Origin of the sequence: Alteromonas profundi (genome assembly GCF_010500865.1) — a bacterium.
GTDB lineage: Bacteria > Pseudomonadota > Gammaproteobacteria > Enterobacterales > Alteromonadaceae > Alteromonas > Alteromonas profundi.
Window position 1 is genome coordinate 57,672 of the sequence record NZ_JAAAWN010000014.1, and the last position, 57,671, is coordinate 115,342.

Below are 57,671 nucleotides of genomic sequence, written 5' to 3' on the forward strand. Positions count from 1 at the left end.
CGTTTTATACTCGCGATGTTATCCGCCAGCCCTAAGCTTTCAAAATAAGGGTAACGTCCTCCCGACACAAAGTGAAAATCATGGCTAGCTAACCGCCATCTATTTAGACTAAAAATCACATCGTCGGCATTAAAATTGCGTGAAGGGCTAAAATAGTCTGTGGTATGAAATTTAACATCGCGTCGCAGTTGAAACGCATAGGTTAACCCGTTATCTGATACCAGCCAGCTACTCGCTAAGCTTGGTACAATACGCCCAGTGTCAGGGTCGAAGTCGAGTAATCTATCATACAGTTGGTGTGACGTTGCATCAGAGGTGGTACTTGAGGTATCCAGCTGGGGGTTAAACGTGACAGGATTGCTTTCAGAGCAGTACACAAGACCACTATTATAAAAGGCGTGTTCATCACGCTTTGAGCAAGCTGAAACCCCCACTACTAGCAGCAGTAACAAGCTTAACCATGCCAATGGGGTATACCGCATTTATTAACTCTCCGCAGTTTCTGCTGATGAGTCTAACAAATTGTATTTTTTTAGATAGCCCCTTAACTGATGATACGTTAGGCAAAGTTTCTCGGCCGTTTTCTTTTGATTATACTGACAATCAGCAAGCGCTCGCTTAATCATGTCTATTTCATATTGTTGAGATAAGGCTTTTAGATCGAGTGGATAGGCATAAGAAGTATCTATAGCAACCTCGGTCGCTATAGGCGCAGCTTCAATGGTTGCCTCAGTGAGTTCAGGGGCGTCGGTGGCCGGCTTAGGTGCGGGGCGAATTCTATCTTGGGTTTTTATCCGGGAAGTAGGCCTAAACGCAGATTCGAAGGGGTCGAGCACAATTTCGTGTACCGGTAGATGGGGGTTATTCGTACGATACACAGCCCTCTCTACCACATTTTTAAGTTCGCGAATATTGCCCGGCCAGTCGTAGTCTAATAGCGTACGTTTGGCTTTTTCAGTAAAGCCGCTGAATAACTCCATTTCCATTTCCCGCGCCATGTTAATCGCGAAGGTTTCAGCAAGCATCATAATGTCTTCTCGACGCTCGCGCAGGGGCGGTATAGTGATTACGTCAAACGCTAATCTATCGAGCAAGTCAGCTCTAAACTCGCCCGCTTCGGCGAGGGCCGGTAAGTCTTCGTTGGTTGCTGCTATAAGCCGAACGTCGGTTTTAACCGTTTTGCTGCCGCCTACTCGCTCAAATTCACCGTATTCCACTACGCGAAGCAGCTTTTCTTGAACAAGACCCGACGTATTGGCGAGTTCATCGAGAAACAATGTGCCGCTATGTGCAATTTCAAAACGGCCTTCTCGTCGCTTAGCTGCGCCGGTAAACGCGCCCGCTTCATACCCAAACAGTTCACTTTCTAGCAGACTTTCATTTAGCGCGGCACAATTAAGCTTTACATAATTCTGATCCCAGCGCTTTGATAAAAAGTGTAAACGGGCTGCAATGAGTTCTTTACCCGTACCGCGTTCGCCGATAACAAGCACAGGCTTGTCGAGAGGGGCTATTTGTGAAATTTGTTCAAGCACTTCTAAAAAGCTATTTGCTTGACCAAGCAAATTATCTTGTTGGCGATACCGGCTCATTAATTTCCTCAATAATTAGTCATTTCGACCAATTAATAGTGTAGTTTAAAATATTCTTTTGTTCGAGAACTATTTAGCAATAACGAAAAACGTTTCAAATTAGCTAGTTATGGTAATCTATCACCTTGGCAAGCTATTTGAATAGTCTTCTACCACGAATTGTCGTAGTACAACCTGTTTTCGAGTAAGAGGTAATTATTATGGGTATCTTCTCGCGTTTCACCGATATTGTGAATTCAAATATTAATGCGCTATTAGACAAGGCCGAAGATCCAGAAAAAATGGTTCGGTTAATTATTCAAGAAATGGAAGACACGTTAGTAGAAGTGCGTTCCGTTTCGGCTAAAACATTGGCCAATAAAAAAGAGATTGTTGGCCAAATTAACAAATACGAGGCTGATTCAGAAGATTGGCAGGCAAAAGCTGAGCTTGCGCTGAGTAAAGACAGGGATGATTTAGCCCGAGCAGCCCTGCAAGAAAAGAAAAAATGCGCAGAAGCCGCAGAGAGCTTGAGTAAAGAATTAGCCATCGTTGATGAGCAAATTAGTAAGCTGCAAGACGAAATTGGCCAGTTACAAGATAAGTTGGCCGATGCTAAAAGCCGCCAAAAAACGATTATTATGCGTCAAAAAACCGCGAGCTCTCGCCTTGAAGTAAAACGCAGCTTAGATAGCAGTAAAGTAGACAATGCCATGGGGCGTTTTGAGCAATATGAGCGTAAGATTGACGATTTAGAGTCTCAGGTTGATGCTTACGATCTCGGTAAGCAAACCCTTAGCGATCAGTTTGCGGAACTAGAATCAGGGGATAAGGTTGATGAAGAGTTAGCAGCCTTAAAAGCCAAGCTAAAAAGTGAAAAAACATCGTCTAGCAACTAATGTTGGACTATAAAATAACAAGAAATAAAATTATGTTTGCCCCAGAAGGGGCAAATACTACAAGGGTTTGTTGGAGGTTTTAAAATGGATGAAGGTATCATTGCAATGTTGGTAATGCCCCTGGTCATCTTTATGATTTTTGTGGCACCGATTTGGCTTATTTTGCATTACCGCAGCAAAAAGCAAGTTAACCAAGGTTTAACTGTCGAAGAGCGCGCCTCCCTAGAAGCGCTTGCGGGGCAAGCGGAGAAAATGACGGAACGTATCCAGACACTTGAAGCGATCTTAGACAGTGAAGCACCGCAGTGGAGGAATCGCGCATGAGGGAATCGAAAACCTTATACCGAGATACTGAAAATGCACGTATCGCCGGCGTTTGTTCCGGTATAGCTGAGTACTTCGGATTAGAAACCTGGCTGGTGAGAATTCTTGTTGTTACGGGCTTCTTTCTACTCGCTGGCCCCTTTATGCTCGTCGCGTACATTGCAGGTTGGTTTATTTTAGATAAAAAGCCGCTTGGCGGTGAGCCTTCGCTAGATATCCCACCAGTACAAGGCAGGGGAAAAGGATGGCGTAATGCAGGCTCATCTACCTCTTCAAGTCATAAAGTAGAAGTTAAAACTAAAGTTTGGCAAGCAGGTGAGCCGCCTAAACAAGCATTTCATGATATTCGCACCCGTTATGAAAAGGCAGAGCAGCGACTACGTAAAATGGAAACCTATGTGACGTCAAAAGAGTTTCAGTTAAACCGAGAAATTAGCCGGTTGTAACTAACCCTTACGCGATAAGGCGTGACGAAAGCCCCAAGAACCGCACTATGTATGTGCGGTTTTTTGTTTGTATCTTTTTATTCTTATCATAGAGTTAGCGGCTAAGTGTAAATGCAATGTTACAGCGTTAGCCAGAGCGCAGTTGAGCTGAATACTTCACGAACCGCGCAATATCCTTAGACTACAGATATCTTTTAGGCACGCATGAGTTTGTAATTTTTATGGCGAAGTCAACGCAGTATCAGTCTAAAACCTCAAATGAAAATGGGGTGATTGAATGGTCGACAGAAGAAAACGAGATTTGGTCTGAGCTTTACGCAAGGCAGATACCTTTAGTAAGAGAACGCGCCTGTAAGCAGTATTTAGAGGGGATAGAATTACTCGGGTTAGCTGAAGATCGTATCCCTCAATTGCCTGACATAGACAAAGTGTTATTAGAACAAACCGGTTGGCAAACCGCAGAAGTACCTGCGCTAATAAACTTCGGGGAATTCTTTCGCCTACTTGCTAATAAGCAGTTCCCTGTGGCGACGTTTATCCGTAGTCGTGAAGAATTTGACTACTTACAAGAGCCCGATATCTTTCATGAAGTATTCGGCCATTGTCCTTTGTTAACTAACCCCGCATTCGCTCATTTTACCCATACTTATGGCAAGCTTGGGTTAGCGGCAAGTAAGGAAGATAGGGTGTATCTAGCTCGGCTTTATTGGTTTACCGTGGAGTTTGGTTTAGTCAATGCCAACGATGAGCTTAAAATTTATGGCGGCGGTATTTTGTCTTCCCCAGGTGAAACTGTATATGCCTTAGACAGTGATAAACCGCAGCGTCACCTGCTTACCCCTGTAGACGCCCTGCGTACGCCTTACCGCATCGATATAATGCAGCCGCTTTATTATATTTTACCTAATTTCGATCATTTATTTGAGCTCGCGGAAATGGATATCATGGCAATGGTACGAGAGGCCAAACAACTTGGTCTTTATACGCCCTTGTTCCCACCTAAAGATAAAAAAGTAAGCTAAAGCAGAAGGGGCAAGAGGATTGGGGGAAATTCTCTTGCCTCAACGTTTTGCCGTTACTTATCCCGTATTTAGTTTTTCATTTTTCCGTCTCAATATTTTTTGTACAAGGCTACCTTTTTTGTGGGCAGGTAATGTAGAAGTGCGTGCAAAAGAGTGGCGCACGTTGTATTTACTTGTTATCTTTTTGTAAAAGTGTGATATTGTGTACATATATGTTTACAATAACGATATGAAGTCACAGATGCGCTTAGAAATTACATGCCAAGACCGTCTTGGTATCACCCAAGATGTTCTTGATATCCTTGTTGCCCATGAGATCGATTTGCGCGGTATTGAAATCGATCCTACGGGCAAAATATTTTTAAATTTTCCCAATATTGAATTTGCAGACTTTCAACATTTAATGCCTAAGATCCGTCATATCGATGGTATTGATGATGTAAAAACAACGCCTTTTATGCCCGGTGAGCGTGAAAAAAACCAGTTATCTGCCATATTACGCACCTTGCCCGACCCGGTTTTTTCCGTGGATGCAAAGGGGCGAATTCTGCTGTGCAATGAAGCGGTGACTTCAGGGTTAGAGTTAGGGTTTAACGAGGTCGCAGGTAGTGATATTGGGGAAATCGTTAAGGGATTTAACTTTCAGCGATGGATGGATGGGGATAAGCCCCGTCCCCAATCTACAAAAGTGAAATTCATCCAACAAGATTACCTTGCGGATATGCTGCCTATTACGGTGGCCGACGGCGAAAGTAATCGAATTATGGCGGGCGCGGTGGTTATCTTAAAATCAGAAATGCGTTTAGGGCAGCAATTTACTGCGTTTCATCAATCTCCTACTGATAGTTTCGACCGATTTGCCACTGAGTCTACTTGCATGAAACGGGTGGTACATGAAGCAAAACGTATCGCCGATTTAGATGCGCCTATACTTATTTTTGGTGAGACGGGCACAGGGAAAGAGATGATAGCTCGTGCGTGTCATCAATCGAGTCGGCGAAGCGAAGGGGCGTTTTTAGCGCTTAACTGCGCATCGTTGCCGGACAGCGTGGCCGAAACCGAGTTATTTGGCTATGCTGAAGGCGCCTTTAATCAACCTACCGCTAAAGTCGGTTTGTTAGAGCAGGCACGAGGTGGCACCTTACTTTTAGATGAAATTGCCGATATGTCCTCGCAGCTTCAAGCCAAGCTATTGCGGGTACTTGAAGATGGTGAGTTTAGACGAGTAGGCGATGCGACTGTGGTATCTGTCGACGTCCGTTTTATCTGTACAACCTGCCGAGATTTAGGTCAACTTGTGGAAGAAGGGCGTTTTCGCAAAGAACTATACTATCGATTGAACGTACTTAGCTTAGTGATGCCCTCGCTGAAAGATCGGCGTCAGGATATTGTGCCGCTAGCAGAAGCGTTTATCGCTCAACATAGCACTAAGCTCGGCAGACGACCGGCAAAACTGAGCAAGTCGTGTGTAGAGTTTTTACAGCAATACCCGTGGCCGGGAAACGTTCGTCAGCTTCAAAACGCGTTGTATCGAGCGCTGTCTCTTTTAGATGGTAAAGAAATTACGAAAGAAGATATTCAACTGCCCAATTGCGCCCCTAGCGTTACCTACATAGATGAAAATTTTGAAGGTACCTTAGATGAAGAGGTGAAGAAGTTTGAAAAAGACTTGCTAAAACGTCTTTACCCTTTTTATCCAAGCACCCGGCAGCTAGCTAAGAAACTAGGGCTTAGCCATACTGCTATAGCCAATAAGTTGCGCGAATACGGTATTAACAAGGCCACGGTAAAGCTATAGACCTATCTGTTCACTATTATTTACGCTTGGCGCGTGCCCACTGCCAATCTCATTTTCGTGGCGGTGGGCACCAATAGTGTGTACATGCATGCTTACACCGGGTTTACTTTTCGTTAACGCCTCCCTTCTCAAACCCACCTTAGTAATGGCATAAAGTGCATCATAGATAGTCCGCGAACTCTTTAATTTGCGCGGTATTAATTTCCTACCGGAGAGCATGATGAAGCTTGCAACTTATAATAACGATACTCGCGACGGTGAACTAATGATTGTGTCTAAGGACTTGTCCTGTGCATGTTCAGCGCAAAGGATTGCCGCTACGCTGCAACAGGCATTAGACAATTGGCAAGACTTGGCTCCTCAATTACAAAGAAAATATGAGCAGCTTAACAAAGGGGAAGTTGACAGTGTTGCCTTTGACCAAGCTCGTTGTGCTTCACCCTTGCCAAGGGCCTACCAATGGGCAGATGGCAGTGCCTATGTAAATCATGTGGAGCTTGTGAGAAAAGCTCGGGGCGCAGAAATGCCTGAAAGTTTTTGGAGCAACCCGCTTATGTATCAAGGCGGTTCAGATGATTTTATTGGACCACGAGAAGATATTATATTGCCAAGCGATGAATGGGGCATCGACTTTGAAGGAGAGGTGGCGGTAGTGACAGATGATGTGCCGATGAATTGTAATGAGCAACAGGCTTCAGAGCGCATTCGACTAGTTATGTTGGTAAACGATGTATCGCTTCGAGGGTTAATTCCTGAAGAATTAGGTAAAGGTTTTGGTTTTTTTCAATCCAAACCAGCCTCAAGTTTTTCACCGGTGGCCGTAACGCCTGATGAATTAGGGGAGGCGTGGAAAGACAATAAGGTGCACCTACCGTTACGCTCTACCTACAATGGCGCCCTGTTTGGCAAGCCTAATGCTGGCGTAGATATGACGTTTAATTTTGCTGAATTGATTGCCCATGCGGCGAAAAGCAGAAACCTTGGGGCCGGAGCGATTATTGGTTCAGGTACGGTATCAAATAAACAAGGTACCGACCACGGTTCCGCCATTGTTGAAGGTGGGGTAGGTTATTCGTGTATTGCCGAGGTTCGCATGATTGAAACGATTAGAGATGGCAAACCTGCCACCCCGTTTATGCAGTTTGGTGACATGATCCGTATAGAAATGTTGGATGCGCAGGGCAACAATATATTCGGGGCCATCGAGCAGCGTGTGAAGCCGTTAAACTAAGTACGCTAACAAACTATTGGTCTATGCTTACATTAGCGCCTGCGTTTGTGACACCAGGGGCTTTCTTACTCTGTTTACTGAATATGGCGTTTGCTTATGAGTATTAAATTATACGGCTATTGGCGTTCTACGGCTTCTTATCGGGTGAGAATTGCGCTCAATTTGAAGCAAATTGACTATCAGTATATACCGGTGCATTTGGTTAAAAATGGGGGGGAACAACATAGCGATAGCTATGCCTCATTAAACCCAGCTGAATTAGTGCCCACCTTTGTTGATGATGACGAAGACATTATTTTAAACCAGTCACTGGCGATTATCGAATACCTAGACGAAAGGTTTACTGGTACAGCCCCACTGATCCCTGCTCATGCTACTGAGCGTGCTCGGGTACGAGCACTGGCGCAGGATATCGCGTGTGACATTCAACCGGTGGGAAATTTGCGGGTGCTAAACGCGTTAAAAACACAGTATAACGCGGACCAAAAACATGTGGCTAAATGGGCTGCACATTGGATTGTTCAAGGTTTTAACGGGATCGAAAAACGGCTTCAAACCCAAGCTGGAAAGTACTGTTTTGACTTCGATGTAACGATAGCCGATGTTTGCTTAGTGCCGCAAGCGTATAACGCAAAACGATTTGGTGTAGATATGAGTGCCTTCCCATTAATCAGTAAAATCGTCGATAACTGCAATAAATTAGATGCATTTAAACGGGCGCTACCGGAAAATCAGATTGATTGCGAAAGTGAACTGTGTGTCTAGGTGTAAGCAACCATGAATGTTGGTTAAAAGCGCACAATAGGTGCGCTTTTAAATAACAAAATTACTGCCGCTTAATGGGGAGTTCGGTGGTGTTTTTCACCTGCTTGAGCGCAAAGGTGGAGCTTACATGGTCGACCAAAGGTAAGTGTGTGAGTTTCGTTTTAAGAAGAAATTCGTATTCTTCAATACTCTCCACTATCACTTTCAATAAGTAGTCTTTTTCGCCACTGGTGGTATGACACTCTACAATTTCATCTATTTCCTGTACTGCACTTTCAAAATCTGTCAGCGAGTCGCCATCATGATTTTTTAACGTAACATAGATAAAAACCGACACCCCTAAGTTTAGTTTCTTACTGTTTAATAGTGTGACCTTCCCTAATATAATACCTTCAGCTTCCATGCGTTTTACACGGCGCCAGCAAGGGGTGTGCGATAAACCAACACGCTGACTAAGGTCGGCCATAGAGACAGTGGCATCCTGTTGCAGAACCCGTAATATTTCTCGATCAAATTTATCTAATTTCATTCACGTGGTGTCCATCGTTTTTATGATGTTCATTATATAGAAAAATAAATCCTAGGATAGTTGTCCTAGTAAAATAGTCAGTTAAGTTTATGCTTTGCGGTTTGAAAAACTCTATTTACAACAATGCAAGACTTATCCTCAAACGCATCGGCTACACTTGTGAAAATTAACTCACCCACCAGAAAAAGGAACCTTATGTCAGTTTTCGATCATGCCGAATTTGATAATCATGAGCACGTTGCATTTTATCACGATGAAGAATCAGGGCTTAGTGCAATTATCGCTGTACATAATACCAATTTAGGGCCAGCTCTCGGTGGGTGTCGCATGTGGCCTTATATTAACAGTACAGAAGCACTGACAGATGTATTGCGTTTATCCAAAGGAATGACATATAAAGCTGCAATGGCAAATATTGCCTTAGGTGGCGGCAAGTCAGTGATTATCGGCGATCCTCGTAAACAAAAGACGCCTGCAATGATGGAGTCTATGGGTAAATTTGTTGACTCTTTAGGCGGTAAATACTTCACTGCCGAGGATTCAGGCATTGCAGTAAGCGATCTTGCTGCAATGGCCAAACAATCTGACTATATCGCTGGCGTTAGTGCGAAGTACCACTACGCGGGAGAAACGCCAGATGGAAACCCCGCGCCATCTACTGCGTACGGTGTATTTGTAGGCTTGAAGGCCTCCGTAGAATATAAGCTTAATCGTAGCTTAGAAGGCGTGTCAGTGGCTATTCAAGGGATGGGACATGTGGGTTATCGCTTAGCCAAACATCTTCGCGATGCAGGCGCCACTTTATATGTTGCCGATATCTTTCCTGAAGGGGTAGATAAAGCGGTAACGGAGCTTGGTGCTACAGCGGTGCCCCCTGAAGATATTTTAGGTTTAGATGTAGATGTACTTGCTCCTTGTGCGCTAGGTGCAGCAATTAATGATCAAACCCTACCTACTATTAAGGCAAAAGTTATTGCTGGCGCGGCGAACAATCAGTTAGCCCGTGAAGAAATTGGCGATTTGCTGGTTACCCGAGACATCTTGTATGCGCCTGATTACGTACTTAACGCAGGCGGTATCATCGATATTTTTCATCAGCGAATGGAATCGAGCAGCAACCACGCACTGCGCGAGCATATTGAAGGGATTGGGGATACGCTAAATGAGATTTATCAACGCGCTGATGCCGAGGGCAGGGCTACGAGTCGGGTGGCGAATTCGATTGCCGAAGAACGATTTTCGAATAAGGGTTGAAAGTTAGCATTCAAATAGTCATAATGCGCCCCGCGCTTAAGGCAATGAAGATTTTACTGCCTTAAATAACTACGCGCTTCTATGGTGGGCTTTTGGTCCTCCCGCAATGATACTCTGTGAACTCGGTCAGGCCTGGAAGGGAGCAGCCGCAGCAGACGACTCATGTGCCGGGATGTGGCTGGGAGCCTGCCACCCAAATCTGCTTATATTTGTACCTCTTTTTCATTCTCTAGCGATACATTGTCTACTTAGCAACCTTTTGCTATTACTCGCTTGCGCTGCGTTCTTCAAAAGGCTTCGCCTTGGTGTCTTTTAGAAATTTTATGGCCTTGTCCACGGCGTGCGCAACATTCATTTCCATTTGGTTGCGCTCACTTTGCGGTAAATAGAAAGCCATATCCACCTCATAGCGAATGTAGCGTGGAGGAACTTGATTGAGAGCAAGACAACATATATCAGCGAGATAATCGGGGCTATTTTCTTTATCTAATTGCAGCTCGGCTATCCGCTCGAGTACAAGGTGTTCGTAATAGTTGTGAATATCGCTATCTAACTTCATGGTAATACCTTACTAAATTGTAGATTCGCCGTTAGTGTTCAACAATTTAAACACTTAGCTACCTCTAAATTTATAGCTGGTATTTTGTCGATGTCGAGTTTGCAATGATAGTATTTGCGTTACGTTTGTCGAACTAAGCCTTACATCCATGAAAAAGAATGTTGAACCCTGCTACTACGGCGACTATTTACAGCTTGATAAAGTACTAGGCGCACAATCGCTGCAAAGCGAAAAATATGGTGACGCCGCCCATGAAGAAATGTTGTTTATTATCGTTCACCAGGTATACGAATTGTGGTTTAAACAAGTATTGCATGAACTTAATGCCGTCATTGATACCTTCAATCAATCTAGCGTAAAGGATCAACAATTAACGTCAGTCGTACATAGGCTACACCGTGTTATTCAAATTCAGAAACTAATGAATGACCAAATTGCTATTATGGAAACTATGACGCCGCAACAGTTTCTATCGTTTAGAGACTATTTGGTGCCTGCTTCCGGCTTCCAAAGTATACAGTTCAAGCGCTTAGAGATATCCCTAGGATTAAAGCGTGACTACCGCATTGATTTTGATAAACAGAGTTTTTACAACCGTTTGTCTGATAAAGATCGTGAATTGCTGGAGGCGTTGGAAAGCAAGCCAAGCCTATTTGAATTAGTAGACAAATGGCTAGCGCGCATGCCACTACTAAAAATGGATGATTTTGATTTTTGGGAATACTACAACGCAGCGGCCACCACAATGCTAGCCGAAGACAAAAACACCATCGAATCTAACCCACAGCTTAGTGAAGAAGAACGCAGGCAAGAATTAAAAGACTGGCAATCTACGCGGGAAAACTTTGACGCACTTTTTGATGACAGTCACTACACACAATTACGCGAGAAGGGGAAGTTTCGGTTAACACACGATGCTATGTTGTCGGCACTATTTATTAAGCAATATTCAGAAGAGCCGATTTTTAACTTACCGTTTCAGCTTATTACCGCGTTAACAGACATCGATGAGCAGCTTACTATTTGGCGTTACCGACATGCCATGATGGTACAGCGGATGTTAGGTACCAAAATTGGTACAGGAGGCTCATCAGGGCATCAATACTTAAAGCGCACCACAGAGTCAAACCGTATATTTCTAGACTTTTTTAATATGGCTACCTTCCTCTTGCCTAAAAGTGCACTGCCAGAGCTACCTGAAAAAGTGCGAAAGCAGCTTGGTTTTCATTTGAAGTAGCTTAAAAATTAGTCGTAAATATGTAACCTACATTAAGCGCAATAGAAGGAGAATATACGTCAATACGAAAACAGCGAGAATATGAAAAATAAAACGTTGGTAATTTACCAGGTAAACAAATTACTTTTTACCTTTCTCGGATTACTTGTTCGAACGACAAGCAAGAAGCTCTTTATTAAGATTAAAGACAATAATATAGGCCAATGCGCGTTTTAGGCCTTCTTCGTTCTGCTTCATTACTGCCCGCTTCTATGGGTACATTCTCAAATAAGTGGGCTTTCTCGAGCGTGTAAAAAAATAGTGCATTTATCTTTGTTGGGGACGTAGATAACCCCGGTGGGTTTTACTTACAAATGGCTGCTGTAAAAGAATAAATATGCTTAACCATCTACCTCTGGCGTGAGAACCGAGTTAAAATCAGAGTTTGGCTTAATTGTAAATATATTTTTATTCCTCTCATCTCCATATAATGCAGTTTATCGCATGGCCAGAAAAATCGGTGTGTAAAATACACTCTTTATAAATTTTAATTAAATAGTTTTTTTAAAAAAAATTTATAATTTCGCGGTTTTTTAAGATCCATATTATCAATTAGTATGACTTTCCCTCTGTCGCGTTGACCACTTTCTATCCTTGTGACTATTATCCGGTCAAGGCTTAAGCCTTGCTAATAAGATTTTACAAAAAATCGAAAGTATAAAAACACACTAAATTATATTAGTGGTCCAGGGAGACAACACATGTTTACAAACACAAAACTGGCTGCTTCAGTTAAGCTAGCCTGTGCGCTCAGTGCTGCGCTAGCGGTATCAGCGGGCAATCATGCATTTGCACAAGAGGCGGCGTCCGACGTAACTGACGAAGCCACAGTTGAAAAAATCCAAGTAACAGGTTCTCGTATATCGCGGGTAGATCTGGAGGCAACTCAGCCAATCAGCTACATAGATGATAGTTATATTCGAGATCGCGGTATGACTAACGCGATTACCGCGGTACTTGATTTACCTGGCGTTATAGCGGGGGTAAGCCCGCAGATCGGTGGCAATACCGCCGCTAATGGTCAAGCGCTTGGTCAAAACACCATAAACTTATTCGGCTTAGGTTCACAACGAACCCTTACCCTTATTAATGGTAGTCGTTTTATATCAAGTAACTCACCCGTGGGTGGAGGCGGTGCGCCGGGCGGACAAGTTGATGTGAATAATATCCCCGTTGCACTTATCGATCGCGTTGAAGTTATGAAAGTAGGTGGTGCGCCTGTATACGGGGCAGACGCAGTGGCAGGTGTAGTTAACTACATACTTAAAAAGGACTATGAAGGGGCGGAATTCTCTTACGATTATACTTCGCTAAATGGTATCGCCAGCGACAACTCGTTCCGTGCACTTATTGGTGGTAACTTTGACCAAGACAAAGGCAACATTGTGGTTGCCCTTGAATACAACGAAACTGAAAATATCGCCGCTCGCGATGTCCCAGGCTTGGCAAACGATTGGGGAAGCTTTACCCCAGCCGAAGGCGATGGTGTACCCAACGCCGATGGTGTAGTACCAAATAACCAAGTGTTGTTGGTCCCAGACCCCCGTGCAGGTATTCTTTCGTTTAGTGGCCTTGTAACTCCAGGCCCCACCGCTGTAACTAACTTTGGATTAGGTCAGTGGAGTGATGGAAATTTTTATCAATTCGATCCCGCGGGTTCGGGCAGTTTAGTGAATTACGACCGCGGAGTTCCTACGGGGAACTCGGTTTGGGCCTCTGGTGGAGATGGCTTAAACCTTCTTGAAACTAATACCGCACGAGAAGGTTACGAACGTTATAATCTCTCTGTTATAGCCAACTACGAGCTAGCAGAAGATCTTAACTTGGAAGTTACCGTTTTCTCAAACCGCTCTGATGCAGGTAATCAGGGTTACCAGGCGTTACAATATAACTCAGGGGTGTTTAGTGGCGCGAGCGACGCGCTTAGCTTTAGTACCAGTAATCCATTTTTAACATCTGCATCCCGCAGCCAATTAGAAGGGTTGTTAGGCGGCGAAGGCGATTTCTACTACCATCGTGGTTGGACTAACTTGGGCCAACGGGAGATTATCAACGAATCTTCAGTAAACAGTTATCGCGCTGAATTAACGAGTTTCTTTGATATTGCCGATAGAACCTTTGATTGGGCACTGTCTTACCAAAAAGGTATTAGTAGTGTTTATTCGCAAGATCAAGGATTGAACATTCCAAAGTTTTTTGCTGCACTTGATGCGGGTATCAATCCTGAAACGGGTGAAATTGATTGTTTGTATAACTATACAGACGGTTACGAAGGTGGCTTTGTAGCAGAAAACCATGGCTTAACGAACTCAGAAAATATTCTTGGAGCACAAGGTACGTGTGCTGCACTTAACCCGTTTGGTACACCTTCTCAAGCCTCTCTCGATTACATTAAATATAACGATCAAGGTCAAACCCGCGTTGAACAAAGTATTCTTCAGGGCTATATAAGCGGAGAAATTTTCGACTTACCTGCTGGCGGTGTTGGCTTTGCCACAGGCTTTGAACGTCGAACTGAATACGCGGAATTCCGTCCAGATGGTTCGAATGAATTAGAGGGTTTATCTGATAACCAAACGTCAGGGGGCTACACCACACAAGATGTGTACGCGGAAGCCATAATCCCAATATTTTCTAGCGATATGGACATCCCAGGTTTACACACACTTAGCATAGATACTTCGTATCGTTATATCGACAACGATCGCGCCGGCCAAGATAACATATGGGCTGTAGGGATTAACTATCGTCCTATAGAAGAAGTTATGGTGCGCTACAACGTGACCGAAACAGTTCGTGCACCAGCAATTACAGAGCTGTTTTTACCTGTCGTTGAAGACTCGCAATTTGCGACTGATCCGTGCGACGAGCGCAATTTAGATAGTGGTCCTAATCCTGATGTGCGTAAAGCAAACTGCGCGGCAGAAGGACTGCCTACTGACTTTTCTAGTATTGCACAGAACGCATCGCGTCGTGGTTTCACCGGCGGAAATGATGCATTGGAAAATGAAGAAGCCAAAAGCATGAACGTAGGTATTATCTATACACCGGGTTGGGCCGAAGGCTTAGATTTCTCATTCGATTACATCGATATTGAATTAACTAACGCAATTGTAGACTTTGAATTAACCGACATTATGAACGCGTGTTACGATGCCACTGACTACCCAAACCGATTCTGTGACCAGTTTGAGCGTGAAGCTGATGGCCAATTACCCGCGCTAAATGCCTTTACTTCTGGTTATGTAAATGCGGCTATTCGTAATTTTAAAGCAGCAGAATACACAGCTAACTACAAGAATGATTTGACTGATTACCCTGTAATCGGTGATTTCTTCGATGGCGACGATGGCGCGTTGTCATTCCGCTTTAGTTTCTTCAAGCTAATTCAAGATGAAGTATCTAATACCGGTTTTGACTTTAACGATGATCACGGTGAATGGGGTAATCCAGACTTAATTGCTAACGGACAAATTTCCTACACCATTGGTGATTTTATCACTTTCCTAGACATCAACTACACCGATAGAACGTCGCGCGACGTAGAGCAAACACCATTTCAGTATATTGATGAAAACGGTAATCCTTATACAGAGATTCCATCTCGTACTTTGTTTGATCTTGGTGCAGTTTTCCATGTAAGCGAACAAGTGTCTCTTCGTGGCTCCGTGCAGAATGTATTGGGCTGGTCGCCAAGCCCTAAAGAGACAGCGATTGGCCGCTTCACCTACGGACGCACTTTTAATGTAGGTGTAACAGCACGGTTCTAATTATTCATTAGTACAACTCAAACAGGCCCGATTTTATCGGGTCTTTTTTTGTTTTACCTAACGATGAAGAGTAAAGGTCAATTTCTTATTCACCTTCCGCTTAACCTTTAGCGTAAATAAAAAATAAAAAAATTTATTAACAAAACGTTCACGCCGATGATTTAACTGCACCGTTTTAATGATCACTCGCAGTTTTGGTGCGCGAATGAGCAGATTTTTCCACCACTTTTAGTTTTTTTTTAATGAATAATTATGCACTACTATTATTCACCTCCTATACTCAACTAAAATTTTTTTTCAATAAGATAACGCCAAGAATAGACGAAAATGCGACATTTTTGACGAAATAAGGGTAAACGTTTTCTGTTAATGCTGGAATTTTAATCGCCTAAAAGTGAATCGATTAAGAACATATGTAATAAAACCACAATATTGGAATAGATTCTGCACAGAATCTGGCCGTATATTACACAGATGATAGAAAATCTACACGGTGTAAACAGGCTGTTACTTGACTCTACGTAACATTCCATGTGAGTATACTAAGTTCGTAGGGCCAGCGTCGTCGCTGGCCCTACATTCCTGAAACAAAATTGTGAAAGTTTTATACGCCCCTTGCCCGAGTGTTATTCCATTATCGGCGAGGATTCAAATAAGAAATTTGGTTGGGAACTATGTCCAAAATGAGCAAGAGAACTCTTATTGCTTCTACTGTTATGGGTGCATTCGCACTAACAGGTAGCGCAGTCTCTGCAGATACGCTTGAAGAACTTCATAAAGAAGAAGCGAAAATCCACGCGGCTGCAGCGAAATCTCAAGAAAAAATCAACACGTTGTTTGAGCAGTCTCAAGAATTACTTGTTGAGTACCGTCAAACAGTAGATGAGACAGAAAACCTGAAGATCTACAATGACTACATCGCTAGTCTTGTTGCTGACCAGCAGCGTGGCATTGACTCTCTACAGCGTCAGATTGATAGCATCGAGCAAACTAAGCAGGGCATCGTTCCTCTTATGTTCCGCATGATCGATAGTCTAGAGCAATTCATCAAACTAGATCGTCCTATTCACCTAGACGAGCGTCTTGAGCGTGTTGAACGCCTACGTGACGTTATGGCTAACTCAAACGTAACTGTATCTGAGCAGTTCCGCCAAGTGATTGAAGCCTACTTAGTTGAAGTAGAGTACGGTACAAAGATTAACTCTTACCAAGGTACTATTGATGACAACGGCACAGAAGTTACCGTTGATTTCTTTAACCTAGGTCGCACCGCACTAGTGGCATTGTCTCTTGACCAAGCTAACGCTTGGGTATGGAACAATGAAAATCGCGTATGGGAAAAACTAGGAGACGAGTATCTGTCTTCAGTTGTTGACGCAGTTAAGATGGCAAACAACGTCATTCCTGCGGATTTGATCAAACTACCAATTAGCGCAGCGGAGTAATTGTTAATGAAACCAGTATTCAAATCTCTTTTAGCCGCTGCGACAATTGCAGTTGCAGCAACCGGAGCTCAGGCTCAGGAAGCAAAGAGCCTGAAAGAACTGCTAGAACAGGTTCAGGATAACCGTGTTTCTGAAACACGTATCAATAAACAGCGTGAAGCAGAGTTCCAAGCTGCTCGTGCAGATAAGCAAGCACTTCTTCGTAAAGCGCAAAGTGAACTTAAAGCTGAGCAAGACCGTGGCGACCGTCTACAGAAGCAATTTTCTGACAACGAAGTAACGTTGAATGAAAAGTCTGCAGAACTAGACCAAGCAACGGGTACGCTAGGCGAGATGTTCGGTGTAGTACGTCAAGCAGCTTCTGAAGCTTATGGCCGTGTAGCAACCTCTATTGTAAGTGCACAATTCCCTGGTCGTAGCCAGTTCCTTGCTGAAATGTCTGAAGACTCTAAAGGTCTACCAAACATTCAAGAACTAGAAGACCTATGGTTTGCACTTCAAAAAGAAATGACTGAAGGCGGTGAAGTTGTTCGCTTTACTACTGAAGTAGTTAATCTTGACGGTGGTTCTTCACAGCAAGAAATCGTTCGTATCGGTACGTTCAACCTTGTTGGTGCAGACGGCTACCTTACTTATGATGCTGAGAACGAAGTTGTTCAGCCACTAGGTCGTCAACCAGATAGCCACTTTGTTGCTTCTGCAGATGATTTGATTGACGCGACTTCTGGTCTTGTTCCTTTCTATGCAGATCCATCTCAAGGCGCAATTCTTGGTCTATTGAAGCAAAAAGCGACAATGTCTGAGCGTTATCACGCTGGTGGTCCGGTAGGTTACACTATCACTGCAATGCTTATAATCGGCCTTCTTATCGGTCTTTATAAGCTAGTTACGCTTACTGTTGTTGGCGGCAAAATGCGTTCACAACTTAAGAACCCAGGTAATCCTTCTGAAGGCAACCCACTAGGTCGCATTCTTAAAGTTTACCAAGAGAACAAAACGGCCGATGCAGAAAACCTAGAGCTTAAATTAGATGAAGCGATTCTACGTGAACTTCCACGTATCGAAAGCGGTATCAACGTAATTAAGATCTTCGCTGCTATCGCACCATTACTAGGTCTACTAGGTACAGTACTAGGTATGATCGCAACGTTCCAAACAATCACATTGTTCGGTACTGGCGACCCTCGTATGATGGCTGGAAGTATCTCAATGGCTCTTGTAACTACAGCTCAGGGTATTATTGCGGCATTGCCTTTAATTCTTACTCACAGCATCGTAGCTTCTCGTAGCAAGTCAATCATCCACATTCTTGATGAGCAAACTGCGGGTATCGTAGCAGCTCATTCAGAGTCGGAGAAAGCGTAATATGAATTACCTGATTGGATTATTCGAATCGGTCAGGGACTTTATCGCTACCGGCGGTGACGTGCTTTATTTCGTTGCTGCCGCGCTCTTTCTCATGTGGGTTTTAATGATTGAGCGTTACTGGTATTTAACCTCGGTCTTCCCAAAGGTGAAGAAAAACATCATCCAAGATTGGGATGCCCGAGCTGATACCACATCATGGTATGCGCATAGAATCCGTGACGCGTGGATTTCTCAAGCGTCAGATGCACTGAACGCACGAATGCTGATTATACGTACCATTATTGCAATGTGTCCGTTAATAGGGTTACTAGGTACAGTAACCGGTATGATCGGTGTATTCGAGACAATGGCAACACAGGGCACCAGTAACGCCCGTCTAATGGCAGCTGGTATCTCTATGGCAACAATTCCTACAATGGCAGGAATGGTCGCTGCGCTATCTGGGCTGTTCATCAGTTCTCGTCTTGAAGCTAAAGTGAAGCTGGCACGAGAAGGGCTAGTTGATAGCCTGCCACATCATTAGAGAGAGAGATTATGGCTCGAAAAGTCAGAACCGAGGAAGAAGATGCACAGATTGACATGACTCCCATGTTGGATATTGTCTTTATCATGCTTATCTTCTTTATCGTTACCACTGTTTTCGTAAAAGAAGCAGGGATTGAAGTTAACAAGCCAGATGCGAGCCAGGCGGTCCTTCATAAAAATGCGAATATCTTCATAGCGGTAACCGAAGATGGAAGCGTTTGGTTGGATAAACGTGAAGTGTCGCCGGACAGCGTTAGAGCTAATATTGAGCGTCTGCTTACCGAGCAGCCAACAGACTATGTAATCATTCAAGCCGACGTAAAGGCAAAGCATGGTTTGGTAGTTGAAATAATGGACCAAGTTAAAGCCGCTGGCGTTAATCGGGTCTCGGTAGCAGCAAGGGGTTAAGATGTTACGTATAATTGTATCTATATTTCTAGGTGCTGGTGTTGCATTTGCCCTATTCGTATTGATGGCTAAGCTGATTGAAAACTCAGCGAGACCAGCGGACGAAGTACCTGAAGCACCGGTAATCGATATTGTGATGCAGGAACCAGACGACCAGACGCAAACGCGTCAACGTGTTCCGCCACCACCGCCGCCTCCGCCACAGCAGCCTCCTAAAATGGAACCTGTTGAGCCAGAAGCTGCAGAACCAGATGCAGATGGATTTAGCTTAGCTATTCCTGCTGTAGATACTGGGGGTGTTGGTGTAAACATTGGTGGTGTTGGAGCCATGCAGCGTGACGGTGACGCCACGCCTATCGTTCGTATCGATCCTAAGTATCCACCACAAGCTGCCCGTGACGGTCGTGAAGGTTGGGTAAGACTGTCTTTCACTATCAACGAAGTTGGTGGTGTAGACGATATCGAAGTAATTGAAGCTGAGCCTAAGCGTATATTTGACCGTGAAGCACGCCGTGCATTACGTAAGTGGAAATATAAGCCTAAGATCGTTGATGGCAAACCGGTTAAACAACCAGGTATGTTCGTTCAGCTAGACTTTAAACTGGAGCAATGATCATGATGAAACGTACATTCAAAATGTCAGCCGTTGCTTTGGTGCTAGGCGCAGGTGCAGTATTTTCTGCTCCTGCAGCATTAGCCCAGTCTTCACCTGTAGTTTGTCCAGGGTACGAAAAGGGCAAAACTACATTAGTAGGTGAGCGTACTGGTAAGAAAGTTCAAAAAGCGTTCGAAGCTTACAATGAAGATCGGGTCGACGAAGCGCTAGATATTCTTTATGATATTGACGCTTCTGAAGATTTTGATCGCGCCTATGTTGACCGTTTTATTGGTAACCTTCTTGCGTCGCAAGATGGCCAAGGTGCCAAGGCAATGGGTTATTTGGTTAGCTCTGTAGAAAACAAAGTGCTTAATGATACCGAGCATTCTCAAACACTGAAATTGATTGGTGATTTGAGCATGCAGGAAAGTAAGTACACAGATGCAATCAAATGGTATAAGGCATGGATGGACTTTACCTGTAAAGAAGATCCTGATGTATATACTCGTTTGGCCCAGGCTTACTATGAATCTGGTCAATTAGACAAGATGGTAGAGCCAGCAGATAGAGCGATAGCGCTATATGAAGAGCCAAACAAAAACCCATACGTACTTAAGCTAACGTCGTTTTATGAACGTAAGATGTTCTCGCAAACGGTTGAAGTAGCTGAAGAGCTGGTACGCAATTTCCCAAGTGAGCCACGTTGGTGGACTCAGCTAGGTTTCTTCTACTTAACCGTAGAAGATTATAAAAAAGGTCTTTCGACTTTCGAAATTGCTTACAACCAAGGTTTTCTTAAAAAAGTTAACGAAATTAAGACATTAGCTCAGTTGTACCAAACAAATGGTATGCCCTATAAGGCTGCTAAGTTGTTGGAAAAACATGTTAAGTCTGGTTTGCTTGAAGAAGACGCTGAAATGCTTGCAAATATCGGTAATGCTTACCATCAGGCTAAGAACTACGCTCAAGCAGCTACCCTTTATGGGCGCGCGGCAGCGAAAAGTTCAAACCCTGACCATTACAGAAAGCAAGGTACGTTGTTGCTAGTTTCTGAAGACTATAAAGGTGCGATTAAAGCCCTTACTCAGGCACTAGAACGTGGTGCTGAGGATCCTGAAAAAATTCACTTTACACTTATGGAAGCGAATTTCTACGCAGGGGATTTCAAGGCTGCTTACAATCACGTGCAAGAAGCGAAGAAAGATCGTTCACTTCGTCGTAATGCGTCAGCGTGGGAGCCTTACATTAAAGAAAAGGCGAAAAACCGCGGAATCAATATCTAGTCAACAGCAGCTATGTAGCTCGACTATAGCTAAACTGTGACTGATATTTAAAAGCCTCCACTTGGAGGCTTTTTTGTTTCTACTGATCCGTGCTAAATAACAATGAAGCGTTATCTAACTCTTGGGCAGATTACGTATTAACCAATTGCGTATTTTGTCGTTAAGATCACTTTTTCCAGAGGCTTTGAACACTTTTCTTAGCTCGGAGGTGTTTAAGGGGAGTGTACAAAGTAAAGGTTGGAGCTCGTTCTTATCTATATCATTAGCAAACAGAAGCTTACAAAAGCTGGCTAAGGGCATAGTTACCTGCTCCAGTGAGAGGTGACCATGGCAGAAATTCCAAAGTTTAGCTAAGTACACTTTCTGTACACGTTTATCAAGCTCGGTAAGTTTAAATACGTTAGAATTATTGTTATTAGCATACAGTGAAGTAAGCAGGTTTGCTTTTTCGTTAAATTCTTTACTAAGCGGATAGATGACTAATGCACTTATGTCGCCACTAGCCTTATTTACTTTTATCCCAGTATCTATAGTAACAAACCCATTGTTATGCCAGAACCTATTGAGGGCGGGTTTTGCGCCGTAAGAGCTTGTTAAACAATCGATGTTATGGTGATGCGCAAACTGTTTTATTTCCTCTATAATCTGAGTTCCTATTCCTTGGTTACGAAACCAAGGGTGCACCGCGATACGGTTAATTCGCCAATACTTCTGCTTCGCAAAACTACCATCGCCTGCAAGTAGGGCAATGCGTTGTGCACTCATATGACCCGCAGGGCGACGGCTACCTTCGGCTACTTCATGCGCTAAGGGGGCTAGTTGCTCACCCCCTTCGTTATATATAACTGCTGCGCCCACGATCCGCCCATTCTCTTTGTATACAAACAGTAATAAGGCCTCACTATCAAGTATACGTAAAAAGTCATCGGGGGTGGTTTGATAGTGGGCAAGAGCGAGTAGCCCCATGGCTTCATTTAATTCACCATAGGGCATAGTGTCGAGGTCGCATTTAGTTACTCTGCTCAGTTTACTGTATTTTTCATCCACGCTTACTCTATCTACTAGAGAACTTACCAAGTCATTGTTGAAACTATAGCCTTCAAACAGACAGAGATGATTTAACAAGATTTCTAATTTATCCCCTGTTACCCATCTATACGGAGCTGTTAATGTGCGGTGGAGAGCATTCTTTGCTAAAAGGCTAGGAAGTAAACGATGAATAAAGCCCTGGCCGCTACCTTCATAGCCTTGAAGTGTGGTGGCAAGAAGCCACTGAGGATGGTGAGAAAGGCACGTTTTGATTGTGGGCAATGGTAATGACGCAGCTTCATCTACAATGAGCAAATCGCACTGGCCATAAAATAGTTTTGGATTATCGGTAGCAAGCCACGAACATACTCCCCCCGTTTTCGGATCGAAGTAGCTGTTTTTTCCCTTTTGCTTAATCGTAGTAAATGCCCCGCAGCAATGCTTAATAAGTGCATCAACATTCCGGCGAACGGTACTCGTGATATATACGGTTTTACCTTGCGATACAAAATAAGCTGCAATTACGCCTAATAGAGTCGACTTACCTCTACCTCGTGGAGCGGTTAAAATGCCCCGCAGGCACTGCATGGCCACGAAGTCGTTAAAAGCAGTACGCTGCTCCTTATTAAGGCCCTGGACACCCACATTTTCGCCCACTTCTTGGACACCCATTTTATCCGTAAGGCCCTGGACACCCACACTTTCGCCCACTTCTTGGACACCCACAAGTTCATCCGCATTAAACGCACCCAGAGTTTCCTGGCGCCTTCCAATTCGAATATTTTTTTGGGTGTCTTTCTCAATGCTTTTTTCAACTGTCTGATTTTTCAGGGGAATATCTGACTCGCCTTCTAGCGATTGCGTGGGTGCGCCCGCTGTGCTGGGGTGACAATGTGTGGGTGTCCATGACGTGGTTTCAGGGGGGGCTAGGTGCAAACGTGTGGGTGTCCACATAGAGACTTCGTGAGTTTCTATGAATATATTGGTGAGCCGGGCTATATAGCGACTATAAGTTTGTTGGTATCCGTAAGAGACTTTCGCCATGGATGGGGTGTTTATCCATTGCTTAAAGGGTGGGGTGCACAAAATTAAACATCCGCCATACCTAAGTGTTCCAGCGAGTGCTAACAAGTCACTGGGCGAAAATCCCCGATGGCAGTAAAGTACACCAATATCGTATTCGTTGCCTAATAGGTGTTTTCTTACGTTCGCTTGAAGAGTGCCTTCTGCACCTACCACTATCGTTGATACTGACTGCTCTCCTTGGTTAAACTTGCTAGGGGGGGCGAGCAGCTGTGCAACTTTGTTCGCACACGCAGCTTCGTCGTCAGCAATAACTAACAAGCGTCTATGTGTAATGCGTTGTTTAGCGTTAACGAAAGGTGAGTACAACCAACTGTAAACAGAATTTTGCGCCATAAGAGTGTTTTTTCGGTATAATCTGGCCTTATAGTAACGACTAACGCTAAGGAATTCGAATGCGCTTTCTCTCTCGCCGGCTAGTAATGCCAAATGATCTTAACTATGCCAATTCTCTTTTTGGCGGCCGAGCGCTGGAATGGATAGATGAAGAAGCCGCTATATGGGCGATTTGTCAGTTAGAGACCAATTGTTTGGTAACTAAGCATATTGGTGAAATTAGTTTTGAGTCGCCTGCATTACAGGGTGATATTGTGGAGTTTGGGCTTGAGACTAAAGCAGTGGGTAGAACCTCTATTACAGTAAGCTGTTTGGTTCGAAATAAAGCCACGAAGAAAACAATCTGTTTTGCTGACGATATCGTCTTTGTGAAGGTAGATCCTGATTCGCGCCAGCCTTCTGCTCATGGTAAAACATTGGAAGCCTTGATCGCCCAAACCGACGAGGAAGTTCGTCGATTAAATCTAAACGTAGAAGACTCACCAACGAAATAAGCTGACGTTGTTCAGCGCTTAAAACTACTGCTTAATCACTTGACGGGCTTTGACTAACTGGTAGACTGCCGCCAAGTATATGGTTTAGATGCCATACACGCGTACCAAGGGGTGTTCGTTTGTTCGGACTGAGATCCACTCTACTGTGGGAACCCTTACACCTGATCCGGATAATACCGGCGTAGGGATGGTTAGCAATACAGCCTTATCACCTGCCGTAAACCCGGGTCTTTTTTCTTAAAAAAGAACAAGAGATCCCATGCACAAACAGCTTTTTACATTTTCTTTATTGGCTATGTCGATAGCCAGCTTTGCTCAAGACGCTCCGCGACAAAACGTGTCTGAAAATACGGACGAAATTGAGCGAATTGTTGTCTCTGGCGATTTTCGCCAAACCACTCTCGATCAATTAAGCGCAAGCGCCACTATTGTCAGCCAAGAGCGTCTGCGTAGTAGGCAACCCTCGCATATAGATAGTGTGTTAAGTAGTATTCCTAATGTTAACTACGCAGCTGGTGCTTCTAGGGGGCGCTTTGTTCAAATTCGGGGTATTGGGGAGCGCAGTCAGTTTGCCGAGCCGATTAATCCGTCGGTGAGTTTTATTGTTGATGAATTCGATTTTTCGGGATTAGCTGCCGCCGGCCTTATTTTTGATACTAAACAACTTGAAGTATATAGAGGTCCGCAAGCTACTCTTTATGGTACAGGTGCGCTTGCAGGTGCGGTTAAGTTATCGAGCAATGAGGTAGGCAGCGCGTCCCCTTCGTATGTAGAAGCTCGGGCGGGCAATAAAGACAGCTATCGCGTTGAGGCGGCTACTGGCGGTGAGATTAATAGTGATTGGGGTTACCGTGTTGCCTTAGTGCATAATGTCAGTGATGGGTTTGTCGAAAACACCCACATAAAAGCCGGTGAGTCTGAACTGATTCATCAAGACGACACCAATAATATTGATGAAACAGCCCTGCGCTTAAGCGCAAGTGGGCAAGTAAGCGATGCCACTACATTGGCATTAACCTATCGCTGGTACGATATTGATAACGGCTATGATGCATTTTCTTTAGACAATAATAATCAAACGCTATCTGATGAGCCCGGATTCGATGAACACCAAACCCACGCAATTAGTGCACGCTCCACTACCGAGACCGCAGCGGGGGATCTTATTTTTATTGCAACCCACGCCGCACATAATATTGCCTATGGTTTTGACGAAGACTGGACCTATCCAGATTTTCATCCCAGCACCTATGTATCCTTTGACGCCTACTATCGCGATGTAGAGACCCAAACCGGTGAAGTGCGTTTTGTTTCGTCTAAAGAGGCGGCGCTATTTAGTGGTAAAACAGACTGGACCCTTGGCGCATTTTATAAACATTCAAAAGAATCGCTTATTCGTCAATATACCTATTTAGGTGAGGATTTTAAGAGCGATTATACGCCTACAACCACAGCGCTCTATGGGCAAACAGAAACGCGTATTAACGATAATTTAAGCCTAGTTGCCGGATTGAGAATAGAGAATTACGATTTCGACTATGCAGATAATAACGGCTTAGAACGAGCGTTCGATACAAGGATGTTGGGGGGGAAAGTAGCGCTTCAATATACGCTAGGTGCGCATTTTTACTATGCCAGTATTTCTCGCGGCTTTAAAGGCGCGGGTTTTAACCCAGATAGTCGGGTTAATGATGAACAGCGTTTCTTTGACGAAGAGTACAATTGGAATTATGAAATAGGTGTGAAAGGCCCCATGCTTTTGCCTAACTTAACCGCGCGGGCTGCTCTGTTTTATATGGATAGAACAGACACCCAGGTCAATGATTATGATGTTATCACCCGGGATGATGGTACGGCGGGGTTTGTAGACATCATCGCGAACGCTGACTTAGGTACTAATAAAGGCGCTGAGCTTGAGTTATCTTGGCTGGTATCCGATGCTTGGCAGCTAAACGCAAGTTTAGGCTATTTGAGTGCGACCTTTGAAGGCTATACGTTAACTGACGGTACCGAGATTGCAGAACAACGACAGGCTCAGGCACCTAAATGGACGGCGAACCTCTATAGTGAGTACGCATTTACAGACGCCTTATCCTGGCGTGTAGACATCGATTATAAAGATGAATACCGTTTTTCTGATGGCCACGATGTCACAGCGCCAACCACTACCTTGGTAAATTCTCAGTTGGTACTCACTTATGATAATTGGCATACCTCGGTATGGGTTCAAAATGCATTCGATAAGGAATATTACACCCGTGGGTTCGGAGGGTTTAGTAACGACCCACGTGACGATTACGCGTTTAGCGAGCCTTATTATCAACTAGGTAACGGCCGCCAATTTGGTGTAACTGTTAAATATGAATTCTAATAGAGGTAATACAATGCAAGTGATGGTTGAGTTGTCGTTATACCCATTGGTAAATGAGTACATTCCCCCTATTCAAGCGTTTATCGATAGGCTTAATACCTACGATGCACTTAGCGTTACCACCTGTTCTACCAGTACACAGGTAACAGGGGAATACAGTGAGGTAATGACAATACTTGGGGAAGAGATGCAGCGTACCCACGAAGAAGTTGGGCAGGCTATTTTTGTGGCAAAGTTTTTAAATTTTGATGCAATGAATGCTAGAAAGTCGTCATAGTGAACGGCTTTTTCTCCGATTTTATTAGTCAAATAGCGGCTACCTCACCGTTAGAGTGGGTAGCCGTGGTACTCGCCATAGCGTATGTGTGGCTTGCGGCTAAACAAAACAGCTGGTGTTGGTTATGCGCGTTTATTAACACCGCTATCTACACGTGGTTATTCTGGCAAGTCACATTGCCGTTTCAGGCTGCACTTAACCTTTTTTATATGGTGATGGCGGGCTATGGCTATTATCAATGGTCAAAAGGGAAGGGGGATGCGGATGAGATTAAGCGAGTCACATCTTGGCCGTTGTGGCTACACGCACTCATAGTCCCAACCATGCTGCTGTCGGCGTGGGGACTTTCGCAGATAGCAAGCTCTCAGTTCAATAGTGAATACTTACTGTTAGACGCCAGCATTAACCTGTTAAGTGTGGTTACTACCTTTATGGTGGCGCATAAAATATTACAAAACTGGGTCTATTGGTTCTTTATCAATCTTGCCTCAGCCTATCTTTATCTGCAGGTTGGATATGCATTGTCTGCATGTTTATTCTTAGGTTACGTTGGTTTTTCTATTTTTGGCTACTATCAGTGGTTCATGCAGTGGAAAGGACAAAATGAAAACCAAATCTATGCTCAATGAGTTAACAAAAGCATTTGGGTTAAGTGCTAAAGCCAAACTAACTCAGCAACCCTCGGGCGCGGTTAATCATGTGTATCGTCTAAACGATGATTGTTATCCTAACCACAGTGAGTATCAGGTGCGCTTACCGGCTGCGGTAAAATGGTTGGGAAATGACGATTTTAGCGGGGTTGATAGGCAACAACAGTTTAAACTGCAACAAGCAATAGCTAAGTTAGGTGCCGCGCCCGCGCCTATTTGGCTAAATAGCAGTGAAACGCTTTGGGTTGAACAGTGGGTAGAAGGTAACAGCGGTTGCCTAGCGCCACATGATCTTGCCACGGTGCTCTATGAGATCCATCAATTGCCTGTTGATGCTCCTGCATTAAACCTATGGAACCGGTGGCAGCATTATCTTGACATAGCCAACCTAACCGATGAATCCCCCCTTTACCAAAGGGCAGTAAATCTCAAAAGTGATGTGCAAGCGAGCGAGCAAGACCTTACTAATGTGGTTCTTTGCCATAACGACTTATTGCAAGGACACGTGCTTACAGCCTCTCAACGCCCCCCCTTAATAATCGATTGGGAGTATGCAGCAAAGGGAAACCGTTACTTTGATATCGCCTCCTGTTGTATGATTAATAAGTTTAGTAGAGATGAGAGTGAAGCCTTGGTAGCAGCTTATGCAACACATATAGCCGCTCCGGTAAATGAAGTTTTCGATAATTATTACAGACATGTTGAGCTGGTGTCTGTGACTAACGCACTATGGAATAGTGCCATGAACAAAGACCAAAATCCGGTTTAGCTCTCTATTCAAATAAAGTTTTCGCTTGAATTTTCATCGCATTGGGCGTTAATTAAGCATGCAGAAGCGTTGGGGTATAAAAAGGCTTTACCTTTTTAATGCCATCCGTATAATGCACAGCGCGCTAGGGGTGTAGTTCGAATTGGTAGAACAGCGGTCTCCAAAACCGATGGTTGGGGGTTCGAGTCCCTCCACCCCTGCCACTTTCCTCTTTTTCGTAAATCTTTATTTCCCGTATTTCCTGTACTTCACGTATTCGTCGTTTATATTATTTCCCGTTCAATAACATGCAGTCTTGAAGTAAACTAAGAGTAGGTGTTTTAACGGCGTAAGGCATTATGACAGTCAGTTCGTATCAGCAAGCAATTTTACAAGAAATGGGGATCCCCGTGTGGGTGAGTCAGCAAGCGTATTTAGCTAAAACTGAGCCTAGCCCAGAAGCGTCGTCGTCTTCGCCACAAAACTTGCCGAGTGGTAAGCCTATTTCACAACAAGATAAACAGTCTCATTTGGCGCAATTGCGTGCCCAAGTAGGTGCGAAAGACTCAAATATTACCAGCAAATCCGTGAAAGACACGGAGCACCCTTCCAAGCCCCATAACACGCTATCTACGGCCACAACCTCACCGCATTCTTCGGTTACACAATCACCGCCGCCACCGTTAGGTATTCCACTAAGTGCCCAACAGAAAATAGCTGCACAGCAGTGGTTGTCCGATATAACGCTGGCATGCGTTCAGCTAGGTTTATCATCTTCACAAGCCAACGTCATCATAGGTAAAGACGTTGCTGTACTAGAAAATGCTATCGTGCTACCCGTTGCGCCCAATCAACTTTCAAGCAAACAACAACGTGCGCTATGGCACGCTTTAGTGAAAGCAAGTCAGCAAGTTATTAAAGCATAAATGATTGAACTTATTACCGTTTCCGAAAACTCTAGCGGGCCTGATGTACGCGCGGCCTATCGCATTCATCAAAAAGCACATGCGTCACCTTGGTCTTTTTCTACGTTTGAAGATTGCTTTACGCCCCCCTATTACGGCGTACTCGCTTATAGCGATGACGCCGTAGCGGGTTACGCTATTATGCTTGAGGTAGTAGATGAAGCCACACTTATGGATATTGCGGTAGGTGAAAATAGGCGAAGCCGCGGCGTAGGACAGGCTCTTGTGGATAACGTTGTACGTAAATCGGCCGAAAATAATATGGCCGCTATATGGCTTGAAGTGAGACAAAGTAATCAGGCAGCGATTGCGCTTTATAACAAAAATGGTTTTGAGCATATCGACACGCGCAAAAACTATTACTCCACACCCACTGGCAAAGAAAACGCGCTCATTATGCGTTTAAAAGGTTTTTAACGGAAAATTTTTTGTTTTCGCTTAAAGGTGTAACAAAAAGTTGACCAATTGGTCTACAAGGGGCGTATACCCTTACCGTGATAGGGTTTTCATTCTCGGCTAATTCCCTTATATTTGCCGCCTCTGAATCAGGGCCTGTGTTTCTCATTGGCCCCTTATCAAATGTTCTAAACATCTCAAGCAGAAGCAGGCTTACAAAAACATGTCGAAAGCAACAATGGTGGGAAATGAACAATCAAAAGGCTTAAAAATGCTGTTGGTTGCCGTTATCTGTTTGGGTCTCAATTGGCCAGGTATGAAAGTGGGACTTGAGATTGTTAGTCCTCTATGGATGGTGAGTTTACGTTTTATTCTCAGTATCCCCGTAATAGCTTTGTTTGTCTTATTGACGAAACATCGCTTACCCCGGTTAAACAGAAAAGATAGGTCAGTAATACTGGTCGTGGCCTTTTTCCAATTTATTCTTTCTATGGGGCTAATTACGGTATCGCTGCAGTTTATCCCTGCGGGCACTGCAAGTATTTTGATCTACACCACTCCTTTGTGGATGTTGCTTATCGATACCCTATGGTATAAGCAAAAAGCCCCGTCAAAACGGCTTATCCTAACGGGCATATCTACCTTTGGTTGTGTATTGATTTTATTTGGTTCAGGCCAGCCAGGAGCGTGGATCCCGCTGTTTGGTATGCTACTCGCTTCTGCATTGTGGGCTCTGGCCATTCGTCGCGTCTCATTTCATCAATGGCAAGGAACAGTTATAGAAGCGGTATTTTGGCAATTTTTAATTGCCGGTATCGTTATGTTAGGTATTGCCTTTGTGTTTGAAGGCATCCCCGACTTCGCATCCTATTCACTAAGGGATTGGGCGTTATTAACCTATATTGGGCCGGTGGCCACTGGATTGGGCTTTGGTCTTATGGTGGCAGCGGGGCCTAAGTTGGCTCCGGATAAAATAGTGCTTATCTCTACACTTACCCCTATTATCGGCTACGTGAGTTCAGTTGTAGTGTTGAATGAAGCTTTATTGCCGATGGTGGTAGCAGGCGCAGTGTTAATGATTGCAGCTTTGTTGGTAAACGGTTTACCCCGTAGCTCCCTTAAAATACTCACCAAAGGGCGATAAGCGAACGATAAGAGAAAAAGGTCCCCCTTCATTGGTGCAGCACAGCTAATTTATGGGAGGGGACTAACGCCCGTGTATGATCAAATTTCGGCCTTTGTCTTTTGCTTTATAAAGGGCTTTGTCCGCGCGACGAAAGGCGTCCACGATATCGTCGGGGCCATTGCATAAGGTCCAGCCTATGCACGCGCCAAGGCGCTTACCCTCTAATTCGTCAACAACGAGGGTATTGATGTTATGGTGCACTTTGGCCAACACTTGGTAAAATTCTGATGCCTTGCTATCTCGGGCGGCTATATTACGCCATATAATCGCAAATTCTTCACCGCCAAAGCGCCCAGCTATTGTATCTTCGTTATTTAAGGGGCGTAAAATAGTGGCTATTTTTCGAAGTACAATATCTCCCACATCGTGGCCGAAGGTGTCATTAATGCTTTTGAAATGATCGAGGTCTATTAAACCAATGGCAAGTGTGTTGCCAGCAGATGGGGGCGTTTCAAAGCTTTCATCAACAAATAAGTCAATGCTACGTCTGTTCGGTAAATTGGTTAACGCGTCTAGGGATGCAAGTTCAGTTAGCATCTTATTTGAGGCTTCTAGCTCTTTCGTTCTTTCTCTTACTAGCTCTTCTAGCATCGCGGTTTGCTTACTTTGTAGCTCTGCGATGGCTTTCTCACTGTCTCTCTCACTTTGAAGTACCCGCACAAGGTAGTTCGAGGTTAGCACTATCATAAAGGTACAGGTAAGCAATAAGCCTATCATGAACATGGCGATGGGATCGAAAGCATAAAGATTGTTAGACAGCGCAATCATTACCAACACTAATGTGCTTATGGACACCGGGAGCATTGCTATGGCTAGCCACTTCGCAGTGCCCGAACCCCGTTTGTGTTCTTTGAAAATAACGATAGCTGAAATAAATAGAAAAGGAACGAACAAAATGACGGGAAGTTTCAGCGCTAAATCTAACCCAGCAATTCGCCATACTCCCATACCAATAAAGGGGAGGGCGAAACAAAATAGGCGGATAGGTTTATATCCATAAACCTTGCGTCCCGGTCGCTTTAACGTAGCGAATAGCACCCAAAATGCCGACAGTAATACAGCGTAAATACTTATCGCGTAACTTATATCATTAAGTGCAGGTAAGGTAGGCCACAACAATTTAAAGGCATAACCAAACACCCTGAAAAACCAAAATGTAGTGGCTAAAATAAAAATAGCGAAGCTTAAGAAGGCGAGTTTACGGGTAGCAAAGTACACCACAAAACACAGTGCAGTTAGGATTGTCATGGCACCGAAAAAAGCCATATCTCGTTGTAAAATCGAAATATAGTTGTTTGTCATTTTTTCTGGTGTGGCCACAGAAAAACTATAGCGAAGTATTTCACCTTGCATATGGCCGTAAAAGGTTACGCTGCCCTTTGCGGGTAAAATGGTAGGAAAATGATAGTTAGGTACATCTACTTCTCGGGTGGTAAAAGCAAGCGCATCTCCGGTATACCATTGATTGTTTCCATCCGATACATAAAGGTACTTGATCGCAGGAAAAATGATATTCAGCCACACTGGGGTGGGGGTGGAATGAGGGCTTGTTACCGTAACCTTAAAATGCAGGTACTCATCAGGCTTACGGGTTAAGTGTGAGGCATCACTCACCCATTGTTCATTACCAGTAAGCGTAGGCGCTGATGTTACTGTAAAATGAGTATAAGAAGTTAACGTTAGCTGCTCGTTAATATCGGAAAATACCGCCTGGCTTTGTGCCCAGGAGCTGTAAGTTAAAAATAGAAATAAAAACGCGAATCTAGTCATAAAAATTTAGCATTAAAAGTCAAACCTCGAGCTAACAATGGTTGAAGGCACTTTAATTACACCACACGTTAATGTAGAGACTAATAAACAAGTAAGCAATTAAAAGATAATAGCAAAGCGTACACAAATAAGTGAATGTAATGTCTAGAAAATACTCTATTGCCGGGCTTCGTACACTGATTTGATAACACTTAGGTATCTACATTTGGGCTTTCTGCTTTTAACTACTAAAGGGCTATAATTCTTGCTAACTCGCTCTACTGTTACAGCGCGTAAGATGCTAAAATTGCGCTAATTAAATACCTAGCTTGTATCGAGCGTTTTAAAAAGAACCCTCTTTTGTGCGGTAAAGCATTGCTTCACCGTGGTAAAGCGCGATCCTGAACTTGGTGCAAGTTCAGAACGAAAAGCACAGAACGAAAAAGATAAGTATTAATGTCAGATCAAAAGCTGTTAGAAGAGATTAAAAAGCGACGCACGTTCGCTATCATATCCCACCCTGATGCGGGTAAAACGACAATAACTGAAAAGGTGTTGTTATTTGGGCGTGCGCTGCAAACCGCCGGAACGGTTAAAGGTAAAAAATCTGGCCAGCACGCTAAGTCGGACTGGATGGAAATGGAAAAAGAACGTGGTATCTCGGTGACCACCTCTGTAATGCAATTTCCCTATAGTGATCATCTGGTTAATCTTTTAGATACGCCCGGGCACGAAGATTTCTCGGAAGATACCTATCGTACACTTACCGCAGTTGATTCCTGTTTAATGGTTATTGATGCGGCTAAAGGGGTAGAGGATAGAACCCGTAAACTAATGGAAGTGACTCGCTTGCGAGACACGCCCATTCTTACGTTTATGAATAAACTTGACCGAGACATTCGAGACCCCCTTGAGTTGCTTGACGAAGTAGAGACAGAATTAGATATTCTGTGCGCGCCTATCACATGGCCGATTGGCTGTGGCAAAAGCTTTAAGGGTGTATACCACCTTTACCGTGATGAAGTTATTTTGTATCAAAGCGGGCACGGCCATACGATCCAAGATGTACGCATTATTAAAGGCCTAGATAACCCAGAAGTTGACGAAGCAGTAGGTAGCGATTTAGCCCAAACTCTGCGTGACGAGCTTGAACTTGTGCGCGGCGCATCAAATGAGTTTGACAAAGAATTGTTTATTGAAGGTCAGCTAACCCCTGTATTTTTTGGTACAGCATTGGGTAACTTTGGTGTCGATCATATGCTTGACGGCTTGGTTGAATGGGCACCGGGGCCGTTAGGTAGAGAGACCGAGGAAGGTAGCATTGAGAGTACCGACGGTAAATTCAGTGGGTTTGTGTTTAAAATTCAGGCCAATATGGACCCAAAACACCGCGACCGAATCGCGTTTTGTCGTATTGTGTCTGGCAAGTATGAGAAAGGCATGAAAATGCGCAACAGCCGTTTAGGAAAAGATGTGCGTATTTCCGACGCGCTCACATTTCTCGCTGGCGATCGTGCACTGCTAGAAGAAGCTTATGCGGGCGACATTATCGGTTTACACAATCACGGTACTATCCGCATCGGCGACACCTTTACATCAGGCGATAATTATCGCTTTACGGGTATTCCTAACTTCGCGCCAGAGCTATTTAAACGCATACGGCTAAAAGATCCGTTGAAACAAAAGCAATTGTTGAAAGGCTTAATCCAGTTATCTGAAGAAGGTGCGGTTCAGGTATTTCGTCCCCTCGCCAATAACGATTTAATTGTGGGCGCGGTGGGTGTATTGCAGTTTGACGTTGTAGTGGCTCGCCTAAAAGCAGAGTACAACGTAGATGCGTTATATGAGCATATTAACGTTAGCACAGCGCGATGGGTATACTCAGATAGTGAGAAAAAGCTTGATGAATTCCGTCGTAAAGGTGAGCAAAATCTCGCCCTTGATGGCGGCGATAACCTTACGTACATAGCGCCGACAATGGTGAACTTACAATTGGCGCAAGAGCGCTACCCCGACATTCAGTTTAAAAATACGCGCGAAAATTAAGAATACACTATGAATATACATGCACTATTAGTTAACCGTTTTAATGAAGCTCTACAAGAGATGGGCGTAGAAAATGCGCCAGTGCCAGTGTCGCGCAGTGCTCGGGTAGAGTTTGGCGAGTATCAGTTTAATGGCGCTATGGCGCTAGCTAAACAATTGAAACAAAAACCCCGAGATATCGCTGAAAAAATTGTGTCTATCGTTAAGCTTGACGATATTGCCAGCAAATTAGAGGTCGCAGGCCCAGGCTTTATTAATGTTCACTTGAAGGATACGTGGCTGGCCAATCAGTGTGAATTAGCACTGACCGATCCTCGCTTGGGCATTGCTAAGTCTTCACCTCAAAATATTGTTGTGGATTATTCGTCGCCCAACCTTGCTAAAGAAATGCATGTAGGGCATTTGCGTACCACCATTATTGGCGATGCCGTAGTGAAGGTGCTTGAATTTTTAGGCCATAATGTTATTCGTCAAAACCATATGGGCGACTGGGGAACCCAATTTGGGATGCTTCTTGCTCATCTGTCGGATAAGTTGCAAGAAGAGGTGGCCGAAACAGCCTTATCTGATTTGGAAGACTTTTATCGTGAAGCGAAAGTTCGTTTTGACGAAGAAGAAGGCTTTGCCGATCGCGCCCGCGAGTATGTGGTTAGGTTACAAGGTGGCGACGCGCAATGCCTCGCATTGTGGGAAAAGTTTATTGATGTTTCTATTGCCCACTCAGAAGAAGTCTACGACAAACTTAATGTTAGCCTAACCCGTAAAGATATTATGGGGGAGTCTGCGTATAACGAGGATCTTGCTAGTGTCATCGCCGATCTTAAGGCACAAGGTATTGCCGTAGAAGACCAAGGTGCGCAGGTGGTATTTTTACCTGAGCTGGCAGATAAAGAAGGCAATCCAGCGGTTTACATCGTACAGAAGTCGGGTGGCGGGTATTTATACGCAACTACAGACCTTGCAGCTATGCGCTATCGCAGTGGCAAACTAAACGCCGATCGTACGCTTATTCTTACTGACGCGCGTCAGGCATTACATTTTAAGCAAACTGAAATCGTAGGGCGCAAGGCAGGCTTTATGAAAGAGGAGCAAACCTATGAGCATTGTCCTTTTGGAATGATGCTAGGTAGCGACGGAAAGCCTTTTAAAACCCGTACGGGTGGCACGGTTAAATTGGTTGAACTGCTAGATGAAGCAGTAGAGCGTGCAGGTAAACTTATTGCCGAGCGTGATAACGAATTAAGTGAAGATGAGCTAAAAGAAGTTGCACGTAAAGTAGGTATAGGCGCAGTAAAATACGCTGATTTATCAAAAAACCGTACCACTGATTATATGTTTAATTGGGACTCAATGTTGAGTTTTGAAGGTAATACAGCGCCTTATTTACAGTATGCCTATACCCGAGTGAAGAGCTTATTCAGAAGAGCCAATGTGGATATAGCAGCGTTGCCAGTGGATATCACTATTGCAGAAAAACAAGAGCATGCGTTGGCAGTATTGCTTATGCAATTTGAAGAAGTCATTGGCATGGTATCTCGTGACGCAACACCTCATTTACTGTGTACATACTTATACGATGTGGCATCGGCGTTTATGACGTTTTACGAAGCATGCCCAATGCTCAAAGAGGGCATTGAACCAAATGTAAGGGATAGTCGTCTTGCGTTGTGTGCGTTGGTATCGAAAACCTTATCGCAAGGTTTAGGTTTATTAGGTATCGAAACACTGGAAAAAATGTAAATACGCGCTACTTTATTAATTATTCTACATTTTAAAAAAGCTGATCTTTAGGTCAGCTTTTTTATGGCCAAAAAGTTATCAAAACTACTCATCTAACGGGAATAATAGGGGTTTTAACCTGCATAAGCTAACTTGTGTAAAGAAAAATGCTAACGTGTAAACGGCTAAAATGATGCTCATAGCATCCACAATAAAAATGAAAGAGTAACAGGGACACGCAGAAATGATAAAAATAAACCTTATTGGCGCTGCACTTGCGACCATGGTGGTAGCGGGGTGTGCCACTACACCAACGACAGATGTAGCTAGCACGGAGACATCGGCCCCAGCCGTTACTCCGCTAACATTAGACAGAATTTATAAGCAACGTGAGTTCCAAAGCGAGCGTAGTACTTATTTCACTTGGCTGAAAGATGGCTCAGGCTATACCGTATTGGAAAAGCGCTCTTCAGACACAGACGCGAGTAATGACGCGGTGAATAATAGTGATGTTGATGCGCTTAAAGATGACATCGGCGAGGCTGAAGCATCGGTTTCAGGCTATGATATTGTATTTTATAAACCTGACAGTACTGGCCGTAAGGTTCTGGTAAATTTTGAAAAGCTGATCCCAGAGGGACAAGACGAGCCGATAAGTATTGAGCGTTATAGTTGGTCAAAAGACGGTAAGTGGTTACTTATTTTTACCAATGGCCAAAAAGTATGGCGTTCTAACAGCCGCGGCGACTTTTATACCCTAAATTTAGACACAAATGAATTGTTGCAGCTTGGGGGAGAGGAGCCAGGTGATGCCCGTTTAATGTTTGCTAAGTTCTCGCCGGACAGCCAACACATTGCGTGGGTACGAGATAATAATATCTACATGCAACCAGTAGGCACCAACAACGTAGAGCAACTTACCCATGATGGCAGTGATATCATTGTAAACGGAACGTTTGACTGGGTGTATGAAGAAGAGTTTTCTATTCGCGATGGATTTCGCTGGAGCCCTGACAGCAAAAGTATTGCCTATTGGCAGCTTGATACATCAGGGGTAAAAACCTTCACCATGATCAACAATACCGATTCCTTGTATCCCACGTTAACAACGTTTCCTTACCCTAAAGCGGGTGAGCAAAACTCTGCGGTAAAGGTGGGTGTTGTTGATGTGACAAATGGCGAAACCCATTGGGCCGACCTAGCGGGCGACAATCGAGACCGTTATATCCCACGTATATCATGGGCGGGAGAAGGCGATACCCTACTTATTCAAGACGTTAACCGTCCTCAAAACACCAATAAACTCTGGACCTTCGATTGGAAAAATAATCAACTTACTAATATTTACACTGATAAAGACGAGGCATTCTTAGAATGGTTTTACGATGCTAAGTTTATAAATGGTGGAAATGATTTCATTTGGCATAGTGAACGGGATGGATGGCGTCATCTTTATAGAATAGCGAAAGACGGTAGCCAAATTGTTGACTTAACGCCAGGCGAGTATGACATTGTCGATCTTCTTGCGGTAAACGAAGATAACAATGCATTGTATTTTACCGCGTCGCCAGAGGACGTTTCACAGCGTTACTTATATAAAGCGACATTAGATGGTTCTGAGGAAGTGGTACGTGTAACCCCTGAAAAGTTCGCAGGGACAAATAGCTATTATATGTCTGAAGATGGCTCTTATGCTCGTCACTCATTCAGTAATTTCACCACACCACCAATGCGAGAAGTCATTAAAGTTGATGGGCATGAACCTATTAAAAGCTTAATTACTAACACCGAACTAAAACAGAAACTGGCCAATGAAAATCTCCCTTCCCATGAGTTTTTCCAAGTACAGGCGCAAGACGGTGTAACGCTTGATGGTTACATTATGTTCCCGCCCAACATGGACCCAAGTAAGAAATATCCCATAATTTTTTATGTTTATGGCGAGCCCTGGGGGCAGACGGTGAAAGATAGCTGGCGAGGCGGAAGCTACCTTTGGGACGCGATGATGACGCAAAAAGGCTATATTGTCGCCTCAGTAGACAACCGTGGAACGCGAGCACCGAAAGGGCGTGATTGGCGTAAGTCTATCTATAAAAAGCTAGGTGTTATTACTGTGCGAGATCAAGCTGATGCGCTTGCAGCGATGGCTGAACGCTGGTCCGTCATCGACACCGATCGGGTGGGAGTATGGGGCCATTCTGGTGGTGGTACTCAAACGCTTAATTTACTGTTTAGATACGCAGATAAATACAAAGTAGGCGTAGCAGTAGCCCCTGTGCCTGACTTAAGCCTTTACGATACTATTTACCAAGAACGTTATTCTGGTAACCCTAAGACTGATCCTCAGTCGTATGAGAATAGCTCAGCACTTTACTACGCAGATGGTTTGGAAGGCGACTTATTGCTGATTCATGGTACTGGCGATGACAATGTTCATTATCAGGGGTCGGAACGTTTAATTAATGAATTAATTAAGCACAACAAACAATTTGACTTCATGTCCTATCCAAATCGCTCACACGGTATTTATGAGGGCAAGAATACAACCTTGCATTTAAAAACACTTATCAGTGACTATTTTATCGAGCATTTGTAAGTCTTGCTTGACACACAAAGGGGCTCAGCGCTTTGTGAGTTATTCTAAAGACTGGCAAATAAGCTAAAAAATAGGTACAACCTAAGCGTATACGAACTAAGGCTGGCAGCAATGCCGGCCTTTATTATTTAAGTGAAAGGAAATGGAAATGGCGAAGATCTTAGCGTTTGCTGGAAGTACACGAGAAGGCTCATTTAATCACGCAATCGTCAATGTGGCCGCTGAAGGGGCAAAAGAAGCGGGCGCACAAGTAACGGTTATAAACTTAGCAGACTATGCAATGCCCTTGTTCAATGAAGATGAGGAGGCTAAGTTTGGTATACCAGAGCGTGCTAAAGCATTAAAAGCGCTCATGATTGAACATGACGGCTTTTTAATCGCATCACCCGAATACAATTCTAGTTATCCTGCGTTGTTAAAAAATGCCATAGACTGGGCGTCACGCATGGACGAAGGCGAAAAGCCGCTTGCGGCGTATCGAGGGAAAGTTGCAGGGATTATGGCTGCTTCAGCCGGTGGTTTAGGCGGTATGCGCGTGCTAGTGGTATTACGTATGTTGCTAGAAAACCTAGGTGTAATAGTAGCTCCAAACCAAAAAGCGATTGCAAAAGTTGATAGTCTTATAGGGGAAAATCATAAGCTTATTGATGAAAAGACAATTACGCAGTTAAAAACACTGGGTAAGCAAACAGCGGAATTGGCCACTAAAATTGCCAACTAACCCTGTTTTATACCGTCTCTTTGGTTAGGTATAAAGTAGACTGAATGGTCAATTATTTGGCCTAAGGGATTGTTGTTTGACACATAACTGGGTATAACTTAATACAAGTAGCCTCGTAGTGTTAGGGCAAAGCCTGGTGGCACTTACCTTATAGAGGCGCTTTTAAGGTAACGTAGCTGCGAAAAGGCACGGTAAAAAAGGCACGGTAAAAAAGGCACGGGGAAAAAAGTGCGGCGCTAAGACTGAGGCAATACGCTTTGCCTATACGTAATCGAGCAAATAAGAGGAAAAAAATTGGAAAAAGTAATATTTGATACCGACCCAGGTATTGATGATGCCATGGCTATCTTATTTGCTGAGGCGTGTAGCGATATAGATCTTATAGGGATAACCACAGTTTTTGGCAATGCCACGCTCAACACGGCTACACGTAATGCTTTATATCTCAAAGGGCGTTTCAATCTTGCGGCTGATGTGGCTAAAGGCGCTGAAAAGCCTTTGGTTATCCCGGTTGATGAACCCGCCGACTTTGTTCACGGCGTAAATGGATTAGGTAACATTCATATTGATGAGTCTAATTTACCTAGCCCTGTGTCTCTTACTGCTCACGATTACATTATAGAAAAAGTGAAGGCGCATCCTAATGCCATTACTCTTGTGGCGGTTGGGCGCATGACCAACTTGGCGTTAGCACTGCGTAAATGCCCTGAAATAACCCACTTAGTTAAGCAGGTGGTTATTATGGGAGGTGCGTTTGGCTATCAGGGGAAAACAGGGAATATGACCCCCTTTGCGGAAGCGAATATCATTGGCGATCCGCATGCGGCTGATGAAGTGCTTAGCGCGGATTGGCCGGTAACTGTGGTGGGATTAGATGTCACTATGAAAACCATTATGAGCAATGCCTATTTATCTTCATTAATAAACGCCTCGCCTAAGTATGGCCAATTTATTTATGACATTACTCGCTTTTATGCTGATTTCCATCAACAAACCGATAAGGTTGACGGCATTTACGTACACGACTCATCAGCTATTATGTATGTAATAGCGCCTCATTTATTCGAAACAGTCGCAGGGCCAATCCGCGTGGTTACAGAGGGGCCAGCAATAGGACTCACACTTCAAAAAACTGCAAACAAACGCTTTCCTATAGACGACTGGGCCGATTTTCCAGCGCAAAAGGTGTGTTGCAATGTAGATGAAGAGGCCTATTTACAACTTTATCGTGAACAGTTATCTAATGGGCGCTAGCGTATGCTAAACGCCAAAATTATGGTTAAACAAGCGCAATATCGGCCAATTGTTGGCGGTACGTGTCAATAGCGCCAAACTCCTGGGTTACCCATTCGATATTGTAGTAGGTGTCTTGATAGCGCTCGCCGCTATCACACATCAAAGTCACCACCGAGCCTTTTTCGCCATTTTCACGCATTTGATTTGCCACCTGAAGTGCTCCCCATAGGTTTGTACCGGTAGATGGTCCCGCAGTAATACCTATTCTATCGGCCAACCACAGCATGGTGGCCACACTGGCCCCATCGGGCACCTTTATCATGCTATCGATAACATCTGCTTGAAATGACGCCTCAACTTTAGGGCGCCCAATCCCTTCGATACGACTTCCTCGTTGTGCTACTAAACTCGTATCTCTTTGTTGGTAGCTGTCATAGAAAACAGAGTAATCGGGGTCAACCACTACAAGCGATGTGTCTAAACCCTTGTATCGGATATAGCGCCCGATAGTGGCTGATGTACCGCCGGTGCCCGCACTCATTACGATGGTATGTGGTTCAGGGTGGGGTTCTGCACTCATCTGCTCAAAGATACTTTCGGCAATATTGTTGTTACCCCGCCAATCAGTCGCCCGTTCAGCGAACATAAACTGATCCATAAAGTAGCCTTTGTTTTGTTCGGCGATACGTATCGCTTCATCATGCATTTGCGTGGGGCAGTCGACAAAGTGACACTTGCCGCCAAATTGCTCTATTAAAGCAATTTTACTTTGCGCCGTGGAGCGGGGCATTACAGCAATGAAAGGTACACCTATCATGCGCGCAAAGTAAGCTTCAGATACCGCAGTGCTGCCAGAGGACGCTTCAACAATAAGGCTATCTTGGCTGATTTTACCATTACATAATGCGTATAAGAAAAGTGAACGAGCTAGGCGATGTTTCAAACTGCCCGTGGGGTGGGTACTCTCATCTTTAAGGTATATATCAACGCCGGAAATATTTATTCTATCTAACTTTATAAGGTGGGTGTCTGCTGAGCGCTGATAGTCGGCGTTTATTTTATTAATTGCTTGAGTAACCCAAGAGGCCATAAACCGTCATTCCTACAATAAAATGGTAGCATTAGCATAACAGCAAACATCCGTTATATTTTTATCAATCTTGCTTAAAATTTCAAATAGAGTGCGAGTATTTTTTAGTTTTTCTAAATAGATTAGAAATAATTTGTTTTCTAGTTTGCGATGAAAAAATTGGGTATAAAGCTTAAGCTTGGTATCTTATAGCGTTATTGCATTCTACCGAGTTAATTGATGAGAACTTTGCCCTTTTTATTTTGTTTAGCCGTATTCCCCACTGCGCTTCAAGCACAAACACTTAAGGTTGCTACCTTCAACGTAAGTATGGAAGCTACTAATTATGAATATCTGGGCTTACCCCCCACAGGGAAAGTGCTGCCCGAGGTGCTTAAAAACGGCGAGAATCAGCAAGTAAAAAATATCGCGGAAATTATTCAACGGGTAAACCCAGATATTTTACTGCTTAACGAATTTGATTATATAGAAGATAAACAACGCGGTATTTCTGCCTTTATTGAAAATTACCTGCAGGTTTCTCAGCATGGACAAACTCCGGTAGATTATCCTTTTACCTATGTTGGCACAGTAAATACTGGGCAACCTACGCCTTTCGATCTTGACAATAATGGCAAAGCAGAGGGGTATGGTAATGACGCCTATGGATTTGGTTTATACCCAGGCCAATATGGCATGGTATTGTTGTCTAAATACCCCATCGACGTTGCTAATATTCGAACGTTTCAGCACTTCAAATGGCAGCATATGCCTGATGCGCAAGTACCTTTGACGCCTAGCTCAAACGCAGCATCAATACAAAGTGAAGGCGTCGCTCAACCTTGGTATAGCCCACAAGAATGGGAAGCGTATAGACTAAGTTCTAAATCTCATTGGGATGTGCCTGTGAAGGTAAACGGTGAAACACTGCATATACTTGCAATGCATCCGACCCCGCCAACCTTTGATGGGCCCGAGGATAGAAATGGCAAGCGAAACCACGATGAAATCCGTTTAATGGCCGATTATTTGACGCCAGGGAAAGGAGACTATATATACGACGATTCGGGGGAGCAGGCAAGCTTAGATGAAGCAACCCGCTTTGTATTATTAGGCGATTTTAATGCGGCCGATAAGGGCGATAAATATCGCCCTGGGGTTATTGAGCAGCTTACCGAGAGCCCGTTAGTGGATAATAGCGTTATTCCGTTGAGTGAGGGCGGGGCCGCCTCGGCAAATGTAGCCTATAGCGATCGATTTACTGCCTATTGGGGAGCGCGAGCAGACTATGTGTTGCCTTCGACCTATGGCATGAAGGTGCACCAGGCAGGCGTATTTTGGCCTACTCAAACCAGTGATCTTTTTCGACTTGTTGAAGATCGAAAAGCAAGCTCAGATCATCGTATGGTATGGGTAGAAGTAACCTTAACAAAAGATAACTAAACGCGGATATAGTTAGCTGCAAGGATAGCACTTTAGCAGTTTTAAAGCCCAATCCCAGGTTGGGCTTTAAAAGAGTGTTCTGCGCTCGAGTAGGGGAACTTGGTTTAGGGAACACAGATTTATTGGAATTTTTACCGTTATGCAAAATCGTCTTTAGCTAGCATTGGTGATAAATATTGAAATGTTAAAAAAGAAGGTGATATAAACATTTTATTTACACTTCATTGGCAAAGGCATGTTAAATCGAACTGCAAAACCTTTTATTAAGTTAGTTGAGCGTTACCTGCCCGACCCTTACCTCTTCGTTCTTTTACTCACACTTATCGTATTTTTCGCCGCCACCTTAGTAGAGCAACAGCCCGTTATCACTGTGATTAAACAATGGGGTGACGGTTTTTGGGGCTTGTTAGCCTTTTCCATGCAAATGCTATTGGTATTGGTTAGCGGATATATGTTGGCCTGTACGCCGCCTATGCGAAAAGGGTTGCAGCGTCTTGCGAATTTAGCGAACACACCGGGGAAAGCCATTGTATGGGTAACCGTGGTATCACTGGTAGCAAGCTGGATAAATTGGGGCTTTGGGCTGGTGATAGGAGCCATATTCGCAAAAACTTTAGCCCGTAAAACGCCAGTAGATTATCGGTTACTGGTGGCTAGTGCGTACTCGGGTTTTGTGGTTTGGCACGGGGGCTTAGCGGGGTCTATTCCATTAACCATAGCAACGCCTGGTCATTTCGCAGAAGCTCAAATGGGAGTAATTGATACCAATGCTACGATTTTTAGTTCATTCAACCTTATTTTGCTCGCTATGCTTTTCGTGGTTGTCCCCTTGATAAACCGTTTAATGCTGCCGCCTGACTCAGAAAGCGTTATTGTGGACGCAAAGAAACTGTGTGATGAATATGAGCCAGTTGAAAAAGCTTTCCGTCCTGCTGATAAGCTTGAAAATAGTGTTGCTATTGCATTGCTCATCGGTGCGGCAGGTATTGTGTATCTTATTGATTATTTTGCCCGCGGAGGAAGCTTAAACCTCAATATAGTTAACTTCTCATTTTTATTTCTTGCTATTGTGCTTCACGGAACGCCAAAACGCCTATTGCACAGTCTTCACCAAGCCATTCAAGGGGGCAGTGGGATTGTTATCCAATTTCCCTTTTATGCAGGTATTATGGCGGTAATGGTAGAATCTGGCCTTGCACAACGTTTATCCAGCGCATTAATTAGTTTTGCTAGCGCCGAAACGCTGCCAGTATGGAGTTTTCTTAGTGCGGGCGTGGTTAATATTTTTGTTCCTTCGGGGGGCGGGCAATGGGCAGTGCAGGCACCCGTCATATTACCCGCCGCCACAGAATTGGGCGCCGACATTTCCAGGGTTGCCATGGCAGTAGCTTGGGGCGACGCCTGGACAAATCTTATCCAGCCATTTTGGGCGCTTCCGGTATTGGCCATTGCGGGGTTGAAAGCCAAAGATATTATGGGTTTTTGTCTCGTACAGCTTATTATTACAGGGGTAATCATTGCTCTGGCGCTACGATTTTTGTAAATCACGTGCCGTAGGCATAAGTGGATTCGCTCATATGAGTGTGCAATACAGCATACTTTACTTGCTTTTGAGGGGGCTCCTATAGTTTTATATTCACTTATTCATTCAGCGGCTTACATTATTTCGAACAAGGACATTGCCGATGCGCGCTAACATTTTACGTTATGCTAAAAACATCATGCTTTCGCTGCTGGCAATTTTTTTGTGCTTTGGGGTACTCGACTTTCTTTGGCTAGGGGTTATCGCAGACACCTGGTATCAGGTTGAAATGGCGCCGCTGCTAAGAGCGCAGTTTATTACTTGGCCCTGGGTCGTATTCTACGTGATGTATGGCTGTGTAGTTTTCGTTTTAGCTGTAGTGGCGAATAGAGACAAACCTCTACTTTATGCTGCAATAGATGGCGGCCTACTGGGCCTTGCGAGTTATGGTGCTTATAATCTCACCGCTTACAGTATTATCGAAGGATTCACACTAAACATTATGCTCATTGATTGGTTGTGGGGCACTACGCTAACAAGTGTTAGTGCCATGGCAGGCTGGCTTGGTTTTCAATCAAGATCAGCTTCATAACCCTATGACCATAAGCGTTGCCTAAAGGCATATTCTTGTGCGCAATAATTTCGTACTCACTTCTCCAAAGTTGTTTTAGCACACAATATCTGCTTTTTTCGCTGGCGCGCATATGGCATGATTGAGAATGAAAAATGTTCACCGGAAATCGAGAAACCCTTGAAGTTTGCCTTCCTTTTGCTTTTGTCGCTATGGTTCGTTCTTGTTAGTGCTGTGACCTCTGCGCAACAAGCTTCTTCTGATGTCGTCCCTCTCAACCGTTACTTTTCGCAAACGTGGAGTACGCAAAAAGGCCTGCCTCATAATAGTATTAATGCGCTTGCGCAAACCGCTGATGGCTATATTTGGGTTGCTACGTGGGAAGGTGTTGCTCGCTATAATGGGGTTGAATTCAAAGTATTTACTCGCGGCGAAGAAACGGGCCTGCCAGACTCCGGTATTCGTAGTCTTTCTTATCATTCGGCGACTAACGAATTGTTGGTGGCGGGAAGCCGAGGTGGGATAAGTTCGATAAGTGGTGGCCAATGGACCTCCCATCAACCTACACGTTCAATGGTTAACCATGCTTATAAGAGTCGTGACGGTTCTTTGTGGCTTGCCCTAGAAGATGCTGGTATGCAAGTAAGATTTAGCGATGGTACTGAAGCGCAGTTTCTAACCCATGCAAGCGGTTACCGCGTGATTGAAGATAAATTTGGTAGGGTGTGGTTCGGCACTAGCCAAGGGTTATTTAGCATAGATAGAAACGATCTTACGTTAGTTTCCCCTCCAAGGGAGGCACTTTCAGGGCCTATCTTTTCACTTGCGCTTGATCGCAATGGCTACGTATTAGCCGGTACAGAGCATGGTGTGTGGCAACACAGTGAAAAAGGGTTTTCGTCATTGCATCCTGGCTTAGCCAATGAATCGGTAAGTAGTATTTTATTGGACAGCCACAATAATATTTGGTTCGGTACGATAAATCACGGGTTGTACCGGTTAAGTGCGTTAGGTTTGGAAAAATTAGATGCCAGCGCAGGCCTTCCGAACAACCGTATCTTTTCATTATTGGAAGATAGCGAAAACAGTATTTGGGTGGGCACAACTGGCGGGCTATTTCGATTACGCCGGGCGCCTTTCACCACATTCACACAAAGCCAAGGCCTTAGCGGCGACTATATACGTACTGTGATGCAAAGTACGGATGGTAATATTTTTATAGGCGGAAGCGGTGGATTGGACGTGTTCGACCTGGCGCGCTTTTCGGCTATCGAATCGCCGCTTGCACGCCCGATTTCTGTGTTAAGTTTAGCGAATTTTTCTAACAATACTGTGCTTGTGGGTACCTATACCGATGGCGTTTTATTATACCAAAATGGTGAATTAACGCCCTATTTAAATAGAGCTCAAGGTTTGCCAAGCAATGAGGTAAGGGCAATGCTGCACGCGAAAGACGGCAGTGTGTGGTTTGCTACTGCCCATGGCCTAGCGCGGAAAAAAACCGATGGCTCTCTTACATTGTATGACGAAACCAACGGGTTGCCTGCGCACTTCACCATGGGGTTAACCGAAGATATACAGGGGCGGATTTGGGTTGCTACGGGTCTGGGTGCCGCCTACGTTAAAAATGACATTATCCATAATATAAGTTTTCCGCAGGATTCTGATGCCGAATATGCGTTTAGTTTTTATGCTGCCGAAGATGGTATGTGGATGGCCACCGACCGCGGTGTGGCTTTTTTCAATAATCAAACCAAAAACATCAGCTTTGTGGGTAAAGCACAAGGCATGCCCGTAGACAAAGTGTTTGCCATAAGCTTCGATGGCAGTGGGCGAGCGTGGATGAGTTCGAATCAAGGTATTATTCTTAGTTCGCTGGAAAGTCTACGTGCATCCATGGCCAACCCTGCACTTCCTCTTGATTTTGAACAATTTAAAGAAGAAGATGGGTTAGTTAGCATGCAAATGAACGGCGGCTCACAACCTTCTGTTTTTCATAGTGATAGCGATGACCTTTGGTTTGCATCGGCAAAAGGGTTAGCCACTATTCAACCCACTAACTTAGCGAAAATTAGTGAATTTCCAATACCTGTTGTAATAGAACAGGTAAAGCTTGATGGTAAAAGCCAACTATCCAATGAACTCACCGAAATGACGAGAATCCCCTCAGATATTGGTAGGGTAACCTTTACCTATGCTGGGCTTGGTTTTGCGATGCCTACCCGCATAGAATACCAAACGATGCTAGAAGGTTATGACACCCATTGGACCGACCGACATCAGATGCGAGTTACTGAATATACGAATCTTATGCCAGGCGCGTATACCTTTAAAGTGCGTGCCCGATATCCTGGTGGCATATGGCAAGAAGCTAACAACCCCCTTGAAATAGCAGTAGAGCCGCATTTCACCCAGACACTAGGGTTCAAGATCCTCGTTTTTGTATTAATTTGTTTAACGATTTTTATCGTATTTAGGTTGCGCTTTCACCACCTTAAAAAGTCGGAACTAACCCTTAAGCAACGCGTACAGGAACAAACAAAATCACTAGAACGGCAAACGAAATTATTTGAGTATCAGGCTACCCATGATGGCCTCACCGGAATTGCCAATCGCCGAGCCTTCGATGATGAATTAGTGAAATTTTGCACGCATGCCCGAACGCAAAATCAGCCGCTTTCGTTAGCCATTATCGATATTGATCATTTTAAGCAAGTAAACGATCAGCATTCACACCTCATTGGCGATAAGGTCATTGCAGAAGTCGCGCAGCAGATAAAGCTAGCGCTACCCAAAGACGCGATGTGTGCACGCTGGGGAGGTGAGGAGTTCACCGTCTTATTGCCAAACCTTGATATTACACAAGGCCGTGACCACGTTGATACAATTCGCCAAGCTGTTAAGCAACATGACTTTAGCAACATAGCGGATAAGCTTTGTATTAGTGTAAGCGCAGGTGTTGCGGGCCTTAATGCGGCTGGCGATTATGAAACACTGCTTAAACATGCCGATCACGCCTTGTATATTGCTAAACAGCAAGGCAGGGATAAAGTGATTAGCTATTGCTAATACCCCATCGCAATACGAATTAACGCCGATGCATCGTTACCCTATTGACCTTTTTTAATAGCGGGAAATAGGCGGTTTATTTGTCTGTTATTTATCTCTACCACTATCAAAATTGCTGTAAATTCGGTAGTATCCGCGGTCTTAATTTATTAACCAAAGCGGACTATGTTTGAAATAAACCCCGTTACGAATGCGATAAAAGATATCCGCGAGCGCACCGACGCGCTTAGGGGGTATCTTTGACTTTGATGCAAAGTCAGAGCGTTTAGAAGAAGTAAGCCGAGAATTAGAAAGTCCAGATGTTTGGAACGAGCCTGATAGAGCCCAGGCTCTCGGTAAAGAAAAAGTGGCGTTAGAGCAAATTGTAGACACTATCCACAATTTAGAACAAGGCACCGAAGATGTTGAAGGTTTGGTAGAATTGGCGGTTGAAGCCGATGACGAAGAGACCTTTAATGAAGCGCAAGGCGAGCTTGATAGCTTAATAGAAGCATTAGAAAAGCTTGAGTTTCGTCGTATGTTTTCTGGGCCAAACGACAGCAACGATTGCTATATTGATATTCAATCTGGTTCTGGTGGCACAGAAGCACAAGATTGGGCAAATATGCTACTTCGTATGTATTTGCGTTGGGGCGAAGCTCATGGCTTTAAAACCGAATTAATTGAAGTGTCAGATGGCGATGTGGCCGGCATTAAAAGTGCCACTGTTCGTATTCAAGGTGAGTATGCCTTTGGCTGGTTACGCACTGAAACCGGGGTTCACCGTTTAGTACGAAAATCGCCTTTTGATTCAGGCAATCGCCGTCACACGTCATTTTCTTCCGCGTTTGTGTATCCAGAAATTGACGACGATATAGATATAGACATCAATCCATCGGATTTACGTATTGATACCTACCGTGCCTCAGGGGCGGGTGGTCAGCACGTTAACCGAACTGATTCTGCTGTGCGTATTACCCATGAACCCACAGGTATTGTGGTTCAGTGTCAAAATGACCGCTCGCAGCACAAGAATAAAGATCAGGCGATGAAGCAGTTAAAAGCGAAACTTTATGAGTTTGAGCTGCAAAAACAAAACGCTGAAAAACAAGCGATGGAAGACAGCAAGTCTGATATCGGCTGGGGTAGCCAAATACGGTCTTACGTACTTGACGACTCCCGCATTAAAGATTTACGTACTGGCGTGGAAACACGTAACACTCAGGCCGTGTTAGATGGCGGCTTGGACAAATTCATTGAAGCCAGCCTGAAATCAGGGCTGTAAACCGAACTACGAAGTGAAAAGGTTATGACTGACCAACAAACTGACGATAACAAATTGATTGCTGAGCGCCGTGCAAAATTGAGCGCTATTCGTGAGCAGTGCCGTGCAAACGGTTTCCCTAACAGCTTTCGTCGCGAAAACTATGCCGATGAACTACAGGCTAAGTTCGGTGAATTTGATAAGGAAACTTTGCAAGAGCAGGGCAACAAGGTAAGCATTGCTGGCCGTATTATGGCAAAGCGTGGCCCTTTCATGCTACTTCAAGATATGACGGGTCGCATTCAAGCGTATGCTGACAAAGACACACAAAAAGCCCTTAAAGCCAAATATGGTGCATTGGATATCGGTGACATTATTGGCGTAGCGGGAGACTTGCACAAGTCAGGTAAAGGCGACCTTTACGTAAATATGGAGCAATACGAGTTGCTAACCAAAGCACTTCGTCCGTTGCCAGAAAAATTCCACGGTTTGAGCGACCAAGAAACTAAGTATCGTCAACGTTACGTTGATTTGATCACCAGTGAGCAAACGCGCAAAACCTTTATGATCCGCAGCAAAATCGTTAACGGTATTCGCAACTACCTTACCGAGCGTGACTATCTAGAAGTAGAAACGCCAATGCTACAGGTTATTCCAGGCGGTGCGACGGCTAAGCCGTTCGTAACACACCACAACGCGCTAGATATCGACATGTACTTGCGTATCGCACCAGAGCTTTACCTTAAGCGATTGGTTGTAGGCGGATTTGAGCGTGTGTTCGAAATTAACCGTAACTTCCGTAACGAAGGTTTATCAACCCGCCATAACCCTGAGTTCACTATGCTTGAGTTCTATCAAGCGTATGCTGACTACAACGATTTGATGAACCTAACGGAAGACATGCTGCGCACGTTAGCAGAAGATATTCTTGGTACCACCATTATTACCAATACAACTAAAGACGCCGACGGTAACATAACCCGTGAAGTTGAATACGATTTCGGGAAGCCGTTTGACCGCTTAAGTATGGGCGAGGCTATTCTCAAGTATTGGCCAGAAGCGAATGAAGCTGCTATCCGAGACCCTGAAGCCAACCTTGACGCACTTAAAGCGATGGCAAAGCAGCTTCACATTAAAGAGCCTGAGGTTGACGGTATTTGGGGCGCAGGTAAATACTTGTGCGAAATTTTTGAAGCCACAGCCGAAGAGAAGCTTGAACAGCCTACGTTTATTACTGAATACCCGTGGGAAGTATCGCCTCTGGCTCGTCGTAATGATAATAACCCGTTCATTACCGACCGCTTTGAATTTTTCGTAGGCGGTCGTGAATTAGCTAACGGCTTTAGCGAGCTTAACGACCCAGAAGACCAAGCTGAACGTTTTGCTAAGCAGGTTGAAGAGAAAGACGCGGGCGATGACGAAGCCATGCACTTCGACGATGACTATATTCGTGCACTTGAGTACGGCCTACCGCCTACGGCAGGTGAAGGTATTGGTATCGACCGTTTAGCTATGCTTTTTACTGATAGCTCTACCATTAAAGACGTTATTTTGTTTCCGCACATGAAGCCACAAGTATCTAAAGATACGGCAGAAGGGGATAAAGGCGAGTAAGTTAGCGTAGCAACGCCGCTATCCTATTATTTGCGATAGCGTTTTAACCTGCTCCACTAAAAGGGCATTAACGGCAACGTTAATGCCCTTTTTGTTTGCCATATTCACGATATAGCCATTTATTGCATCTATTTCTGTGGGGCGATTATAGTGAACATCTTGATGCATACTTGAATAGTTCGCCCCAGTTTTAAGCGCGACTGACACTATTAATTCTTCAAGCTCTACGGGGTCAAAGTGATGTCCGCAGGTCTTGGCCACAGTTACGAACTCACGGCAAAGCGTATGGCGTAATGTAGCAAACTCATCCATTGCTATAGCACGATTAGGTACATTATGGATAGCCGTCAGGGGGTTTATTACCATATTGACCGCCAATTTTCGCCATAGTGCCAACTCAATATTTCGCTCCCACGTTACGGGGGGCAATACCTGATCTAATAGTTGCACAGGTAACGGGGCAGCGCCTGAGTTAATTGGGCCAGACGGGGCAAAAGGTTCACCCGCCACACCTATTTGCATCCCGCCTTTACCCGTATAAATCACCGTATGGCTATCTTGCCTCATGGCGCCGTGACTTGTGGTAGCAAGCCATATGGGTTGATGCGAGGGGAGTAATTGCCTGGCAATTTCCTCGCCGCCCATACCGTTATGCATTAACACCACTGGCGTTTTTTTATCTAAAAGGGGCGCCCAAGGCAGTAGCGCCTCGCGTATTTGATAAACTTTTAGCGGTACAATTAACACATCATTTTCACTCAATTGCGGTTTCGTATCACGTATTGAATGAAGATGAATGCGTTCATTATCAGACCAATTAACATATTGTTTAAAGGCGGGGAGGTGGCGGGGATACATCACGTAATCAACATTATGTCGCGCAGCGGCAGCAGCTAGAAGGCTACCTATGGCGCCACTGCCGATAATATGTAAACAAGGAGAAAGTGCGCTATTGGTGATCATGATAGCGATTTAACGAATTAGTAGATGAGGCGCAACGCTTGGCCAGGGGAATGTCGTTGGCTCAGCTAGGCTAGTCACCCAAGAACGAATTTGCTCGTCAACAAAAAACTCCCCGTCTAGGATGGGGGCGGTAACACTGATTGGGTTATGTGGCATAGGCAGTGTTAATGACCACGCATGAAGGTGAAGACGGTCTGCCGGCTTCCCCCCATATAACGAATCGCCAATAATAGCTGCGCCAACACTTTTAAGCGCTACCCGGATTTGGTGGGTCTTACCTGTGTAGGGTTTTACGATAAAGCCTCTTATACCGGGTTTGGCAGAATAGCTAAAAAATTGTGTAACCGCAGGGTTATACTTCTCCTTCAATAGCATAAATTGGCCCCCGCGGCGGTTTTTCATATCGCCAATTATGCTGCCTTGTTTCTTCTTCGGCTTATCTGCGCTAAGCGCAAGATAAAACTTACTTACCGTTCGGCTTGCGAATGCTTCACCCACCAAAGCTGCAGTGCGCGCATCTTTTGCTAAACATAAGCAACCCGAGGTGCCAGTATCTAAACGATGACATAGATGAAGTTGCGGTATCCCGCATTGATGCTTAAGTAAGGTTACAATACCTTGATTGCCTACAGCGTCACTATCATGCATTGCTATCCCAGCAGGTTTATTGACGATAAGTAACTCGTCATCCTGATACAGTAAGGGAATGGCTAACATTTATACGCCATCAAGTAATTCAATGGCATGTTCGTAATCCAGTTCATCAACCGCATCTTCAAGAGATTGGCGGGTATGCTCAGATAGCGCTAAGTTATCTAACCATTCGTCTAACCTGTCTTGGGCGATAAACTCACTCGCTTTAAGGGCGGCCATCATTTGTGATTTGGCCTGCATAGCGAGTGCATCATCTGCTTTTGGAGAAGCATTGCCCGTAGGTTCAGAAGATAAAGCCGCGATACTTACAAGCGTTTCCTCAAGAAGCGAAATAAAGTGGGGGTAATCTTCGGGAAGCGTCTTTTCTGTTCTTACTGTGTTTTCTACTGACTTACTGGCGTGATGAAGGGCAAATAAGCCTAAGTTGCCGCTTACCCCTTTTAGGGTATGAAGAAGCGAGTAAGCCTTGTCAAACTCGCCCTGGCGCATAAGCGACTGTAAGTCATCGTTTAATGAGCGATATTCGTCTGAAAACTTATTCAGTAAGGTTAACAACAGTGTTCTATTACCACTTAGCTGAGACATTCCGAAGTCAATGTCTAAGACTGCTGCCGACTGATCCATGTGCGTTCCTTAAAGCTATGATGTAACTTAGTCTATTTCAGAAATAAGTAAAATAAAACAATCATAGCAAGTCAACGCAAGTAAAGCGCTAAAAAGTCTGGTAATCTTCGATGAATTGTCGAGCGTAAAGACTTTTTGTCTAGGTGTGCTCAGCAGCACATTAGCGGTTATTAAGAAGGATTAAGCATGTCAAAAATGCTGGTTACTCGTATTATCACAGCAATTATTGTTCTAAGCGCAATGACATCATGTCAAAGATTAGAAACTGAAACGCCAAAGACTACCTCCGCGGTTTCCATAGATTATGAAAAGTACACATTAAGTAATGGTCTAACGGTAATCTTGCACGAAGACCACTCAGATCCGCTAGTGCATGTAGATGTTACCTATCATGTAGGCTCAGCACGTGAAGAGGTCGGAAAGTCAGGTTTTGCTCATTTCTTCGAGCATATGATGTTTCAAGGATCGCAGCATGTGGCCGATGAGCAGCACTTCAAGGTTATTACCGAGGCTGGCGGCAGCTTAAATGGGTCTACGAATACCGATCGCACAAACTATTATGAAACTGTACCGGCCAATCAACTAGAAAAAGTTCTTTGGTTAGAGGCTGATCGTATGGGGTTTCTTTTAGAAGCGGTAGATCAAACCAAGTTTGAGAATCAACGGGAAACCGTTAAGAACGAACGCGCTCAGCGCGTAGATAATCAGCCCTATGGCCTAAGACACGAGTTAAATGCAGAAGCACTGTATCCAGAAGGACACCCATACTCGTGGATGACAATTGGCTATGTTGAAGATTTAGATAGAGTGAATGTTGGCGACCTGAAGGCGTTTTTTAAGCGCTGGTATGGCCCTAATAACGCCGTACTCACCATTGGTGGTGATATTGATATTGAGCGTACAAAAGCGTGGATAGAAAAATACTTCGGTGATATTGAACGAGGTCCAGAGGTAGAAGAGCCCGAGCCCCAACCGGTTACGTTAGAACAAACCCGATATATGACGTTAGAAGATAACGTGCATTTACCTCTTTTACAGATAACCTTTCCGACCGTGTATGCTAGACACCCAGATGAAGCCCCTCTCGATGTTCTTTCTGACATTTTAGGGGGGGGAAAAGCCTCGTTGTTTTATAAAAATTTGGTAAAAGAAGGTATGGCGGTTCAAGCAGTAGTTTCCCACCCTTGTCGTGAACTCGCCTGCGAATTCCAATTGCTTGCCCTTGCAAACCCTGCAAAAGTAACGTCACTTAAAAAATTAAAAGCGGTGATGGATGCAACCTTGGCAGAATTTGAAACACGGGGCGTAACTGCGGATGACCTAGCACGCACTAAGGGCAGTATTGAAGCATCAACGGTATTTGGCCTGCAAAGTGTAGCAGGTAAAGTTACCACGTTAGCCAGTAACGAAACCTTCCATCAACAACCAGACTTAGTCGCACAAGATATCGCTCGCTACAATGCGGTTACCGCCGACGATGTTATGCGCGTTTATCGAAAGTATGTAAAAGATGCGCATAGCGTAGTGTTAAGTGTGGTCCCCAATGGACAGCCACAGTTAGCCGTCCACAAACCCACGTTTGAACGTCCCACTCGCCACATTCCCGATACCAGCGAAACTGAGCTGGCGAGCCAATTTAGTGACTTCTCATCGCCAGTCTCAAGTTTTGATAGAAACATAACCCCAAGCGCCGGTGAACCGCCTGTGGTACTTGTCCCTGACTTCTGGGAACGTAGTTTAGAAAATGGCATCAACGTACTTGGCGTAACTATGGATGAGACACCCACAGTTACTATGACTATCAGCATGGATGGCGGCATGCTGTTAGATCCTAAAGGCAAAGAAGGGTTGGCATACCTTACTGCGCTAATGATGAATGAAACTACCGAGCGATACACCAATGAAGATATGGCCAACGAACTGGCAAAATTAGGCAGCTCGATACGATTTAGTGCAACCGGAAGATACTCTCAAATATATGTGTCTTCACTAACCAAGAATATTGAACCAACCTTGGCATTATTAAACGAAAAACTGTTTAGTCCTGCGTTTTTACCTGCTGATTTTGAGCGGATGAAAGAACGGGTATTGCAGGGTTTGCAGCAGCAAGCTAAAACGCCATCAAGCTTGGCACGAAGAGCAAGAGATTTAATATTGTTCGGGGATGAAAACCGCATCAGTAAACCGGATGAGGGTACCATAGCGTCGGTACGCAATATTAGCCTAGAAGATGTAAAACAGTTTTACAAACAATACTATTCACCAGCAAAAGCCACTGCTGTTATCGTAGGCAACCTTCCTTCTGAACGAGCAATAAAAGCGCTCACATTCATTGGGGAATGGCAGGGTAAAGAATATGAATTTGCTGATTATCAAGCGTTTCCTAAGTATCAGCAAAATCAGATATTCCTCGTGGACAGCCCGGCTGCAGTGCAGTCTGTAGTGTACGTGGTTCAGCGGGCGCTTCCTTACGATGCCACCGGTGAATACTTTAAAACGCGACTGATGAATTTCCCGCTAGGTGGTGGTTTTAATAGCCGGATTAACTTGAATTTACGTGAAGATAAGGGCATTACTTACGGCGCGAATAGCGCGTTTTTGGGTGGCAAAACAATAGGTTGGTTTGAGGTTAGCACTGATTTAACCGCCTCTGAAACGGCTGTGGGGATAAATGAAATTTTTAATGAAATAGCGAATTATGTAGACCATGGGCCTACGGAAGATGAGTTGCGATTTATGCGAAACGCCTTCACTTTAAGCGACGCATTAGAATTTGAGACACCCACAAGCAAAGCAAGGTTTTTACGGCAATTACAAAACTTTGACCTGCCTAAGGATTATCGAAGTGAACAAATTCGCATTATTCGCGATATCTCTAAGCAAGAAGTGCATAATCTCGCGAGACAGTATCTTTCACAAAATACAATGCAAGTTATTGTTGTAGGTGATAAAGCCACTGTACTACCTCAGTTAACCTCACTCGATATGCCGATTATTGAATTATCGGTAGAGGAAAACACCAGAGAAACGGTACACTAGTGCTTGTGCCGAGGTTGAAATAAAGGTTTCGACTTGAATTTAATTTGTTGTTCCCCATAACGAGGGGAACAATTACTTCATGGACATGAACATTGACTGTAGATTCAACATGTTTCAATGAGCGCTTATCAGCGCTTCAAACACCAGCGTTTTTATCCGCATTAACGCAGATTAAACGTGGTGTAGAGCGTGAAGCGCTCAGAATTAAGCCTAGCGGGGCGCTATCCCAATCTCCTCACCCCAAGGCGTTAGGCGCTGCATTGACGCACGATACAATAACTACCGACTTTTCTGAGTCTTTGCTTGAATTTATTACGCCTCCTGAGAGTAAAACGTCGACGACTATCGAACAACTACAGGACATCCACCGCTATGTTATTGACAATATAGGGGATGAACAAATATGGCCGCTAAGTATGCCCTGCTTTATAGAGGACGAGGCGCATATTCCTATTGCTTATTTTGGCGAGTCGAACGTAGGGAAGATGAAGCGCGTTTACCGTATAGGGCTTAAGAACCGCTACGGAAGTATGATGCAGGCCATCGCCGGGGTGCACTTTAATTTTTCACTTCCTGATACGTTTTGGAAGTTGTGGGCGGACTTAAATGGCGAAACCTATAGTCAAGATCAAACATCAAAAGACTACTTTTCCCTGATTAGGAATTATCGACGTTTTTGTTGGTTAATTCCCTTTTTGTACGGTGCGTCGCCAGCGTTGTGCGGCTCGTTTTTAAAAGGCAAAGAGCATGCGTTGCCTTTTAAAAAGGTAGGTAAGGGCACGTATTATATGCCCTATGCCACCTCATTACGAATGAGTGATTTAGGTTATACCAGTGCTGAGCAATCATCATTGAAAATTTGCTACAACCAACTGGATAACTATGTCAGGCTGCTTCGTGAAGCTATGGAAACGCCGTCTACTCGCTTCAGTCAGTTTGCTGCGGGGGAAGAGGGAAATTACCAGCAACTCAGTAGAAATATACTTCAAATTGAGAACGAGCTTTATTCACCAATCCGGCCTAAGCAACCAACACAGTCTACAGAGAAGCCCACAGACGCATTGGTAAAGCGTGGAATAAACTACATTGAAGTACGCGCTTTAGATGTTAATCCTTATTCAGCTGTGGGAATTAGTCAAACTCAGTTTGATTTTCTCGATGTATTTTTATTAACGTGTTTGCTGATG

At 44.3% G+C, this 57,671-nt stretch carries 47 protein-coding genes, 1 tRNA gene, 1 other RNA gene and 1 riboswitch (2 of these 50 cut by a window edge); of the genes, 39 read left to right on the forward strand and 10 right to left on the reverse strand.

Annotated features, from left to right (window positions below; genetic code table 11):
* Both GTH32_RS11675 and pspF read right to left on the reverse strand, forming a co-directional pair.
* On the reverse strand, nt 1-482 hold the beginning of the coding sequence (locus GTH32_RS11675; protein ID WP_163085914.1) for an ABC transporter substrate-binding protein. Its footprint begins 1,141 nt before the window's first position; the window shows 482 of its 1,623 coding nt (coding positions 1-482); its start codon is at nt 480-482; its stop codon lies beyond the left edge, outside the window.
* 3 nt (nt 483-485) lie between these two features.
* Nucleotides 486-1,592 carry a phage shock protein operon transcriptional activator gene (gene pspF / locus GTH32_RS11680; protein ID WP_163085916.1) on the reverse strand — a complete coding sequence of 369 codons (1,107 nt, stop codon included), beginning with the start codon at nt 1,590-1,592 and terminating at the stop codon, nt 486-488.
* A gap of 200 nt (nt 1,593-1,792) precedes the next feature.
* Between pspF and pspA the strand changes: the two genes are divergently transcribed.
* The 7 genes from pspA (at nt 1,793) to maiA (ending at nt 8,056) form a co-directional block, all read left to right on the forward strand.
* A complete protein-coding gene (pspA, locus tag GTH32_RS11685) occupies nt 1,793-2,470 on the forward strand; it encodes a phage shock protein PspA (RefSeq protein ID WP_163085918.1) in 678 nt (225 codons plus the stop codon).
* 84 nt (nt 2,471-2,554) lie between these two features.
* On the forward strand, nt 2,555-2,794 hold the full coding sequence (gene pspB / locus GTH32_RS11690) for an envelope stress response membrane protein PspB (protein ID WP_163085919.1): 240 nt from the start codon (nt 2,555-2,557) through the stop codon (nt 2,792-2,794).
* Nucleotides 2,791-3,240, forward strand: coding sequence for an envelope stress response membrane protein PspC (pspC, locus tag GTH32_RS11695; protein WP_163085921.1), 450 nt, complete (start codon nt 2,791-2,793; stop codon nt 3,238-3,240). Before pspB ends, pspC begins: the two co-directional genes overlap by 4 nt.
* A 221-nt stretch (nt 3,241-3,461) precedes the next feature.
* A complete protein-coding gene (gene phhA, locus GTH32_RS11700) occupies nt 3,462-4,262 on the forward strand; it encodes a phenylalanine 4-monooxygenase (RefSeq protein ID WP_163085923.1) in 801 nt (266 codons plus the stop codon).
* Nucleotides 4,263-4,503: 241 nt separating this feature from the next.
* Nucleotides 4,504-6,060: a transcriptional regulator TyrR gene (gene tyrR / locus GTH32_RS11705; RefSeq protein ID WP_163085998.1), complete on the forward strand. Its 1,557-nt coding sequence runs from the start codon at nt 4,504-4,506 to the stop codon at nt 6,058-6,060.
* Nucleotides 6,061-6,280: 220 nt separating this feature from the next.
* The gene (locus GTH32_RS11710; RefSeq protein WP_163086000.1) at nt 6,281-7,291 is read left to right on the forward strand and encodes a fumarylacetoacetate hydrolase family protein; all 1,011 of its coding nucleotides are present in this window, start codon (nt 6,281-6,283) and stop codon (nt 7,289-7,291) included.
* A 96-nt stretch (nt 7,292-7,387) separates the two neighbouring features.
* Nucleotides 7,388-8,056 (forward strand): maleylacetoacetate isomerase, encoded by a 669-nt coding sequence (gene maiA / locus GTH32_RS11715; protein WP_163085925.1) that lies wholly within the window; start codon nt 7,388-7,390, stop codon nt 8,054-8,056.
* A 61-nt stretch (nt 8,057-8,117) separates the two neighbouring features.
* On the opposite strand, the gene GTH32_RS11720 is transcribed toward maiA, so the two are convergent.
* Complete coding sequence (locus tag GTH32_RS11720; RefSeq protein WP_163085927.1) at nt 8,118-8,585, reverse strand: Lrp/AsnC family transcriptional regulator; 468 nt, start codon at nt 8,583-8,585, stop codon at nt 8,118-8,120.
* Nucleotides 8,586-8,780: 195 nt separating this feature from the next.
* Between GTH32_RS11720 and GTH32_RS11725 the strand changes: the two genes are divergently transcribed.
* Complete coding sequence (locus tag GTH32_RS11725) at nt 8,781-9,839, forward strand: Glu/Leu/Phe/Val dehydrogenase dimerization domain-containing protein (protein WP_163085929.1); 1,059 nt, start codon at nt 8,781-8,783, stop codon at nt 9,837-9,839.
* A 90-nt stretch (nt 9,840-9,929) separates the two neighbouring features.
* An RNA gene (ffs, locus tag GTH32_RS11730) (signal recognition particle sRNA small type) lies at nt 9,930-10,026 on the forward strand.
* Nucleotides 10,027-10,104: 78 nt separating this feature from the next.
* Here ffs and GTH32_RS11735 read toward each other — a convergent pair.
* On the reverse strand, nt 10,105-10,398 hold the full coding sequence (locus GTH32_RS11735) for a late competence development ComFB family protein (RefSeq protein WP_163085930.1): 294 nt from the start codon (nt 10,396-10,398) through the stop codon (nt 10,105-10,107).
* A gap of 148 nt (nt 10,399-10,546) precedes the next feature.
* Here GTH32_RS11735 and GTH32_RS11740 point away from each other — a divergent pair, with 148 nt between their 5' ends.
* The 8 genes from GTH32_RS11740 to GTH32_RS11775 all read left to right on the forward strand — a co-directional run bounded on the left by GTH32_RS11740 (nt 10,547) and on the right by GTH32_RS11775 (nt 21,071).
* Entirely contained in the window at nt 10,547-11,635 is a 1,089-nt protein-coding gene (locus GTH32_RS11740; RefSeq protein WP_163085932.1) for a tryptophan 2,3-dioxygenase family protein, read from the forward strand.
* A 740-nt stretch (nt 11,636-12,375) separates the two neighbouring features.
* Nucleotides 12,376-15,444: a TonB-dependent receptor gene (locus GTH32_RS11745; RefSeq protein ID WP_163085934.1), complete on the forward strand. Its 3,069-nt coding sequence runs from the start codon at nt 12,376-12,378 to the stop codon at nt 15,442-15,444.
* A gap of 683 nt (nt 15,445-16,127) precedes the next feature.
* Entirely contained in the window at nt 16,128-16,889 is a 762-nt protein-coding gene (locus tag GTH32_RS11750) for a DUF3450 domain-containing protein (RefSeq protein WP_163085936.1), read from the forward strand.
* Nucleotides 16,890-16,895: 6 nt separating this feature from the next.
* A complete protein-coding gene (locus GTH32_RS11755; RefSeq protein WP_163085937.1) occupies nt 16,896-18,254 on the forward strand; it encodes a MotA/TolQ/ExbB proton channel family protein in 1,359 nt (452 codons plus the stop codon).
* A gap of 1 nt (nt 18,255) precedes the next feature.
* Nucleotides 18,256-18,780 carry a MotA/TolQ/ExbB proton channel family protein gene (locus GTH32_RS11760; protein ID WP_163085939.1) on the forward strand — a complete coding sequence of 175 codons (525 nt, stop codon included), beginning with the start codon at nt 18,256-18,258 and terminating at the stop codon, nt 18,778-18,780.
* Between the two features lie 11 nt (nt 18,781-18,791).
* A complete protein-coding gene (locus tag GTH32_RS11765) occupies nt 18,792-19,190 on the forward strand; it encodes an ExbD/TolR family protein (RefSeq protein WP_163085941.1) in 399 nt (132 codons plus the stop codon).
* A gap of 1 nt (nt 19,191) precedes the next feature.
* The gene (locus GTH32_RS11770) at nt 19,192-19,803 is read left to right on the forward strand and encodes an energy transducer TonB (RefSeq protein WP_163085943.1); all 612 of its coding nucleotides are present in this window, start codon (nt 19,192-19,194) and stop codon (nt 19,801-19,803) included.
* Nucleotides 19,804-19,805: 2 nt separating this feature from the next.
* Nucleotides 19,806-21,071 (forward strand): tetratricopeptide repeat protein, encoded by a 1,266-nt coding sequence (locus GTH32_RS11775; protein WP_163085945.1) that lies wholly within the window; start codon nt 19,806-19,808, stop codon nt 21,069-21,071.
* 114 nt (nt 21,072-21,185) lie between these two features.
* Here the strand turns inward: GTH32_RS11775 and GTH32_RS11780 are convergent, their stop codons facing one another.
* Entirely contained in the window at nt 21,186-23,519 is a 2,334-nt protein-coding gene (locus GTH32_RS11780) for a GNAT family N-acetyltransferase (RefSeq protein ID WP_163085947.1), read from the reverse strand.
* A gap of 59 nt (nt 23,520-23,578) precedes the next feature.
* Between GTH32_RS11780 and GTH32_RS11785 the strand changes: the two genes are divergently transcribed.
* The 9 genes from GTH32_RS11785 to GTH32_RS11825 all read left to right on the forward strand — a co-directional run bounded on the left by GTH32_RS11785 (nt 23,579) and on the right by GTH32_RS11825 (nt 30,564).
* Nucleotides 23,579-24,013, forward strand: coding sequence for an acyl-CoA thioesterase (locus GTH32_RS11785; protein WP_163085949.1), 435 nt, complete (start codon nt 23,579-23,581; stop codon nt 24,011-24,013).
* 97 nt (nt 24,014-24,110) lie between these two features.
* A riboswitch (TPP riboswitch) is annotated at nt 24,111-24,218 on the forward strand.
* Between the two features lie 54 nt (nt 24,219-24,272).
* Nucleotides 24,273-26,384, forward strand: a complete 2,112-nt coding sequence (locus GTH32_RS11790; RefSeq protein WP_163085951.1) for a TonB-dependent receptor — start codon at nt 24,273-24,275, stop codon at nt 26,382-26,384.
* Nucleotides 26,385-26,397: 13 nt separating this feature from the next.
* The gene (locus GTH32_RS11795) at nt 26,398-26,661 is read left to right on the forward strand and encodes a hypothetical protein (RefSeq protein WP_163085952.1); all 264 of its coding nucleotides are present in this window, start codon (nt 26,398-26,400) and stop codon (nt 26,659-26,661) included.
* On the forward strand, nt 26,661-27,290 hold the full coding sequence (gene pnuC / locus GTH32_RS11800) for a nicotinamide riboside transporter PnuC (protein WP_163085954.1): 630 nt from the start codon (nt 26,661-26,663) through the stop codon (nt 27,288-27,290). The genes GTH32_RS11795 and pnuC overlap by 1 nt, the downstream gene beginning before the upstream one ends.
* Nucleotides 27,265-28,080 carry a phosphotransferase gene (locus tag GTH32_RS11805; protein ID WP_163085956.1) on the forward strand — a complete coding sequence of 272 codons (816 nt, stop codon included), beginning with the start codon at nt 27,265-27,267 and terminating at the stop codon, nt 28,078-28,080. The genes pnuC and GTH32_RS11805 overlap by 26 nt, the downstream gene beginning before the upstream one ends.
* A 126-nt stretch (nt 28,081-28,206) precedes the next feature.
* Nucleotides 28,207-28,283, forward strand: a tRNA-Trp gene (locus GTH32_RS11810).
* 135 nt (nt 28,284-28,418) lie between these two features.
* Nucleotides 28,419-28,985, forward strand: coding sequence for a hypothetical protein (locus GTH32_RS11815; protein ID WP_163085957.1), 567 nt, complete (start codon nt 28,419-28,421; stop codon nt 28,983-28,985).
* The gene (gene rimI, locus GTH32_RS11820) at nt 28,986-29,441 is read left to right on the forward strand and encodes a ribosomal protein S18-alanine N-acetyltransferase (protein ID WP_163085959.1); all 456 of its coding nucleotides are present in this window, start codon (nt 28,986-28,988) and stop codon (nt 29,439-29,441) included. It begins immediately after the preceding gene.
* Nucleotides 29,442-29,643: 202 nt separating this feature from the next.
* Nucleotides 29,644-30,564, forward strand: a complete 921-nt coding sequence (locus GTH32_RS11825; RefSeq protein WP_163085961.1) for a DMT family transporter — start codon at nt 29,644-29,646, stop codon at nt 30,562-30,564.
* Nucleotides 30,565-30,627: 63 nt separating this feature from the next.
* On the opposite strand, the gene GTH32_RS11830 is transcribed toward GTH32_RS11825, so the two are convergent.
* The gene (locus tag GTH32_RS11830; RefSeq protein WP_163085963.1) at nt 30,628-32,376 is read right to left on the reverse strand and encodes a sensor domain-containing diguanylate cyclase; all 1,749 of its coding nucleotides are present in this window, start codon (nt 32,374-32,376) and stop codon (nt 30,628-30,630) included.
* 435 nt (nt 32,377-32,811) lie between these two features.
* Here GTH32_RS11830 and prfC point away from each other — a divergent pair, with 435 nt between their 5' ends.
* The 5 genes from prfC to GTH32_RS11855 all read left to right on the forward strand — a co-directional run bounded on the left by prfC (nt 32,812) and on the right by GTH32_RS11855 (nt 40,691).
* The gene (gene prfC / locus GTH32_RS11835) at nt 32,812-34,401 is read left to right on the forward strand and encodes a peptide chain release factor 3 (RefSeq protein ID WP_163085965.1); all 1,590 of its coding nucleotides are present in this window, start codon (nt 32,812-32,814) and stop codon (nt 34,399-34,401) included.
* 9 nt (nt 34,402-34,410) lie between these two features.
* On the forward strand, nt 34,411-36,141 hold the full coding sequence (argS, locus tag GTH32_RS11840; protein WP_163085967.1) for an arginine--tRNA ligase: 1,731 nt from the start codon (nt 34,411-34,413) through the stop codon (nt 36,139-36,141).
* Nucleotides 36,142-36,373: 232 nt separating this feature from the next.
* Complete coding sequence (locus GTH32_RS11845) at nt 36,374-38,716, forward strand: DPP IV N-terminal domain-containing protein (protein WP_163086002.1); 2,343 nt, start codon at nt 36,374-36,376, stop codon at nt 38,714-38,716.
* A 148-nt stretch (nt 38,717-38,864) separates the two neighbouring features.
* Nucleotides 38,865-39,437 carry an NADPH-dependent FMN reductase gene (locus GTH32_RS11850; RefSeq protein ID WP_163085969.1) on the forward strand — a complete coding sequence of 191 codons (573 nt, stop codon included), beginning with the start codon at nt 38,865-38,867 and terminating at the stop codon, nt 39,435-39,437.
* A 294-nt stretch (nt 39,438-39,731) separates the two neighbouring features.
* Nucleotides 39,732-40,691: a nucleoside hydrolase gene (locus GTH32_RS11855; protein WP_163085971.1), complete on the forward strand. Its 960-nt coding sequence runs from the start codon at nt 39,732-39,734 to the stop codon at nt 40,689-40,691.
* A 25-nt stretch (nt 40,692-40,716) separates the two neighbouring features.
* On the opposite strand, the gene GTH32_RS11860 is transcribed toward GTH32_RS11855, so the two are convergent.
* Nucleotides 40,717-41,763: a PLP-dependent cysteine synthase family protein gene (locus GTH32_RS11860; protein WP_163085973.1), complete on the reverse strand. Its 1,047-nt coding sequence runs from the start codon at nt 41,761-41,763 to the stop codon at nt 40,717-40,719.
* Nucleotides 41,764-41,982: 219 nt separating this feature from the next.
* Between GTH32_RS11860 and GTH32_RS11865 the strand changes: the two genes are divergently transcribed.
* The 6 genes from GTH32_RS11865 (at nt 41,983) to lysS (ending at nt 51,204) form a co-directional block, all read left to right on the forward strand.
* Nucleotides 41,983-43,185 carry an endonuclease/exonuclease/phosphatase family protein gene (locus GTH32_RS11865; RefSeq protein ID WP_163085975.1) on the forward strand — a complete coding sequence of 401 codons (1,203 nt, stop codon included), beginning with the start codon at nt 41,983-41,985 and terminating at the stop codon, nt 43,183-43,185.
* 235 nt (nt 43,186-43,420) lie between these two features.
* On the forward strand, nt 43,421-44,728 hold the full coding sequence (locus GTH32_RS11870; protein ID WP_163085977.1) for a short-chain fatty acid transporter: 1,308 nt from the start codon (nt 43,421-43,423) through the stop codon (nt 44,726-44,728).
* 142 nt (nt 44,729-44,870) lie between these two features.
* A complete protein-coding gene (locus GTH32_RS11875; protein ID WP_163085979.1) occupies nt 44,871-45,299 on the forward strand; it encodes a DUF2177 family protein in 429 nt (142 codons plus the stop codon).
* A gap of 117 nt (nt 45,300-45,416) precedes the next feature.
* Complete coding sequence (locus GTH32_RS11880; protein ID WP_163085981.1) at nt 45,417-48,347, forward strand: ligand-binding sensor domain-containing diguanylate cyclase; 2,931 nt, start codon at nt 45,417-45,419, stop codon at nt 48,345-48,347.
* A 165-nt stretch (nt 48,348-48,512) separates the two neighbouring features.
* Nucleotides 48,513-49,611, forward strand: a protein-coding gene (gene prfB, locus GTH32_RS11885) for a peptide chain release factor 2 (RefSeq protein WP_163085983.1) whose coding sequence is annotated in 2 segments (ribosomal slippage) — nt 48,513-48,587 and nt 48,589-49,611 — 1,098 coding nt in all. Because the reading frame shifts where the segments join, the coding sequence is not laid out codon by codon here.
* A 24-nt stretch (nt 49,612-49,635) separates the two neighbouring features.
* Nucleotides 49,636-51,204, forward strand: coding sequence for a lysine--tRNA ligase (lysS, locus tag GTH32_RS11890; RefSeq protein WP_163085985.1), 1,569 nt, complete (start codon nt 49,636-49,638; stop codon nt 51,202-51,204).
* A gap of 18 nt (nt 51,205-51,222) precedes the next feature.
* Here lysS and GTH32_RS11895 read toward each other — a convergent pair whose 3' ends face one another.
* The 3 genes from GTH32_RS11895 to GTH32_RS11905 are packed head-to-tail and all read right to left on the reverse strand — an operon-like array spanning nt 51,223 to nt 53,445.
* Nucleotides 51,223-52,167 (reverse strand): ketopantoate reductase family protein, encoded by a 945-nt coding sequence (locus tag GTH32_RS11895; protein ID WP_163085987.1) that lies wholly within the window; start codon nt 52,165-52,167, stop codon nt 51,223-51,225.
* Nucleotides 52,168-52,176: 9 nt separating this feature from the next.
* On the reverse strand, nt 52,177-52,884 hold the full coding sequence (locus GTH32_RS11900) for a pseudouridine synthase (RefSeq protein WP_163085989.1): 708 nt from the start codon (nt 52,882-52,884) through the stop codon (nt 52,177-52,179).
* On the reverse strand, nt 52,885-53,445 hold the full coding sequence (locus GTH32_RS11905; protein ID WP_163085991.1) for an Hpt domain-containing protein: 561 nt from the start codon (nt 53,443-53,445) through the stop codon (nt 52,885-52,887).
* 186 nt (nt 53,446-53,631) lie between these two features.
* Here GTH32_RS11905 and GTH32_RS11910 point away from each other — a divergent pair, with 186 nt between their 5' ends.
* Both GTH32_RS11910 and gshA read left to right on the forward strand, forming a co-directional pair.
* Nucleotides 53,632-56,484, forward strand: a complete 2,853-nt coding sequence (locus GTH32_RS11910; RefSeq protein ID WP_163085993.1) for a M16 family metallopeptidase — start codon at nt 53,632-53,634, stop codon at nt 56,482-56,484.
* 92 nt (nt 56,485-56,576) lie between these two features.
* Nucleotides 56,577-57,671, forward strand: partial view of a glutamate--cysteine ligase gene (gshA, locus tag GTH32_RS11915; protein WP_163085994.1) — the 5' portion only. It continues 504 nt past the right edge of the window; 1,095 of the gene's 1,599 nt are visible here — the first part of the coding sequence; its start codon is at nt 56,577-56,579; the stop codon falls past the right edge of the window.

Excerpts from the sequence above, each read along its gene's own strand:
- GTH32_RS11905 (WP_163085991.1), bottom strand. The coding sequence starts at position 53,445 with ATGGATCAGTCGGCAGCAGTCTTAGACATTGACTTCGGAATGTCTCAG.
- pspC (WP_163085921.1), top strand. The coding sequence starts at position 2,791 with ATGAGGGAATCGAAAACCTTATACCGAGATACTGAAAATGCACGTATC.
- pspF (WP_163085916.1), bottom strand. The coding sequence starts at position 1,592 with ATGAGCCGGTATCGCCAACAAGATAATTTGCTTGGTCAAGCAAATAGC.
- GTH32_RS11710 (WP_163086000.1), top strand. The coding sequence starts at position 6,281 with ATGAAGCTTGCAACTTATAATAACGATACTCGCGACGGTGAACTAATG.
- GTH32_RS11750 (WP_163085936.1), top strand. The coding sequence starts at position 16,128 with ATGAGCAAGAGAACTCTTATTGCTTCTACTGTTATGGGTGCATTCGCA.
- pspB (WP_163085919.1), top strand. The coding sequence starts at position 2,555 with ATGGATGAAGGTATCATTGCAATGTTGGTAATGCCCCTGGTCATCTTT.
- argS (WP_163085967.1), top strand. The coding sequence starts at position 34,411 with ATGAATATACATGCACTATTAGTTAACCGTTTTAATGAAGCTCTACAA.
- GTH32_RS11795 (WP_163085952.1), top strand. The coding sequence starts at position 26,398 with ATGCAAGTGATGGTTGAGTTGTCGTTATACCCATTGGTAAATGAGTAC.
- GTH32_RS11745 (WP_163085934.1), top strand. The coding sequence starts at position 12,376 with ATGTTTACAAACACAAAACTGGCTGCTTCAGTTAAGCTAGCCTGTGCG.
- GTH32_RS11775 (WP_163085945.1), top strand. The coding sequence starts at position 19,806 with ATGATGAAACGTACATTCAAAATGTCAGCCGTTGCTTTGGTGCTAGGC.
- GTH32_RS11830 (WP_163085963.1), bottom strand. The coding sequence starts at position 32,376 with ATGACTAGATTCGCGTTTTTATTTCTATTTTTAACTTACAGCTCCTGG.
- GTH32_RS11850 (WP_163085969.1), top strand. The coding sequence starts at position 38,865 with ATGGCGAAGATCTTAGCGTTTGCTGGAAGTACACGAGAAGGCTCATTT.
- GTH32_RS11865 (WP_163085975.1), top strand. The coding sequence starts at position 41,983 with ATGAGAACTTTGCCCTTTTTATTTTGTTTAGCCGTATTCCCCACTGCG.
- GTH32_RS11725 (WP_163085929.1), top strand. The coding sequence starts at position 8,781 with ATGTCAGTTTTCGATCATGCCGAATTTGATAATCATGAGCACGTTGCA.
- GTH32_RS11895 (WP_163085987.1), bottom strand. The coding sequence starts at position 52,167 with ATGATCACCAATAGCGCACTTTCTCCTTGTTTACATATTATCGGCAGT.
- GTH32_RS11760 (WP_163085939.1), top strand. The coding sequence starts at position 18,256 with ATGAATTACCTGATTGGATTATTCGAATCGGTCAGGGACTTTATCGCT.
- GTH32_RS11770 (WP_163085943.1), top strand. The coding sequence starts at position 19,192 with ATGTTACGTATAATTGTATCTATATTTCTAGGTGCTGGTGTTGCATTT.
- pspA (WP_163085918.1), top strand. The coding sequence starts at position 1,793 with ATGGGTATCTTCTCGCGTTTCACCGATATTGTGAATTCAAATATTAAT.
- GTH32_RS11910 (WP_163085993.1), top strand. The coding sequence starts at position 53,632 with ATGTCAAAAATGCTGGTTACTCGTATTATCACAGCAATTATTGTTCTA.
- rimI (WP_163085959.1), top strand. The coding sequence starts at position 28,986 with ATGATTGAACTTATTACCGTTTCCGAAAACTCTAGCGGGCCTGATGTA.
- GTH32_RS11785 (WP_163085949.1), top strand. The coding sequence starts at position 23,579 with ATGCGCTTTCTCTCTCGCCGGCTAGTAATGCCAAATGATCTTAACTAT.
- GTH32_RS11880 (WP_163085981.1), top strand. The coding sequence starts at position 45,417 with ATGATTGAGAATGAAAAATGTTCACCGGAAATCGAGAAACCCTTGAAG.
- tyrR (WP_163085998.1), top strand. The coding sequence starts at position 4,504 with ATGCGCTTAGAAATTACATGCCAAGACCGTCTTGGTATCACCCAAGAT.
- GTH32_RS11860 (WP_163085973.1), bottom strand. The coding sequence starts at position 41,763 with ATGGCCTCTTGGGTTACTCAAGCAATTAATAAAATAAACGCCGACTAT.
- GTH32_RS11735 (WP_163085930.1), bottom strand. The coding sequence starts at position 10,398 with ATGAAGTTAGATAGCGATATTCACAACTATTACGAACACCTTGTACTC.
- GTH32_RS11790 (WP_163085951.1), top strand. The coding sequence starts at position 24,273 with ATGCACAAACAGCTTTTTACATTTTCTTTATTGGCTATGTCGATAGCC.
- GTH32_RS11825 (WP_163085961.1), top strand. The coding sequence starts at position 29,644 with ATGTCGAAAGCAACAATGGTGGGAAATGAACAATCAAAAGGCTTAAAA.
- maiA (WP_163085925.1), top strand. The coding sequence starts at position 7,388 with ATGAGTATTAAATTATACGGCTATTGGCGTTCTACGGCTTCTTATCGG.
- GTH32_RS11815 (WP_163085957.1), top strand. The coding sequence starts at position 28,419 with ATGACAGTCAGTTCGTATCAGCAAGCAATTTTACAAGAAATGGGGATC.
- prfC (WP_163085965.1), top strand. The coding sequence starts at position 32,812 with ATGTCAGATCAAAAGCTGTTAGAAGAGATTAAAAAGCGACGCACGTTC.
- phhA (WP_163085923.1), top strand. The coding sequence starts at position 3,462 with ATGGCGAAGTCAACGCAGTATCAGTCTAAAACCTCAAATGAAAATGGG.
- GTH32_RS11805 (WP_163085956.1), top strand. The coding sequence starts at position 27,265 with ATGAAAACCAAATCTATGCTCAATGAGTTAACAAAAGCATTTGGGTTA.
- GTH32_RS11900 (WP_163085989.1), bottom strand. The coding sequence starts at position 52,884 with ATGTTAGCCATTCCCTTACTGTATCAGGATGACGAGTTACTTATCGTC.
- GTH32_RS11780 (WP_163085947.1), bottom strand. The coding sequence starts at position 23,519 with ATGGCGCAAAATTCTGTTTACAGTTGGTTGTACTCACCTTTCGTTAAC.
- GTH32_RS11765 (WP_163085941.1), top strand. The coding sequence starts at position 18,792 with ATGGCTCGAAAAGTCAGAACCGAGGAAGAAGATGCACAGATTGACATG.
- lysS (WP_163085985.1), top strand. The coding sequence starts at position 49,636 with ATGACTGACCAACAAACTGACGATAACAAATTGATTGCTGAGCGCCGT.
- GTH32_RS11755 (WP_163085937.1), top strand. The coding sequence starts at position 16,896 with ATGAAACCAGTATTCAAATCTCTTTTAGCCGCTGCGACAATTGCAGTT.
- GTH32_RS11875 (WP_163085979.1), top strand. The coding sequence starts at position 44,871 with ATGCGCGCTAACATTTTACGTTATGCTAAAAACATCATGCTTTCGCTG.
- GTH32_RS11870 (WP_163085977.1), top strand. The coding sequence starts at position 43,421 with ATGTTAAATCGAACTGCAAAACCTTTTATTAAGTTAGTTGAGCGTTAC.
- GTH32_RS11740 (WP_163085932.1), top strand. The coding sequence starts at position 10,547 with ATGAAAAAGAATGTTGAACCCTGCTACTACGGCGACTATTTACAGCTT.
- GTH32_RS11720 (WP_163085927.1), bottom strand. The coding sequence starts at position 8,585 with ATGAAATTAGATAAATTTGATCGAGAAATATTACGGGTTCTGCAACAG.